This window comes from Bacillus sp. PK6-16, from assembly GCF_056530295.1.
In genome coordinates, this window is record NZ_CP096511.1 from 4,902,843 (window position 1) to 4,960,513 (window position 57,671).

Consider the following 57,671-nt stretch of genomic DNA (forward strand, 5'->3'; position numbering starts at 1 on the left):
TGATTACGATAATTTTTTAAAGTAACAATGCACTTCGGTTGGATATTATCTCCATTTTTCTCCATTCTACACTGGCTATCTTCTTTTTTATATTCTATTGCTTCTACCCCTGTTTTTCCTGCATAATACCATGTTTTATTCAATGTCTGGAGGATTGTATTTAAAATAAAAGGCATCATTACAATCAAAATACTAGTACCTACTACTTTTATCTTATTCATTTTTCTAAATGTACTAGACTCCTTTTTTTCTAGCCATTTTAAAAATAATATAAATGCAATTACATGTAGTATGAAAGAAACAATCAATATATTTGAGACTTTATAATCCATATAAACATACGTATGTATCGGAATCTTATAGACATTGAATAGTTTTTCCCCAATTAATTCATTATCATTTGGAATTTTTAATAATAACAAAACCCCTATACTGTAACAAATAGCTACTAATCGATCATACTCAATACGAATCATTCTTTCTCCCCTTCACTTTGTATTTTATTATCGATTTTAGCTATTATTACCATACTATACAATCTTTTTATAGAGGATAACGTAAAAAAGTTCCTTATAAATATATAAAGAACCTTATTAATATACACTATGAATTAAAAAATCAATATACAATTTTCACATAGAGATTTCTTCAAAATATGTTGGATCATGTATTGTAATTTTTTTATCTAAAATTGTAACAATGCTATCATTTTTTAATTGTTTTAATACGCTGCTAACTGTCTCTCGAGATGTTCCAGATATTTTGGATATTTCAATTGTTGTAAGTGGACATGAAATTACAATCTTTTCTCCACTCTGTTCTCCTAAATCCTTCATTAAATAATTTAACGTTTGGATAACACGATCTTGTGCATTAGGAATTGTAATATTTTGCACTCGATTTTCGTTCAATTTTAATATAGATGATAATTGCTGAACAACGTACATCAATTGTGTTCTGCTGGACTTTACCATATCTTCAAAGATTACCGTTGGAATATAATATACCTCCACATCCGTCATTGCTTCTGCTGTATAGTTATATCCTCTGTCTGTAAACATACCACCATAAGGAAAAATAGAATACCGCTTTACATAGTCATCGTATAATAAGTTCCCATTTTGATTAACCCGCTCTAACTTTACAAAACCATCTAACATGAAGTAAATTCTTTCCCTTGAATCCCCTTCTAAAAATAAAAATTGACCTTTTTTATAAGTTCGCCAATAAACAAACTCTGTTAAGCCTTTCAATTTTTTTTCTGTTAAATGAGCAAATAATTCGAACTGCTTTAAGTCTTTCACTACGTTCCGTCTATTCATAAAATTCCCTCTCTCTTGCTGTATGTTGGAGCGAAAAATCAAGAAAGCGTATTCAATTTGAATTTTATCATAATTAACTTGTATATTCAGATTTCATCATGAAAACTTTATGAACAATGAATACAAAAAATATTAATAAATAAAAAGAATGAAGTTACTAACTCCATTCTTTTTTACTACTAAGTAGCGTACATAATAATTTTAAACACACATGCATACATTCTGTTTTGAAATAATAGTACCGGCTTTTTCTTCTAGTGCTTCATATACTTTTTCTAAAGACGTAATAATTGTTTTTCTTTTTGGATTTGTATTAACAAAATTAATAGCAGCTTCGATTTTTGGAAGCATGCTTCCCGCAGCAAATTGTTGTTCTTCAATATATTCTTCTAATTGATTCACTGTGACATGCTCTAATTTTTTTTGATTCGGTTGATTATAATTTACATACACATAATCAACTGCAGTTAAAATAACGAGCGTATCGGCATCTACTAATTCTGCTAATTTCTGCGCAGCGAAATCTTTATCGATAACCGCTTCAGTTCCTTTTAACCCTTCTTCAGAATCAATTACTGGAATTCCACCTCCGCCCACAGCTATCACTATGTTTCCATCTTCGACCAAAGAATTAATCACTTTATGTTCATGAATACTTACAGGCTTCGGTGATGGAACAACACGTCTCCATCCTCTACCAGCATCTTCTTTAAACACTGCTTTTGTTTCATCCATTAATTTTCTGGCCTCTTCTTCTGTATAAAAAGGACCAATTGGTTTAGTTGGATTTTTAAATGCCTCATCTTTTTTATCCACAACAACACGTGTTATAACCGTTGCTACATCTTTGTTTATATTCCGTTTTTTCAATGCCTTTTCAATTGCATTTTCCATCCAATATCCAATCATCCCTTGGCTCATTGCCCCACAAGTATCTAATGGCATTGCAGGTGTCTTTTCCGTTTCTGCAGCTTTTTGCTGTAATAAAATATTCCCCACTTGTGGGCCATTTCCATGCGCAATTACTATATCCACATCATTTTCCATTATTTTCACAAGTTGTTCTGCCGTTTTTTCCAACGCTTCTTGCTGCGCTCCCGCAGTAGCTTCTCCAGACTGTATCGCATTTCCCCCTAGTGCAACTACAATTTTTCTTCGTGCCATATTCCAGCCCTCCAGTTGATTTCGCTTTCACAGCGCTTTATAAAGTAATACTGCCTGTAATTAATCCATAAATCGCAAAGAATGCTAAAGCACCAATTGCTACGGATGATGCTAATTCCACTCGAGTAAATATTTGCTTCGAACTCTTTTGCTTTTGAACATTGTAAAAAATAAAAATACCTGGCGCATATAAAGTCATTGTTAATAATAAATACTCTAAACCGGCTGCATAAACTAACCACACGCCATAAATACTTGCGATCAAGCCAATTATTATATTTTTATTTCGATCTGCTTCTTCAGACTTTAAGCTATGCTTCAGTTGATAAAATGCTGAAAAAGCATATGGGATTAAAATAGCTGAAGATGCTAAAGAGAATGCAAAGTTATACGCCTGATCAGAAACGACGAATGTTAACAAGAATATTTGTATTAAACCATTTGTTATCCATAATGAATTTACTGGAGCCTTATTTTTATTTTCTTTTGCGAACCATTTGGGAAATACTCCATCTTTAGCCGCTAAATATGGAATTTCAGAAGCGAGCAAAGTCCAACCTAACCAAGCACCTAATACAGAGATAACTAAACCTAAATTAATAAAGATAGCACCCCATTTTCCAACAACACTTTCAAATAAATAAGCCATAGCCGGATTTTTCAAACCTGCAATATCTGCTTGCTGCATAAGTCCAAGAGACAATAATGTGATTAAAATGTAAATGATGAGTGTACCAATTAAGCCAATAACGGTTGCTTTCCCTACATCACTTCTATTTTTTGCTCGACTGGATAAAACAACAGCTCCTTCTACCCCAATAAATACCCATAAAGTTACAAGCATTGTACTTTTAACTTGGCTGCCAACTGCTCCCCATGAAAAAGAACCAGTTTGCCCCCAAAATCCATCTAAGAACGTATCAATATGAAACGCAAAGATTCCTATGACAATAAATACAAATACAGGTACTAATTTTGCGATTGTAGTTACTAAATTCACAAGGGCTGCTGATTGAACTCCACGTAAAATTAACATGTGAACACACCATAATAATACGCTTGCACCAATAATGGATTCTACATTTTGACCGCCTTCAAAGATCGGGAAGAAATATCCTAATGAAGAAAACAATAATGTACCGTAAGCTACATTCCCAAGCCAAGCAGATAGCCAGTATCCCCACGCACTATTAAACCCCATAAAATTACCAAACCCTGCTTTTGCATAGCTAAAAATACCACCATCTAAATCTGGCCGTTTTACAGTTAGATTTTGAAAAGATAATCCGAGTGCAATCATCCCAATTCCTGTTATAACCCAGCCAATAATAATGGCTCCAGCACCAGCACCTTTTGCCATATCACTCGCTAAATTAAAGGCTCCACCGCCAATCATAGACCCAACTACAAGAGCCGTTAGTGTAAACAACCCTAATTTCTTATCTTCACCCATTCCACTCACCTCTCTTAAATTGCAATAACAATACAAAAGCAATAGTGAATGATCGTGTCTAAAGGAGGAGAAAGAAGAAAGGAAGACTCCCTTTCTTCTTTACTCCATGTTTCCTAAAGTAGCTGCCATAACCGCTTTAATTGTATGCATTCTATTTTCAGCTTGATCAAATACTTTTGAATGTTTACTGCGGAATACTTCGTCAGTTACCTCCATTTCTTTCAACCCATATTTCTCATAAACTTCTTCGCCATACATCGTTTCAACATCATGAAATGCAGGTAAACAATGTAAGAAAATTACGTTTTCATTCCCTGTTGCTTTAATCATTTTCATATTTACTTGATAAGGTTTCAATAACTCGACACGTTCAGCAAATTTTTCTTCTTCCCCCATAGACACCCATACATCTGTATAAATTACATCTGCACTTGCAACAGCTTCTTCCACATTACTTGTTATCATTACTTGTTCATTATATTTTTTTGCTAAATCAATTACTTCTTGTGCAGGCCATAAAGATTCCGGTGTACAAATACGTACATCCATTCCAACGATTGCTCCACCAACTAGTAAGCTATTAGCAACATTATTTCGCCCATCGCCAACGTAAACGAGCTTCACATTTTTCAATTTCCCTATATGTTCTCTAATTGTTAATAAATCTGCTAGTGTTTGTGTTGGATGCCACATATCTGTTAATCCATTCCAAACTGGCACACCAGAATTTTGTGCTAAAGATTCTACAGTTTCATGATTAAATCCACGAAACTCAATTCCGTCAAACATACGCCCTAACACTTTTGCTGTATCCTCTACAGATTCTTTTTTCCCAAGTTGAATATCACCTTTCCCTAAATATTCAGGATTTGCCCCTAAATCTGTACATGCTACTGTAAATGCACAACGCGTACGAGTAGAAGTTTTTTCAAATAAGAGCGCTACATTTTTACCTTCTAAATAATGATGCGGGATACCATTTTTCTTTTTCTCTTTTAATTCTGCTGCCAAATCTAGAAAATATAACAATTCTTCTTGTGTAAAATCTTTTTCTGCTAGAAAGCTTCTTCCTTTTAAATTTGGTCTAGTCATTAACATAATTCATCCCTACTTTCTCCGTTATTTATACTAAATATCTTTACGAACAATTGGCATACTCATGCAACGTGGACCCCCACGACCACGAGATAATTCCGAACTTAGCACCTCAATCACTTCTATACCGTGTTCACGTAATAACGTATTAGATACATAGTTGCGATCATATGTAACAACTACACCTGGCGCAATTGCTAATGTGTTCGAGCCATCATTCCATTGTTCACGAGCAGAAGCAATTACATCTCCTCCTCCACATGGAATAAGAACTAATTCACTTAAGCCTAATACCTCTTTTAATGCTTCCATTAAAGAAGTACGATGTGTAATTTTAAGAGTTTCCTCATCTGATCCTTTTTCTAAAATATAAATATTCATATTCCCTTTTGGCCCTTGAATGGCTGGGTGAATTGTAAACTTGTCATAATCAACCATTGTAAATACTGTATCTAAATGCATAAATGCTCGACATTTTGGAATTTCTATTGCTAACACTTTCTTAATTTTATTTTGTCGGCTAAAGAGATTTTTAGCTAAACGTTCAATTGCTTTAGCTGAAGTACGAGCAGATACTCCAATCGCAATTGTTTCTTCATTTAAAATTAGCTCGTCGCCACCTTCAATTGGAAATTTATAATCACGATCTAACCAGATTGGTACATTATGCTTTGCAAATCTTGGATGATATTTAATGATGTACTCCATGAATAATGATTCACGTCTACGCGCTGGTTCTCTCATCTTATTTATCGTTAAGCCATCGCCCACGCTAGCTGCTGGATCACGAGTAAAATATAAATTAGGCATTGGATCTAAGTAAAACGGATAGTGATCTTCCATTAATTCATATAAATGTGTCTTCTTACTTGTTTCAATTTCGTTTTTCCGTACACCGCCCATAATTTTTTGAATTAATTCTTCATTTGAAAAGGAAAGTAAATATTCTTTTAAAGTTTGATGTGCAACATTTACGTCGGCCTGTCCTTCTTTTAAAATACGATCAACAAATTCTTCTCGAAGTTTTTTATCTACTAACGCCTCAGCGGCTAGTTTTTCTAAATAAAGAACTTCAACACCCCGATTGCGTAACGTTTGTGCAAAATAATCATGCTCTTTTTGAATAATTGGTAAGTATGGAATATCGTCAAATAATAATTGCTGCAAATAATCTGGCGTCAAGTTTTCCACTTCTTTACCCGGTCGTTTTAATAAAACCGTTTGTAATTCCCCAATTTCTGAAGTAACATGTATCGGATGTTTCATTTGTTGTACCTCCTTTTAAATATGTTTGATGTCTTACAAGTACATAATAAATGCTCTGTACTTTCATCTTTGTGAAAGCATCCACATTATCATTGTGAAATATTAAACAAGTTATTTTTTTAAAATCATACGAATATGTATTTTTATAACAAACTATCTTGCTTTCTCAATAAAAAATACATATATTACGCATATATGTTGAATATTTAACTTCCGTATTTAAACAAAAATCCTGTTTTTAATTTTATTAAAAACAGGATTTTTGCATCTAAATAATTAAATTTAATCTTTCTTCTATAATCTCCCTATCTGATTTCGACTGTGAAATTATAAGGCATGTATCATTTCCACATATACATCCTATTTTTTCTTTCCAATCTAACTCATCAAATAAAACACCAATAACATGTGCATTACCAGGTAATGTTTTAATAACCATTAATTGATCTACACAATCAATTTTTACAACAACTTCTCGTAATTTTTTCTTTAACTTTATATCAGTTTGTAAATGCTCTTCTGAGAAAACTTTATATATCATTAATCCTTCTTGAGAAGGTACCTTCGTTAAGTTTAACTCACGAATATCGCGAGAAACCGTAGCTTGTGTTACTAATACATCTTTTTTTGCTAACAATTCTACTAATCTTTCTTGCTTATCTATTTCATACTCCTTTACAAATTGTTTAATTAACCGTTGTCTTTTTTCTTTTTTCATAAAAGACACCCCTTTTAATATTATAGCTCGCTATAATTTTCATCCGAAAGGGACAGAACAGAATGTTGCGGAAACGTTCATAGTTTAACTGTAAATATTAAATCAAGCTAAATAAAAAAGAGAAGAACAATATTCTGTTCTTCCTTTTACATTGAAAATCGTTCAATTGTTTGTTTCAAATCAGTTGCTTGCTTCTCTAAATCCTTTAATAATTGATCGATTACTATCATATTTTTAGATTGTTGTAGCGTCACACGTGCTACTTCTTGCGAACCAGCTGACGTTTCTTCAGCAATTGCTGCTACAGCTTTTGTTTGTGCTCCTGTTTGATGAATGTGGCTCACTTGTTCATTCATATAACTACTAATTTGCTGAGTTGCATCGGCTACTTCCATAACACTTGATGACATTTCTTTTAAAATTAATTCCGTAGCTTCCCCACGTTTCGCCTCTTCTTTAGCTATTTTCACTTGTTCTGTCATTTTCATTGCAACTTGTTGTACTTCATCTTGCATATTCCGTAATAACTGCGATATGTTTCTTGCAGAATGATCACTTTCATCAGCAAGTTTACGTACTTCTTCCGCAACAACCGCAAAGCCTCTTCCATGCTCTCCTGCGCGAGCTGCCTCAATAGAAGCATTTAGTGCTAATAAATTCGTTTGGCTAGCAATCGCACTCACAACAGACACAATATGTTCTACTTGTTTCATTCGTTCTTCTAACTTCTGTACATTTTGCATTGAATCTTCATTTTCTTTTGCCAATGTTTGAATACCTTGAATTAAAGACGTAAAGACACGAGTACTATGCCCTAAAGCTTCAACCATTTCTGAAGACAATGTATCAGACTGCTTCGCTTTTTCTTCTACTTCACTTGCAATAGAAGTCGTTGTATCAACAGCAGAAACAATTGCTTGAATTGATGCCGCTGATTGCTCAGCGCCTGAAGAAATCTCTGCAAGTGTCTCAGATACACCTTGCGCTTGTCTCGTTGCTTCGCCTGTTTGTTTTCTAATCTGCTGTACTTGATTATTTGTATACGAAAATGTTGTATCAATATTTTTTACCATGCCCCTTAAGTTTCCTAACATCATATTAAATGCAACACTTAAAGATTTAATTTCATCATCTGTCTTCGGTAATGGAACATCTTCACGAATATCACCCTCAGCTGCTTTTCTTGCCGCTTCCTCTAACTTGCGAAGCGGTTTAATTAAAAATACGGCTGCTCCATATGCTAAAATTCCAGACCATACTACCCCTAATAACATAACGATAATATTATATACAGTTTGACTTACATAACTTTGAAAATAATCGTATATCACGTAAATAAAAAATATACTTGTTGAATATGTAATGAAAGCTAAAACTGTAGTGAATAGCATAAGTTGTGTACGTAATCCAAAAGAAAATGTTTTTCTTTCTTTTTCCATCTTCCCTTTCCCCCTTTTTATAAGCAATATAAATACTACCTATATATTATTATCCATATTTTCATTATAGAAGGATATAGAGATTTTAAAAAATATTATTTCTTTGAATATCAAATTGTACGAAAAAAATAAAGGATTCTGACAATTTATGACTAATAACAGAAATACGGGGCAACATTTGTAAAATATATTTTTAACTGGGGGTTTTGTATGATTCAAGTTCGAAATCTAGTAAAATCATTCGGTTCACTTGATGTGTTAAAAGGAATTGATTTAGAAGTAAAAGAAAAAGAAGTTGTTGTTTTAATTGGTGCCAGTGGTTCTGGTAAAAGTACATTACTTCGCTGTCTTAACTTTTTAGAAATGTACGATGAAGGCGAAATTCACTTACAAGGTGAGCGAATTGACCCAAAGCATTCAAATTTAAATAAAGTCCGTGAAAATGTCGGTATGGTTTTTCAGCACTTTAACCTCTTTCCTCATATGACCTCACTAGAAAACATCATAGAAGCACCTATTCACGTAAAAAAATTAGAGAAAGCAAATGCAAAGGATATTGGAACTCAACTTCTCCAAAAAGTCGGCCTTCAAGATAAAGCGGATGTAACTCCTCATCTTCTTTCAGGTGGTCAAAAACAGCGCATTGCCATTGCACGAGCTCTTGCAATGAGCCCTAAGATTATGCTATTTGATGAGCCTACCTCAGCTTTAGACCCTGAACTTGTTGGAGAAGTATTGCAAGTTATGAAAGAACTTGCTGAAGAAGGGATGACAATGGTTATTGTTACTCATGAAATGAATTTCGCAAAAGATGTAGCTGATCGCGTCATCTTTATGGATGATGGAAAGATTGTAGAAGATGCTCCGCCAGCACAATTCTTTTCAGCTCCATCACATGAACGGGCAAAACAATTTTTACGCAACGTTTTATAATGTAACTTTTGTTTCAAACGAAAAGGAATACATTCATACGGTGCACAACTGATCATCCAAATAAAATATTTCAATAACATACTAAAAAACCATCCGTATGATCAATATATAGGAGGGGTTTTATGAAAAGAAAACTATTAACCATTGTTGCTAGCATTACACTATGCACATCTTTCATACTAGGAGCTTGTAGCAAAGAAAGCTCTACTACTTCATCAAATGGTGAAAAAGAATTTCGCTATGCGATGAGTGGATTATACAAACCTTTTAACTATAAAGAAAATGACGGCAAACTTGTCGGTTTTGATGTAGAAATCGGTGAAGCTCTTGCTAAAAAGATGAACATGAAGGCTACGCCAGTTACAAACCCATGGGAAACGCTGATTCAAGGTCTTCAAGCGAAGAAATATGATGTAATACTGGGTAGTATGGCAATTACAGAGGAGCGCTTAAAAGCTGTTAGTTTCTCAAATCCGTACTATCGCTCTGGCGCCCAAATTTTTGTAGCTAAAAAGAATAACGCTATCTCTTCTCCAGAAGATTTAAAAGGTAAGAAAATTGGTGTTGTAAAAGCTAGTACCTTTAAAAATCTTGTTGCAAAATATACAGATCAAATCACAGAATATGACAGCGATATTACTGCTCTTATGGATTTAGAGCCTGGGCGTGTTGACGCAGTAATTACGGATCAAATGGTTGGTCTACGTATGATAAAAGAAGGAAAATCGAATATAAAAGAAGCCGGAAAACCATTAAATCTTGATGAAATGGGAATTGCTATTCGCAAAGATGATAAAGAAATGGTTGAGAAAGTAAATAAAGCGTTAGATGAAATCATTAAAGATGGTACGTATGAAAAGATCAGTAAAAAATGGTTCGGGCGTAATATTCTCGGTGAAGAGGAAAAAACGAAGTAAGTTAGCCATTCAAAAGATTCATAAACAATGCCCCACTGATTAAATGTTCATTTTATGTGGGGCATTTCATTCTCTACTAAAATCTATACAATATGAGGTGAAACGCATGTTTGAAATTTTTATCTCTTCCTATCCCACACTCTTAAAGGCTACTATTGTCACATTACAATTAACATTAACTTCCCTAGTACTCGGTTCATTAATTGGATTATTATTCGCTTTCTTTCGAATCTCTAACAATAAAGTTTTAAATAGTATCGCTCATGTCTACATTGCTATTATTCGTGGTACACCTTTAATTGTTCAAATTGCCATTCTATATTTTGGAATTACATCCGTTGTTGTTTTCACCCCTTTTTGGGCAGGTGCAATCGCTTTAGCAATTCATAACGGTGCATATATTACGGAAATTTTCCGTGGATCTATTCAATCCGTTGACCGGGGACAATTAGAAGCAGCTCGCTCTTTAGGCATGCCTTATCCTTTAGCTATGCGACGAATTATATTACCACAAGCATTTCGTCTGTCTCTTCCTCCTCTAGGAAACCAATTTATTATCGGATTAAAAGATTCTTCACTTGTTGCTTATGTAGGAATGTCCGAATTATGGGGTTCAGGTTTATCAATTGCAGCAGGTAACTTCCAACAATTAGATACTTACATAATCGTTGGTGCATACTATCTCGTACTTGTTCTTCTATTTACTTATTTTGTTAATCTTTTAGAAAACCGATTACAACGAAAAGAAACTAACTCCGTCCAAGTCCATAAAAGGAACAAAAAGGAAGTTTCTTTATAAGAAAAAGCAAGCCTGAGATGGCTTGCTTTTTCATTGCAAAAATATATTAATTTTTACTGATTTACTTTTTTAATACTCTTTTCTTCTTCTATATGTTCCTCACGATATGAAATATTATGAGGATCTAGTCCATTTCCTAAAGAACCATAGAAATGCTCTCTATGCGGATCCACTAATTCACTTCCTTGATAATACACACGTGGTGTATTCCATAGCGCTGCCAAAGCTTTTGTCATCGGCATCTCATGATAGCGTTCCGGCCACATTTCTTTAATCTTCTCTTTTACTAACGGATAGTATTTAGAACTCATAGCAGGAAACAGATGATGTTCTGTATGATATGAGAAATTGAAATGTAAAACGTCTACCCAGCGCGGCACTGTTACTGACAAACAGTTTGCTAACGGATCATTTACTGGAACAATTGGATTTAAGCGGTGATTTGTTGCGATATATGCCATTACAATAAAGTTAGCAATTAACAACGGAATGACATATGCAAATAACCATTTTCCAGGTCCCATAATAAACAATAAACTAATCCAAACTGTCCAAGGCAAAAGAAGTTGAAGCCATACAGATTTTTGATTGGATGACTTGAACTCTTTTATAAAATGAAAGAACATTCGAGTCGAATGCAATGTAAATTGAATTGTTAGTGACAGAAAACTAAAGAATGAACGTACATGTAAAGGCATACGATATACCCAACTCAAAAACTTACTCTTCTTAAGTTTCTCAAGTGTCGGCCATGCATCTGGATCATTCTCTTCATGCTGTGTATGAACATGATGCGTTGCATTATGCCACTTTCTCCAAAGCTTTGGCCCTGTTGATAATGGCATAAATGCAATCGCGCCTAAGAAGTCACGAAGCCATGCCTTTCTTACAACAGTTCCATGTAAAATTTCATGCCCTAAAAATCCTAGTGAAGCAAAACATAATCCAAGAACAATCGCAATTCCTAGATTCGCCCACACATTCAATTCAAATACACCAATCGATATTAACCCCGCCAATGCCACAAGCAAATAAGCCAGTCCACCAAATAAACGAGTAGGCACTGGTTTAAATGCTTTTTTCGGCAAATGTGGTGATACACGTGCTGCATACCACCCAAACGTATGAAGCTCCTTCATCCTTTTGCTCCTTTCTTATGCCGCGCCTTGCGCAACTTACATATATCAATTCTTGCTTCCAGATTGATTTTACTAGATGATCCAAAAAGCATCTATTATAAGGAAAATATACTCACTCTATCGTCACTTATTTTTCGCTTTTATTATCAATGAAAAACATTTCTCTTTTTACTCTCTATCAACCTTTCCACATGATGAATCATAACAATAGAATTTCTATATTGTCAACACCTTTTATGACCTAGTAATAAAAGGTGGTTATATTTTTATAATCATACTTTATTTCACTAAAGAAAATGTATAGATTCCATAAGGATTTACCCACTATATATAGACATTTTCTTAAACGCCATAGACTCTATCTCATTCAATAACTCCCTATGTAATCAACAAACAGAATCCCTTGAATTTAGTTTTATATAAATCCTACCACTTCATAATGCCCCATCTAATTAATTATATTAAAATAATTTATAACCTCTTTTAATAAAAATAGACTACTTCTAAAACAACACACATGAATTTCATATAATATGGAAATATTAAAAGGAAAATTGTTCTAAAATCAGGAGGTTTCCGCAATGACAAGTGATACATTTCCACAACTGCCGCTATCTTATTGGATTGAATCTACTCAGTTTCCTACTTTCCCTCGTTTATCCGAAAATATAAAGACGAAAGTTGCTATTATCGGTGCTGGTATTACAGGTATTACTACCGCCTATTTACTTGCAAAAGAAGGCATCGATGTTGTTTTAATTGATTCTGGTCGTATTTTAAATGGAACAACTGGGCATACAACAGCGAAAGTAACAGCACAACATGATCTTATTTATGATGAATTAATAAATCATTTCGGTGTAGAAAAGGCCGGGCTTTACTATGAATCAAATAATCAGGCTCTACAATTCATAAATGAAACTGTTCAAACATATAAAATCGACTGTAATTTCTCAAATGAAGATTCATATTTATATACAACTACCGATAACGGATTAAGAAATTTAACGAAAGAATATGAAGCTTATCAAAAATTAAATATACCTTGTGACTATGTTCAATCTCTATCGATTCCTATTCCAGTACAATCTGCGCTTGTAATGAAAAATCAAGCACAATTCCATCCCCTTCTTTATTTAAAAACACTTTTAGAAAAGTTTGTGGAGATGGGCGGAAAGCTCTACGAACAAACAACAGCTATGGATGTGGAAAAGGGAGATTATCCACAAATAATTACAAAAGAGGGCCATCATATCACTTGTGAATATGTCGTCTCTTGTTCACATTTTCCTTTTTATGATGCGAATAGCTTTTTCTTTACGCGAATGTATGCAGAACGCTCCTACGCTCTTGCAATAAAAGCAAAAACGGAGTATCCAGGTGGTATGTTTTTAAGTATTGATGATCCAAAGCGCTCCTTACGCTATATAACAAACAATGGAGAAAAATTAATTTTGATTGGCGGAGAGAGTCATAAAACAGGACAAGGAATAAATACGATGCTTCATTATGAAGCACTCTATTCTTTTGCTGAAGCAACTTTTGGAATAGACGAAGTTCCTTATAGATGGTCAGCACAAGATTTAATCACTCTAGATAAGCTTCCTTATATCGGACATATTAACGAAAGAAATCCAAATATATTTGTTGCAACTGGATATCGCAAATGGGGAATGACAACTGGAACTGCTGCCGCTCACCTACTGAAGGACTCCATCCTAAAAGTTCACAGTCCCTATAAAGAACTGTATGCACCATCACGCTTCCATGCAAATCCAGATATAAAAACGTTCCTCTCCCAAAACATTGATGTTGCGAAACATTTAATTGAAGGAAAGATTGAAACCGCATTACGTAAGCCAGAAGATCTCGAAGTTGGTGAAGGATCTGTCGTACATGTTAACGGTAAACGAGCAGGTGCTTATAAAGACAAAGAAGGAAAATTACATATCGTCGATACAACTTGTACACATCTCGGCTGTGAAGTTGAATGGAATAATGGTGATTGTACTTGGGATTGCCCTTGCCACGGTTCTCGTTTTTCTATTGAGGGGAACGTTATTGAAGGCCCAGCAGATCAACCGTTAAAACGAGTTGATAATGAGTAAACAAATAAAGAAGTTCAACAAAATTACTGTTGAACTTCTTTATTTGTTATAAACCCTTTTCAGATAAAATTCGACACAAGGAGGAAAATATTAACATTAAATAAAATAATATATTCATCTACAAATTAAAAGGGGTGAATATTATGCAACCTTCAGCTCCACCTCATCTAGAATCTACAGAAACTATCTTTCCAAGCTCTATTACAAAACTTGTTGTTTTTATTTGTTGGCTAGCCATTTTAGCTGATGGATATGATTTAGGTATTTACGGTGCCGTTCTACCAAAGCTCCTAGAAGACAAAAGCTGGGCGCTATCACCAGCGCATGCTGGTACAATTGCAAGCTATGCTTTATTTGGGATGTTTATTGGAGCTATTCTAGTTGGAACGATTACAGATCTAATTGGGCGTAAATGGACGCTTATATGCTGTTTAGCACTTTTTTCTATCACAATGGGTTTAGCGGCTATCGCTCCTTCTCCTGAGTTATTTGGATTATCTCGATTTGTAGGAGGAATCGGATTAGGCGGTGTTATCCCAACAGCTTGAGCACTTACTGTTGAATATTCACCAAAAAAAAGGCAATCTTTTATTTATGCTCTTATGTTTACTGGCTATCCTTTAGGTATCGTGTTAGGTGCTATTTTGTCCATGCTTATGTTAGCAGATTTCGGATGGAGAATTATGTTTGGTATCGGAATGATTCCACTACTCCTCATTCCTTTCATTATTCGCTATTTACCTGAGTCCATTCAATTTTTATTATCACGTAATCGCCAAGAAGAAGTGAACCAAATTCTTAATCGTTTTCAAATTGAATTTCATGTAAAAGATAAAACTCATCAAGACCCATCTACTATACGAAAGAAAAATGGATTTTTTACTTTATTCTCAAAAGAATACATAAAAGCAACGCTACTTTTTTGGATCACTTATATAATGGGAATGTTTTTAATATATGGTTTAAACACTTGGTTACCACAGATGATGCGCCAGGCAGGATATCCTCTTGGGTCTAGTCTGTCATTTCTACTTATGCTAAATATTACCGCAGCTATCGGCGCTTTATTCGCTGGAGCAATTGCTGATCGTATAGGAGCAAAAATTGTTATTAGCATCTCTTATCTTATGGCAGCCATATGTATCGGACTATTAACAATCAAACCATCTGTTACAATCATTTATCTTTTAATTGGCCTTGCTGGTATTGGATCAGTCGGTATTACTCAAATATTAAATGCATATGTAACACAATACTTCCCATCACATATCCGAGCTACCTCCTTAGGCTGGGGACTGGGGCTTGGCCGAGTTGGTGCAATTGCTGGCCCTATTCTCGTCGGTATTATTATGACAATGCAATATGACTTAGCATGGAATTTTTACTTATTCTCCTTTGCAGGTCTTATCGCAGCTATATCTGTTTTCTTCATTCCTACAAAATAAAAAGAGCACAAACTTACTTGTGCTCTTTTTCATATGCTTCAAACAGCATGTCTCGAAATAATGTATTTAAAATCTCAATATCGATCCCTGATCCCTTTTCAATTCCTTTTACATATTGCCCATAGTAATGAATTTGTTCTTCTAAAAATTGATTTAGCACCTTAATTTTCAATCCAACATCTAATTCAGTACCTGCTTTTTTCTTTATTAACAACTTTTCAATCTCATCTAATACACTACGTTCTAATGGTAATTCTGTAATCAATCGATCAAATTCTACAGGTGGTAAAGTTGCTTTCTCTTCTAGCCACTTACAAGCTAAAATAGGGCGTAATACATAAAAGTACTTTTTCAACTTTACATTCTCACCTTGCAAAAATTCACGATAATTTTTCGACGCCATATGTAAATAATGATATATCGTTGCTTTTGGATCAAAATTCTTCTCACTCATCTGTTGAAGTAGTTCTGGAAAATTAGAGTTTTTCGAATAAAAAATTGGTGATCGAATCCACTCAAGTAAAGCTGGGTTCGACTTCGCGAATAGTTGCAACGCCTTTTTAATATCCCAACCACTTATATCTAAATCATCACTAATTGGATATTCAATTACATCTCGTTTGTCATGAATTGATAAATACCATTCTACCGGATGTATATAAACAAACCTAACATCATAATCGCTATCTTTCGATGGAAACCCCCAAGCACGACTCCCTGATTCCACCGCAAATAAAATTTTTACATCATTCTCTTTTTCAATTCTTTCTAACTCCAACTCGATTTTCTCTCTCATTTCATAACATCTCCATTTTTTGATTATTTCCCTGGAAATTCGACAATACACTATTAATTTTACTACATACTAAAAAAACTGTCAGAAATTACTGACAGCCTAATGAAACGTCTATTGTTGCTTTTCAATTACAGTAGCAGCAATTCGTTCAAACTCTTTTTGAATCTCCTCTTTATATGCATCTACTATTGAAAAATCCATAGCAGCAATATAAATTCGTTCTAATTTATCACGAATCGATTTTGCTTTCGCTAAGAAAGACATCGCCTCATTCATTTTTGCTTTATATTGAATGGAAACATCACGAATTTCCTTCGCATATTTCTCATCCGTCCCTGGCGTAACAATAAGGGCATACATATCAATAATTTCATCACCCTCGCGACTTGGAAAATATTCATGTGGTGCGGTGCTATCAAAAATTGCAAAACCTAATTCTCTTACGATAACCATATCAAGACTATTCGGGTCAAATCCGCAATGATATACTTCAACTTCAAACCCTTTTTCTTCAGCTGCCTTAGCTAACTTTTTGAGCATCGTTGATTTTCCAGAGCCTGGGCGCCCTTTTATAAAATAACGATGTGGTAACCCTTCTGTTAAATTAGGAACAAAATCAACTGCTCCTTTCGGTGTAGCAGCTCCTAAAAAACGATGTTTTACAAGTAATTGTCTCCCGCTTTTATCTGTAAATAATTTCTGGATTAGCTGATTGGTTAGTTCATTTGCTTTATTAAAATCTATATTATCAATATATATCTTCTCCCACTCATCATGTATAACCAATGCCTCTTTAAAACGTGCGTAAGCAGACTGAAAAGCTTTGCTTGCTTCTGAAACAAATCTTTCAATTTCTAACTTCTGCTTTCTTAGTTTATCTGAGTCCCAAGCAATTCCTAAATTTATATACTCTTCAACAACTCCTGGCATTTTTGGCTCAATAACATGCGGCGATGTCCCATCAACAATTCCTACTTTTAATTGTGGGATAATTACACCATCAACCGATTTATTATCAGAAGAACAATGTAAAAATTCAATATCATATCCTTTTTCAATCCATTCACGACCTATTGCCTTTATTAAAGAAGATTTTCCCGTTCCTGGGCCACCCTTTAAGATAAATAATCTGTCTAATCCTTTTAAATTCTCTTCGTATAAATTGTGAAATCCCCTAGCTGTATTACCACCAGCATAATAATTTAATACATTTCCTGTCACTGCACTCACTCCTTCGCAGCATTCTATTTACATAAGCTACAATATGCGAGCAGCTTTATTTGGGTGAATACCTATTTTGTATTGCACGCAAAAAGGAAATGAATTACAATTTAACTATCGGAAAATTCCGATTTTAAAAACTGAATACTTCTTTATCAAGAGAGGCAGAGGGACCGGCCCTTTGAAGCCCAGCAACCTCAGTTTATACAAACTGAATAGGTGCTAATTCCTGCAAAATGCAATGCATTTTGGAAGATAAAACTCAACTAGCATGTAAAGCTCATCTTTCTTGATACTGAAGGATGAGCTTTTTATTATTTGAAAAACATATATTGGAGGTATGTAAAATGAAAGTAATTGATTTATCACAAACATTTGAAAATAATATGTCTCAATTTCCTGGAACACCTAAAATACAACTAGAAGCTGTTACAAGTGTTGAAGAATCAGGATATCAAGTTACAGATTTTCATTCTGTCGTTCATGTTGGCACGCATTGTGATGCTCCTGCGCATTTTATTTCAGGCGCAACGACCATCGATCAATTACCGCTGGATCAATTTGTAGGTGAAGCTGTTCTTATAGATGTAACACATATTCAAGAGCGAAAATTACCTAAGACAGTATTGCATAATACTGACATAAAAGAAGGTGATATTGTTATTTTTCATTCTAATCTATCCACAAAATGGAATACAGAAGCTTATGAGAAGGAAGCATTTTATCTTTCTGAAGAATTAGCTAAAGAACTAGTGCGATTAAAAGTAAAATCTATCGGTTTAGATTTCATTTCTCCTGATGAAGTCACAACAGAAACATCACCGATTCATCACATATTACTAGGGAATGATATTTACTTAATTGAAAACTTAACAAATCTAGATGCTATCGAAGCAAAACGTTTCTTTTTCTCAGCAGCACCTTTAAAAATTAAAAATAGTGACGGTGCTTTCGCAAGAGCATTTGCTGTTATTTTTTAAACACAGCCTATAAAAAAAGCAAAGGCCACTACTGGTCTTTGCTTCTATATTTTCTATTTAAATTAAGAAAGAATTGTTCCACACGAGGACGCACCCAAGCTAAACAATCTATCTCTTTCTTCTTTGTGCAAGCTATCTCTTCTCCATCTACCATTTCAACAAGTTCTAGTTCTAACAGTTGCCTCGTGAATGCTAACATATTCACTTCTTCGGATGGATACTCTTCTTTTAATTTCTCTTCAATTTCCCCCAATAAAAAACCGTCACGCATCATTGCCAATGCATCAATCCAAAGTGGCGGCATTTCATATTTTTCTCCTGTAATTGTATCTTTTACAATATAATTCTTTTGCTCTTTTCGAAATTGAATCGTGTGTAAACATACAGTCGAATTTAATGTTAATTCCATCATACCACCTCTTTCATAATATCTGCATAGAAAAAAGGATGCGTGTGCACCCCTTCTTATCTTTTCATAACACTACTGAACCGCTACATGAGCAATCAATCTCATGTCGATATTTTCCTCCATTATAAACGAAGTATTTTATAAAAAAAACCCTTCTTGAAACATTTTATAAAATGTTTATATTTACACAACAAGAACACTTTTCTGAAAAATCTTTTCTCCCAATACATTAAAAGGTAGGCAAAAAAATTTCTACTTTCGTTCCTACTCCTACACTACTTTGGATCATGATACTCCCTTGATGTTCCTTAATAATTTTATATGTAATCATTAATCCAAGTCCTGTACCAGTCTCCTTTGTTGTGTAAAACGCCTTGCCGATTTTTTCTAACTTCTCATTCTCTATACCAAATCCTTGGTCTTCAACAGAAATACACAAATGTCCTTGCGTTTTTTGATATGCACGGATATGAATTTCTCCACCCTCTGGCATTGATTCTATTCCATTTTTAATGATATTTAATAACACTTGTTTTAATTGCTTATCATCACCGTTTATAGCCGGTAAATTCCCATCTACTTGTAAATGACATTTAACTCTATATTGCGTTGCATAACTTTCCATTAGATGCACAACATATAGAAGGATGTCTCGTATATTACACCTTTCATAATTTGTTGGCTTTGGTTTTCCTAACAACATCAATTCACTAACAAATCCATTGACTCTTTCAATTTCTTGTAGCATAATGTCGTAGCTCATCGTATCAGTTGGGTTTCTTTCTTTTTGCATTTGCGTAAACCCTTTTAACGCTGTTAACGGATTTCGAATTTCATGGGCAATTGTTGTAGACATAGTCCCAATCACAGCTAAATTTTCCGTCTCTTTCATATTGTTCATCATTTCAACCACTGTTCTTACATAAGATTGAAATCGTTTTAATAAAGAATGTGAAATAATGAAATAAAATACACATAAAACAAGTGGAATTATCACTTTTAAATCTTGTAATAGCAATGTGAAAAATACGTACTTTCCAATTACACTAAAGGAAACTAAATAAAAGTATTTTCTATTCACGAAAACTGGGGCAAATAAAATTAATAACATTTCTACCATACTACCATGTTCAAAAGGTCTATCCGTTCGCAAATAAATCATTAAATTATTCACAAGATTGATAAACATGTACCCAAATAAAAATAAATATTTTACAGAATATACATACCCTCTTTTTTGAAGATATATAGAAATAGGAAATAATGCTATTACAAATATAGGCACACCTATCCCAAGACTACCTTCTGGCCAACCTACCTCTGTTCCACTAATATTCATAGCAGGATATACAAAATAATATATAGCGTCATATAAAAAGAATATAATATAAAATAATAATATAAATACCTTTAAGGCTCTTCTTTCTTCATAAATCAAGCTCTTGTATTTATTCATATAAAAACTCCCCTTGATCGATACAAAAAACTTTCATTGTTATCTCCTTAAAGTATAAGTATGAAATTGCTTTCAGGGCAATATTTAACCTTATAATAATGAAAGGAAGGAGATCTCTCCTTCCTTTTGGTAACAACTTACATCCATCTTACCCTGTCATGTAACAATCCATCCGTAAAATTATTATGCCCTATTACAAAATCCTTCATATATAAATTTAAATACTCACCGTACTTACTTTCTGTATTTAATAACAACTCCTCAACGTAATAAGCACCTTGTTCAAATTGATCTAAAAGTAAACTGGACAAGCCCGCATAAATCCCGCACCCTACCTGAAAATACGTTGCATTCGTTTTATATTTACGAAAAACTTGGCTACTATTCATCACATTATACATATATGTCTCACTATTTTCATAAACGAGTAACACACCGACCAAGTCCTCTCCAGCAACCTCTTCTTCCGCTGGATTAAACACTTTACGATTCCAGTTCCATAAATCTTCTACTTGATCTAAGTTCTGTCTAATTATATTTGTTGTATACTCATTAATTCGGTAAAGAAAACCAACTTCCATATTAAAGTTTTTCCCTAAAATTAATACTTCCTCATGTGGCATTAAACAACCATAGAATTCTTTTTCTCCTAACTTCACTTTATACTCTGAAGCATATACATCTTCATAAAAGTAAAGAGGACGATGATGACTCATATACATCGGATAACTCCAGATTGCTTCATCTAAAAATCGCTCTACTGCCCATGAAGCATAAAGTGTATGTGGCTTTATAAGTGCTGTATCATTTAAAAACGATGTGTCATGTTCTACAATATAACATGCTCTTGGCCTTTCATTTGGTCGTTCCTTCATAAGCTCAACAACCATCCATTGAACAACACCTGGATTCATACCTGAACCTATAATCGCTTTTGTATTTGTAAATTTCTCTTTCTCCTTCTCAAACCTTGTATATCTTTCCGTAAGCTGAAAGCCGATTAAGCTATCGTCCTGATCTACTGCCTCATTTTCCAAGGCTGAATTAATATAACAAATTCCTAGTTCATTACAGCAGCTTAATACTCTAATTGTATCTGCCCCTGAAACATCAATCACAACACTCGTTCTTTTTTCTTTTAAATGTTGTTTAAATTCCACTACATTTTGAAGGTTTATTTCATATAAATATAATTGACTTTTCAAATTCGAAAACAACTCATCATAATAAGTCCTATCTTTTTGTTTTATATCCACCAAATGAAATTTGGCATTCTTTAATACTTCATAAATTGGATCTTTTTCATTTGCTATCGCTTGATTTAAAATTGCTAAAACTGCTTTTGCTGCTCCACCAGCACTACCAAGCAATGTAATTGATAACGAATTCGGAAACTGCTCCACAAACAAAACCCCTTTAATAAATTAGTTGAGCAGCTCCTCCTCAAAAAATAAATTGAATACATAAAAAGATAGCTCGTACACAATTTTTATAAGTTAGTGTAAAGTTACCTTTTAAAAAATCACACTATACTATGTTTATATTCAATTCATTTTTCCCCTCATCTTCAAATTAAACTAAAACAAATAGGCTCGACCTTTTCTTCTGCATATAAAAGAAAAAGTCAGCCCTTCCAACTAATCTACGGACAATGGACGGATTTTACATGTTGAATATTCACATACATTTTTGCATCACGTGCTTTTGATATTTCAATATGACCTTCATCAATTTTCGCCATTTTTCCAATTTTATTGGACTCCTCACCTAAATCAAACACCATAATTTTCCCAGTCATTTTAATAAGCTGTTCTTCAAATGTTCTAGCTAATGTAATATTTAACGGATTTACGGGGAGTTCATTTTTATTGAGGGCATACGGTACTTGGTTTTCTTTATACGGAATTAACCATTTTAAATGCTTTAAAGATATATATACCGTTTTATAAACCGGACTATAAAAAACAATATAGTCGTTCATCACACTTGTAACATAACCATGTATTGGAGCATTTCCTGCTACATAAACTTCTGTAAAAATCCCTTTAGAAGTACTTAATACTTTTCTCAAAGAAATTGAAGGGGATTCCCTCTTAATTACAGAATCAACATCTGGTTTTAGTATGTCTTCGTCATGTGGTCTTAAAAATTTATAGTATTGTACATGATATAAAGATATATATACATAGTCTTGTCCATTGTAAAGAACAATAATGTCATTTCCTACGTCTATTAATATACCTTTAAACCTTTTTTCACCGATTAATTTAACATATATATTTTCCCCAATACTTTTGTTTAACTCATTCATCTATATCCTCCTTCCTATGAATTTCAGCTTTCCTATCTTCCGTTTCAAAAAAATAATCAGGGCAATGTTCTGTCTTAATAGTAAGTAATTCCTTTTCATACTATCGAAATAAGAAATTGTTCTTCTCTTTCCCTCATAATGCCCCTCTTATTTATTAAACATTATTCATCTTCATTCTTTTTACATTTCACTACTTGACTCACACTCTTAATATGATAATTAATGATATAAATAACTTCATCACCGTTTACTAGCGTAATACATTCTTCATGCACTTCACTTAATAGGCCTTCTACACACTCTGGGCCGCCACGGTTAATCTTTACCCACTTATACTTCAAGTCACGTAATACATCGACGAAAGTATCATCATCAGAGCAGAAACATGAACTATAGCAATCGCCACATTTACTTTCTTTCACTTTCTTCACTAGACTCTTCACATGTTTCAACTGATAATATACTAATTCACCATGAGGTAACTGTAACGTTAGATAATCTTTTCCTAACGATACGAGCTCACCAACTCGACTTTCTGGTCCACGAAGGTTTACTTTTACAGTCTCACCAACTAAACATTTAATTTGGTCACAGCATAATACATTCTCCAATTTCGTATCCCCCTTTCTTATTATCTTCCTCTACTTGATTGTCTTTGTGCACGAGCACGACCTGAATTATCGCTACTTTCCTTACTATCGTCGCTCTCATCGCTCTCTCCGCATGCTAAAGCATTATAGTTAACACTTTTAATATGCTTTATTGCAATTAATATAATTTCTTCTTTTACGATTAATGTTACGAAGTCACAAGAAACATCTTGCAAAATGCCTTCCACTTTCTCTGGACCGCCGCGATTAATTTTCACCCAGCAATATTTGAAACTTTCAAGTAGTGCTTCAAAATCTTCTGCACAGGCGCAATCTTCCCACTCACAATCACTTGATCCACATTCTTTCGCATTTTTTGTAATACTTTTTAGATGTTTAAGTTGATAGTAATAAAGCTCACCTTTTTCATTCTTCAATACGAAGTAGTCCTGACATACTGATATTATTGTTCCTTTTTGAGATTCTGGACCACCCCTGTTTACTCTCACAAAAGATCCAATTAAGTCTTTCAGAAAATCACAATGAAATAAACTCACGAGAAAACCCCTTCCATTAATTTATAAGCTTTTGCACTGATAGTATATGTATCTGTACAGGTTACGTTCTCTATGTTTGTCCTAGCTAGAAAAAAATATGCTTTTAACATGGTAGACTACTACCTATCAAAATTTGAAGAAAGGCTAAGAACTCCTTATGTTTTTGATATCTTCAAACAAAAAATCCCTTATGAAGATACATTTCTGCATATCTTCATAAGGGATTTCCCATAGTTTAATCTTCGTCTTTAACATCCATATCTTCTGGAATTGGTTCGTTCAATATTTCTTCCACTAATTGCTTATATTTCTCCATTTGTTCTAAATGCGTATTGAATTGTTCTTTATTTACTAAATATTGCTCTCCATCGAATAGCGCACGAATTTTCTTTTGCTGAATTAACTCTTCAATATACGATTTTGGTAAATTCAAATACTCCGCAGTCTCTTCTATTGTTATATACAATGCGTTCATTCCTTTATTATTTTTTCATCTATACTGTATCTTACTTTACTTTATTTTTGTAAACAAATAAAAAAGATTTTGTAAATGCAGTTCAAAAAGCAGGTAGATGCATTCCATATATTGTATAGTATTATATAGTAAGAATTTTTTAAATATAGAATGGTATTACCCATTTACACAAAGGAGAGTTAACATATGGCTACTCGTCACATCATTACAATGTTAGAAAAAACACTACAAGTTGAAACAGAAAACACAATTTCTCATTTGAATGTATCTTTATCTGATCGTTTTCTTTCTCAAAGCACAGCAATACATGAAAACAATTGTTATCATACAATTGGTGAATGGTACAAAAATCATTTCTTATTCCAACAAGATGATTTCCTTTGGGCTAAATATGCCTTCTATGACGCATATTGTGAAGCCATCCAAAAACAAGGTCATCTTACAAAACGCGTCCGTCAAATATTAGAATCATTGGCTCGAAAACACGGAAAACAGTATATTGCTTCTATACTAAATATGCCATTTCCTAATAAACGCGCTAAAGGGACAGCGTAATTTAGCCATGTTCTGTGTAAGCAAAACATAGCTAAATTGTTTTCTAGGATGCTTTACCAATAAAATGTTCATATCATATGAACTGATGAAACCGGTGTCATTATAATGATAGAAAATATAGTAAACAGGAAAACCCCCACGTACATCTCTCATTCACTTGAATAGAGAAATACGTGGGGGTATACTTGTTCCTTATTATTTCATCATCTGCTTAATCAGTTCGCGATTTCTCTTCTTAAATACTTCATTATGAGAAGAAACCATTCCGTACTCACTTGCATCTGGTTGGATAAATTGTTTTGCTTTATTCACAGCATTTCCAGCATCTTGGAATGCACCTGCAATTAAGTGTAGTTTCCCTTCGTGCTTTAAAATATCTCCAGCAGCATATAATCCATCTACTGAAGACTCACTATTTGCATTACCTGCAATATAATAATTATCTATAATTGCAACGTCTAACTCACTATTTTCTAATAATGTAATGTCGCGTTCATATCCATGATTAATAATAACTTCATCAATAGGTAAATGAGAAACCTCACCTGTTTCATGATTTGTTAATTCTACATATTCAATCGCTTCATGATTATCACCGGCAATTAATTTTGTAATCGATGTATTAAAGAAACACTCCGCTGAGCTGTTCATAAGTTGTTTTACTTGTGCTTCATGACCAGATAATTCTTCTTTTCTATAAGTTACATACACTTTTTTCGCAATTGGTTCCAATTCATTTGCCCAATCAACAGCAGAATTGCCTCCACCGGAAATAATAACTGTTTTACCTTTAAAACGCTTTAAAGATTTAACTGTATAATTTAAATTCGATACTTCAAATCGCTCAGCACCTTCAATAGATAACTTTTGCGGTTTCAATATACCACTTCCTGTTGCGACGATAACTGTTTTTGAAAAGTGTTCTTCGCCAGTACTTGTTTTTAATGTAAAAGTACCATCTTGATTACGAATAATCGATTCTACTTTTGTATCTAATACAACTTCCGGCTTAAATGTTAACCCTTGCTGTACAAGTTGTTCAATTAACTTATCACCTGTAACTGGCAATAGTCCTCCTACATCCCAAATCATTTTTTCCGGATACACATGTATTTTTCCACCTAAATGTGGTTGAAATTCTATTATTTTCGTTCTCATTTCTCTGAGTCCACTATAAAAAGCTGAATAAAGCCCTGCAGGTCCTCCGCCTATCACGGTTACATCAAACAATTCTTCTCGATTCATTCGTGCTCACTCCTCAGCTATTAATCGTTGATTATCATTCTCAATAAAATATAACCTGTTTCCGCAAAATTTACAATCAAAATTACTATTGACAATACACCTATATAAAATTATATTATTTAAAGAATCAATAGTGATAATCATTATCATTTTGTTAATAATTAGCAAATTTGAGATTACATCTTCTTTCATTAATATGGTTATTACTATATTATAAAATCTCATATTCAAGATTTTTAATAAATTATTTTGCATTACCACTACTATTTCAAAAAGATTGCAGTTAAACAAATTATTGTATACACATATCATCTATGTTAAAGGAGAAAGACGATGAAAAAGTTATTTATTTCACTAACAGTCCTTTTCGTTCTTGTTATGAGCGCTTGTAGCAATAGCTCTACAGACAAAAAGAACGATGCAAAAGGTAGCAAATCAGAAACAATTACATACCAATCTGAAGATGGTAAAAAAGTAGAAGTTCCTGCAAATCCAAAACGCGTTGTTGTATTATCATCATTCGCTGGTAACGTAATGTCATTAGGTGTAAATCTTGTTGGGGTAGATTCATGGTCTAAACAAAACCCACGTTTTGATAGCAAACTTAAAGATGTTGCTGAAGTATCTGATGAAAATGTTGAAAAAATCGCTGAACTAAATCCAGATTTAATCATCGGTTTATCAAATGTTAAAAATGTCGATAAGTTAAAGAAAATCGCGCCTACTGTAACATACACTTACGGAAAAGTTGATTACTTAACACAGCATTTAGAAATCGGTAAGTTATTAAATAAAGAAAAAGAAGCAAAAACTTGGGTTGATGACTTCAAGAAACGTGCACAAGAAGCTGGTAAAGAAATTAAAGCAAAAATCGGTGAAGATGCAACAGTTTCTGTTGTAGAAAACTTCAACAAACAGCTTTATGTATACGGCGAGAACTGGGGCCGCGGAACAGAAATCCTGTACCAAGAAATGAAATTAAAAATGCCTGAAAAAGTAAAAGAAAAAGCATTAAAAGAAGGTTACTACGCATTATCTACTGAGGTATTACCTGAATTTGCTGGTGATTACTTAATCGTAAGTAAAAACAAAGATACTGATAACTCATTCCAAGAGACAGAATCATATAAAAACATCCCAGCAGTAAAAAATAATCGCGTATATGAAGCAAACATGATGGAATTCTATTTCAATGATCCACTTACATTAGATTTCCAACTAGACTTCTTCAAGAAGAGCTTTCTTGGTAAATAATACAAACATGAGGAATTCTTAATTTAAGAATTCCTCTTCCTTTATTCTATGAACAGAAAAGATGTGAAACGAATGACAAAAGATCATGACAATCCACGTTCTATAGCTTTTACATACAAACTAATTTTAAGCTTAATTGCATTCTTTCTTATTTTTATGGTTGCAATGGTATTAGGTGCTGCAGATACTTCGATAAAAGATGTATGGTTAGCACTCACTTCCTCCGCTAAAGGAGACAAAATATCTATTATTCGAGAAATACGTTTACCACGTGAAGTTGCTGCTATTTTTGTAGGAGCTGGATTAGCCGTTTCTGGGGCAATTATGCAAGGATTAACACGAAATCCACTTGCGGATCCTGGATTATTAGGGCTATCTGGTGGAGCAAATGCTGCGCTTGCACTGACACTTGCTTTCAACCCTTCCATCAGCTATCTTTACTTAACATTAGCTTGCTTTATCGGTGCGGCAATTGGCGCAATTATGGTATTTGGAATTGGTATGGTGAAAAAAGGCGGCCTTTCTCCTCTTCGAATTGTATTAGCAGGCGCTGCAGTTTCAGCATTTCTACTCGCAATTTCAGAAGGAATCGGCATTTACTTTAAAATTTCACAAGATGTATCACTTTGGACTGCTGGGGGCGTAATTGGAACAACTTGGAGCCAATTAAAAATTATTATTCCAGTCATTTCAATTAGTATCTTTATCGCTATCTTACTAGCAAAAAAATTGACAGTTCTTAGTTTCAGTGAGGAAGTGGCTATTGGACTAGGTCAAAAAATTATTGTTATTAAAACTATTTTATTTATCATTATTATCTTACTTGCAGGTGCATCTGTAGCGCTTGTTGGAAATATGGCATTTATCGGCTTAATGGTACCTCACATGGTACGCCCAATTGTCGGTCCAGATTACCGATTTGTTATACCGATGTCAGCAATTGCTGGAGCTTCCTTTATGCTACTTGCAGATACAATCGGACGTACTATTAACGCTCCATACGAAACACCAGTTGCGGCAATTGTTGCGATTGTAGGGTTACCATTCTTCCTATTCATTGTACGTAAAGGAGGAAAAACATTCTCATGATGCAATCTATTTTAAGAAAACAGCGTCTCATTATACTCGCTTTACTTATAGTAATCATCACAACCATTGTAGTTGGAATGGGACTTGGTTCAGCGTCTTTATCTTATGATCGACTACTCCCAACATTAATGGGGCAAGGGACTTTTAAAGAGGAGTTTGTTTTATACTCTTTAAGACTACCTAGAATTGTCATTACATTATTAGCTGGTATGGCTCTCGCCTTATCAGGGGCTATTCTGCAAGGAATTACCCGAAATGATTTAGCTGAACCTGGTATTCTTGGTATTAACTCTGGGGCCGGTGTTGCTGTTGCTATTTTCTTTTTATACTTTCCAATAGATGTAGGTTCATTTCTTTACTTACTACCTGTAGTTGGATTTATCGGAGCATTTCTGACAGCTGTTCTAATTTACGTATTTTCATATAGTAAATCAACTGGACTTCAACCAATCCGATTAACATTAACCGGTATCGGTTTTGCATTTGCACTATCTGGAACGATGATTGTCCTTATTTCATCCGCGGATCGTATGAAAGTAGACTTTATTTCAAAATGGATTGCCGGAAATATTTGGGGAGATGACTGGATCTTCGTTTTAGCAATGCTCCCATGGTTAATCGTATTCATTCCGTTTATTTTCTATAAAGCAAATCGATTAAACATTTTAGCATTAAACGAACCAGTCGCAATTGGCGTTGGAATTGAAATTGAAAAAGAACGCAGGTACTTATTAGTTGCAGCCGTTGCACTTGCAGCTGCAGCTGTTTCCGTAACAGGAGGAATTAGCTTTATCGGATTAATGGCTCCTCATATTGCGAAATCTTTAGTAGGTCCAAGACATCAAATTTTCATGCCTATCGCCCTTTTAATCGGCGGATGGCTATTATTATTAGCAGATACAATCGGACGAAATATCGTTGATCCTAATGGCATTCCAGCAGGTATTGTCGTTGCTTTAATTGGGGCTCCTTACTTTATGTATTTGTTGCTTAAGAAAGCGTAAAAGACACCCTCAAGATCTTTTCTTGAGGGTGTCTTTGTTTCATTCTACTGCTGCCCATACCCTTCAAACTTCTTCGCCAAATTCTCCATCTCATCTTCTGGCAATAGCTTTGGTTCCCCAATGCTTTTCGTTTGATAATAAATTTGAGCACAAAACTCAATCTCTTCTGCAACAGTAAACGCCATTTTTATATTATTTGCACCAGCAATTAAACCGTGATTTGCAAGTAGCACAGCTCGGCGATCAATCATGCCTTCAAAAGCAGCATCCGCTAATTGCTTCGTACCAAATGTTTCATACGGCGCACAGCGGACATTCGGGCCTGCAAAAGCAATTAAATATGACACAGCCGGAAGCTCCCATCCTAATGACGCAATCGTCTTCGCGTAAGGAGAATGTGTATGCACAAGCGCATTTATATCTTCACGCTTCCTATAGTAAATAAGGTGCATATCTAATTCACTTGATGGTTTTCTCTCTCCTTCTACTACTTCACCATCTAGGTTTAATATAACTACATCTTCAGGCTTTGTTTCATAATACTCTAAACCACTTGGGCTAATCGCAACAAGACCTTGTTCACGATTAAAGATACTAATATTACCGCCCGTTCCCTTTGTTAAACCACTAGAAATCATTTTCTTTCCATACGCTACAATTTCTTCTCTTTCTTTTTGTAATAACATATACATCCCCCTAAGTATGAAGCTTATGATGACTGACTTTTACATTTATCTACTTATTGAAATAGCTTTTTTAAATTCTCCGTAAACGGTGCCTTTACAATCCCTTTTTCTGTAATAATCGCTGTTACATTTTCATGTGGAGTAACATCAAATGCTGGATTATATACTTTACTTTCTGTCGGAGCTGAATATTGTCCGAAACGATTAATCACTTCAGAAGCATCTCTTTCTTCAATCGGAATTTCTTTTCCTGTCGATGTCTTTAAATCAATTGTCGGCGTTGGTGCCGCTACATAAAACGGAATGTTGTAGTATTTCGCTAAAATGGATACGCCTAATGTTCCAATTTTATTTGCTATATCACCGTTCGCTGCCACACGGTCGCATCCAACAATTACAGCGTCAATCTTCCCTTGTGACATGACCATAGCCGCCATATTATCCGTAATGACAGTAACATCAATTCCCGCTCGCTGTAGTTCTAATGCCGTTAACGTTGACCCTTGTAATCTTGGACGTGTTTCATCCGAAAAGATTTTTAAGTCCCATCCTTTTTCTTTCGCTAAGTACATTGGAGCCGTCGCAGTACCATACTTAGTCGTCGCTAACGCACCAGCATTACAATGTGTTAATACTCCCATTCCATCATGGAATAATGTTAATGCATGTTCTCCAATTTGACGGTTAATTTCTTCATCTTCTCTATGAATCTCTTTTGCCTCTTCTAGTAATCTATTTTTCAGCTGTGAGATTGATAAATGAATATTATCTGTCGCTACACTTTCCATTCTTTCAAGTGCCCAAAATAAATTTACGGCAGTCGGTCTTGATGTCGCCAAGTATGTACATACCTTTCTTACTTCATCCATAAATCCTTCTTCCGTACTTTCAGCAAATTCCTTTATCCCTAAATACACTCCATAAGCTGCTGAAACACCAATCGCTGGTGCACCTCGTACTTTCATTACTTGAATGGCATCCCACACACTTTCAGCTGTTTTAAAAGATTCATAAACAATTTCATTCGGTAATAACGTTTGATCTAATAAAACTAAAGAATCATCTTTCCACTGAATTGGTATTAATTGCTCTTCCATCATATTCTCCCCTTACTCCGCGTAGTGCATTGACTGTTCTTTTAACGTTTCTACAAAACTTGTACCCGTTCTATATTGATTCGCTCGTAAAATAAAACTCTTCGCTACTTTAAGACAAATTCGCTCCGCTCTAGCACGTGCTTCCTCATTCTCAATACAAGTAATATCTTTTACTTTCGCTAATCCAACAATACGGCGGATTAATTCAAGACCTGTCACTGCAGCTGTATCCTCTAATACAGATTGTAAATAGGCTTCGTTAAAGCCTTCTTCCTTCGCCATAATCTCGGTCACATGAATATCCCAAGCATCTAAAAACTTCTTCTTAAATAAATCAATTACCTCTACCATCGTAGTTTGTAACCAATCCATATACGTATCTTTCTCAGCTCCAAGTAGCATCGTTGCATCTGCATTCACCCAAGCAAACATTAAATTCGCCATTACATTCCCGACGTCATATCCCATAGGTCCATAAAAAGCAAACTCAGGATCAATAACCTTTGTAGAATCATCTCTTACAAAAACAGAACCAGTATGTAAATCACCATGAATAAGCGCCTGTGCATTCGTCATAAAAGAAAATTTACGTTTCGCTACTTCCATACGAAGCTCTTTATCACTATAAATATGCTCCCTAATCCATCCCTCATTTAAAGGAAATAACTCATTACGCTTATTATGATTTGTAAATGGTTCTGAATATACGAGGTCCTCTGTAATCTCACATAATTCAGGATTTATATAATTCTTCACAAGTTCCTTCTTCTCTTTATGATTCATTACAACATCCGATGTTAATAAAAGTGTATTTACCATAAAAGTAGTTAAGTCGTCAGCAAGCCGCGGAAATATTTGATGATTTATAAGTGCTGTACGTAATATTGTGTGATTCGATAAATCTTCCATTACGCAACAGTTCATCACACTATCAAATAAATACACCTTAGGAACAAGTCCAGGTGCTAACTCATCCTCTAACTGCAAAACATCTGATTCTATGCGAATACGATTCGTCGACAACTTAAACTCATCTGAAATGCGAGCCGTATCCCCAGCTTGCTTTACGATGACAGACATGTTCTCTTTTTCATCCCAAACGCGGAACACATAATTTAAATTGCCATCACCTATTTCTTTACACTTTAGCCCCTTTGCATGTTCAAACTTAGATAATTTCTCTTTCACATATGCAATCACATCTTTAGCTTCCATTAAAAAATACTTTGTGAACTTAGACATGGTTTCCCCTCCACACCAATTGTAAGCGTTTTCTAAAAGCTATAAAAAATAATAGATTGAATTTTTTCATCCTATAAATATGTATTCTTCTTTTTGAAAGGTATATCTAGGTTTTATTATATCTCGTTAGCACTTTGAGTCAATATTTCTAACTATCATCGTAATATACTTCCTAATTATATATTCGAGATGACAAAAATTGTTCAAAAAGATTTCGATTCATTTTATTTTATTTATCGCACAATTCTTTGTAAAATAGAAATAAGCAGTTCCTTTTCAAATACATAACTTCTAAGAAATATTTCCTTCCTAAGAATTTACACTTACACCATATCTCTAACATACACACTACTCTTTCAAACAATCATTGAAAATTTATAAACTTAAAGTTACCTTTCCATTCTCTGTTAGCCTTAATTGAGAATAAATATTAATTAAATCGGTATAAAGTTGGTTTATTCTCTTGACAAAATAACCACTTCTATATGATAATTAATATCGAATTAGAATTATTATAGTTAATTAAAAAATATATTTTATGAGCACACTATTTTTTGATGCTCAAAACCAACATTTAGGAGGAATTTTAATATGTTATTAATCGGCACAGAAGTAAAACCGTTTAAAGCTAATGCTTACCATAATGGAGAATTTATCCAAGTTACTGACGAAAGTTTAAAAGGAAAATGGAGTGTAGTTTGTTTCTACCCAGCTGACTTCACATTCGTTTGCCCAACTGAACTTGAAGACTTACAAAACCAATACGCAACTCTAAAAGACTTAGGCGTTGAAGTATACTCTGTATCTACAGACACTCACTTCACTCACAAAGCATGGCATGATAGCTCAGAAACTATCGGCAAAATCGAGTACATCATGATTGGTGACCCAACTCGCACAATCACTACAAACTTCAACGTTTTAATGGAAGAAGAAGGTCTTGCTGCTCGTGGTACATTCATCATCGATCCAGACGGCGTTATCCAATCTATGGAAATCAATGCTGACGGTATCGGCCGTGACGCAAGCATTCTTGTTAACAAAATTAAAGCTGCTCAATACGTACGTAACAACCCAGGTGAAGTTTGCCCAGCTAAATGGCAAGAGGGTTCTGCAACACTTAAACCAAGCCTTGACCTTGTAGGCAAAATCTAAGGAGTTCGATCAAAATGATACTAGATGCAGATATAAAAACACAACTATCCCAATACCTTCAATTAATGGAGAACGATATTTTACTTAAGGTAAGCGCAGGAGACGATAACGTATCTAAAGATATGTTAGCTCTAGTAGACGAATTAGCTACTATGTCATCTAAGATTACAGTAGAAAAAGTTGAATTAGAGAGAACACCAAGCTTTAGCGTAAACCGCCCTGGTGAAGACACTGGTGTCGTATTCGCTGGTATTCCATTAGGACACGAATTTACATCATTAGTGTTAGCTTTACTACAAGTAAGTGGACGCGCTCCAAAAGTTGAACAAAAATTAATCGATCAAATTAAAAACATTCAAGGCGAATATCATTTTGAATCTTATATCAGCCTAAGTTGTCATAACTGTCCTGATGTTGTACAAGCTCTTAACGTAATGAGCGTTCTTAACCCTGGTATTACACATACTATGATTGATGGCGCTGCATTCAAAGAGGAAGTAGAAAGCAAAGACATCATGGCAGTACCAACTGTTTACCTAAACGGCGAATCTTTCGGAAGCGGTCGTATGACACTTGAAGAAATTTTAGCTAAAATGGGTAACGGTCCAGATGCATCAGAGCTTTCTGATAAAGATCCATACGATGTTCTTGTTGTTGGTGGTGGCCCTGCTGGTGCAAGTGCAGCAATTTACGCAGCACGTAAAGGCATCCGCACTGGTATCGTTGCTGAGCGCTTCGGTGGTCAAGTAATGGATACTATGGGCATTGAGAACTTCATCAGCGTAAAAAAGACTGAAGGTCCTAAGCTAGTAGCAAGCCTTGAAGAACACGTAAAAGAATACGACATCGATGTAATGAATCTACAACGTGCGAAACGTTTAGAGAAAAAAGAACTTATTGAAGTGGAACTTGAAAACGGCGCTATTCTGAAAAGTAAGAGCGTAATCGTTTCTACAGGTGCTCGCTGGCGTAATGTTGGCGTACCAGGTGAAGCTGAGTTCAAAAATAAAGGTGTAGCATATTGCCCACACTGTGACGGTCCATTATTCACTGGAAAAGACGTAGCAGTTATCGGTGGAGGTAACTCTGGTATTGAAGCAGCTATCGACTTAGCAGGTATCGTTAAGCACGTAACTGTTCTTGAATTCATGCCAGAATTAAAAGCTGATGCTGTATTACAAGAGCGTCTTAACAGCTTACCAAACGTAACTGTTCTGAAAAACGTTCAAACGAAAGAAATCACTGGTACTGATAAAGTAAACGGTATTTCTTACATCGATCGTGAAACTGAAGAAGTTCATCACGTTGAGTTACAAGGTGTATTCGTACAAATCGGTCTTGTGCCAAACACAGACTGGTTAGGCGAAACAGTTGAACGCGTTCGCGGTGAAATCGTAACAGACAAGCACGGCGCTACAAACGTACCAGGAGTGTTTGCTGCAGGTGACTGTACAAATAATCCGTACAAACAAATCATCATCTCTATGGGTTCAGGTGCAAACGCAGCTTTAGGTGCATTTGATTACTTAATCCGTAACTAATAAAAAAGACGCGCTACCAATAGGTAGCGCGTCTTTTTTATTATATTTCATGTAAATAGTTATCAAGTTCCTTCCAACCCATTACTGTATAAGGTGTTCCTACATTCAATACTACCTTTACATTTTCTGCTACTACTTGCATTCTCTTAGTTGGATTATCTCTTTTTCCTGAAGGATAAATAGCAAGTTTCATCATTTCTTGCTTTCCATCTTCATAAATCCTTTTCTTTAAACCGAATTGGTTAATTTGTTCCTTTGAAGGAACTTCTTTGCCTTCCCAGTCACATATTTCAAATAGAGGATACCGATCTCCGTGCCATTCCTCAATAATCTCAATGACTTTAAGAATAATATAACTCCCTGATGCTAATTCATAACCAACAGCATCACCTGCTTTTAAAGAAGTATTAGCTATAAATCTTTTCGGCACTTTTTTAGCTTCTGGCTGCCGAGAATGTAACTGCTCTCTTAGTTTATTTAAAACTACTTCACGTTTCTTCTGTAATTTAGGTTCTTCTTCCCAGCGGGCTAAATCTGCACCACTTTCTATTATTTGCAATGCCTCCTGCTTAACATTCTCTTGAAGTCTCCCTAACCTCCATTGTATGGAAGCAAATACTAACCAAAAAACAATAGTCTCTTCATCATCTAATTCATTCTTGTATTCCTCAATTACAATCCTACTTGCTTCCTCATTTGAATATTCATTTGCTAACAAATCCTTATACAGTAACTTAATATCTTCAGCAATATCGTCTGATAATATTGCTACTCCCCAAGCCCCCATACATTAACACTCCAATCTATACACTAAAAACCTCTCATTCCCATTCTTCTCATAAGCCCCAGGCAACCTTACTTCTTTCTTCAGCTCAAACGCAGTCTGATTTTCTAAGAAGAAAATATAGTCCTCAGAAGGATAATATAAAATAATATCCACTTCTCTCCCCGTTTCTTCTACTGAAAGCAAAATGTTATTTACTACATTCATAAACACTTGTACAGAAAATGGATTAAAGAAATAAAACCTATTATCATGTGGATCAATCTCATATTCCTGCGCTAAACAACATTGGAATTGAATTTTCCCCTTACTGTTTCGTGCCTTTCGTGCATAACGATCTCGATTATCCATCGCTTCTTTATAAAACTCTTCATTCATTTCAATTCCAACTGCTGAAGCACCACATTTATGATGTATATAAAAGTTTAATCGCCCTTTTCCGCACCCAAAGTCTACAATTCGGTCGCTACTTCGTATTTCATATTGATTCAATAACTCATCTAACCCGCTATACGGTGTCGGTTCATAGCGATGATAATGCATAGACTTGTTAAACCCTTTTTGCTCACCGACTGTTTTTATATGTAAAACTGCATCGTAATATTGTTCGTTCATTCGTCTTCTCCTATTAAAAAATGGTACTTATTATTATACACCATGTACTGGAGGCTCATTTTTCATCAAATTAATAGGTACGTGAAATTATATTAACGATTTTCTTAATATATCTATCGTAACTTCAAATATATCAACGATTTTCTCAATATATCTATCATAACTCAAAATATATCAACGGTTTTTCAAATATATCGATTTGCCGACAATTCACGACAAAAAAACAGGAGCTCTCTAGCCCCTGTCTTCTAACACTTTCAATACAGTTTGTTTCAATATTTCTACCCCATCCATAATACAACTATGATCAAACCTCATATACGGATGGTGTAATCCAGGTTGTAGGTCTGCTCCTAGTCCAAGCATGACAGCTTTTAAATGTGGTCTTTTCACTGTATAGTAATGGAAATCATCGCTTCCTGTCGTATAGAGAGGCCCTGTGCATCTCTCTTCCCCATACACTTCGAGAATACCTTTACGCATAAAGCGCTCTGCTTCTTCGGAAACCTCTGCTCCTGGTGCAAGATCCATCCATTCGTATGAAGTTTTTGATCCCATCGATGCAGCTGATTCTATTACATGCTCAATCTTTTTCTTTAATTCTTCTAATAGTATATTACTCTCTGCTCTTACATCTAAACTGAAATGACCATTTCCCGGAATAATATTTAAATTATCACCACCAGCTTGGCATCTCGTCATTTTTACTGAATAAGAACTTTGCGGTGGCAGCCAAATATTTTTCAAACCGATATTAATCATGGAAATGACATCAATTGCATTCACACCTTGATGTGGTCTTGCCCCGTGTGCATCCTCCCCATGAATCATACCCTCTAAAAATCCTGCTGCTCCATGACGAATAGATGGGGCTGCTTGTTTCAAAGATAGTTCTTCAATTGGTCTTAGATGGACGCCAAATAAGAAATCAGCATCATCTACAGCACCTTTCTCCACCATCTTCAAAGCACCATTCCCCTTCTCTTCTGCTGGCTGAAAAATAAATCTAACCGTACCACTTTTCCATCTCATATTTTTCAATTGTAAAATAAGTCCCATTACAATGGTCATATGAGCATCATGGCCACATGAATGGTTCGCTTTAAATTCTCCATTTACTTCTTGCCAAAGTGCATCCATATCAGCACGAATCGCAATAACTGGATTCCCGCCTCCAATCTCAGCAATTACACCTGGACAATCATCAAATGTTCTATATGAAATTCCTTCTTCTTTTAAAAAGTCAGTAATATACGCTGTCGTTTCATATTCTTTCCAACTTACTTCAGGGTTTTCGTGTAAATGCTGAAAAATCTCCGTTAAGCGCTCTTGTAGTTCTAATGTTTTCAACGTTCCAGTCTCCTTCCCACATTACAAACGATTCGGGTTAATTATACTTATGAAAAACAGATGTTTTTATGAACATATTGAATTTTAAGAAAAAAGTCAATTATTTATTTTTAAATACTTAAAAAGCTTACTCTGCACTTATATTACAAACTAAACAAACAACTAGAACATTCCTTATTTTCTGTTTTTTATGTTGACGCTTACATAAACTTTTAGTTATCATAACCTAATAAACGTCTATTTTACGACAATTCTAAAAATACAAACAAACATACGTAACAAGGAGGAACTTTATGAAAAAAGAAATACCTTTTGGAATAGCGATTATCCCTATTATCATTACCGTTGCAGTTATGATGGTTACAATTGTTGTATTAAAACAAACCCCTCACGTTCCACTTATTATTGGTACAACCGTTGCTTCTATTGTCGCTTGGCGTTACGGTTACAAATGGAATGATCTTGAAGAAGCAATGTATAAAGGGATTCGTCTTGCATTACCTGCTATCGTCATTATTATTCTTGTTGGCTTAACAATTGGTGCTTGGATTGGCGGTGGAATCGTCGCAACGATGATTTATTACGGTTTAAAACTTTTAACTCCATCACTATTTTTAGTTTCCATTACCGTCATTTGTTCTATCGTAGCATTAGCAATTGGTAGCTCTTGGTCTACAATGGGCACAATTGGTGTTGCTGGAATGGGAATTGGCCTAAGTATGGGAATTCCAGCTCCAATGGTTGCTGGTGCCATTATTTCAGGCTCTTATTTTGGCGATAAAATGTCACCGCTTTCAGACACAACTAACTTAGCCGCAGGATTAACAAATACAGATTTATTCGCACACATTCGTCATATGTTATTTACTACAGTTCCAGGTTTAATTATTACTCTTATCGTCTACGCGGTCTTAGGAAGAAGCTTCGGCGCTAACAATATTGATGCGAAGAGCATCGATCAAACGTTACAAGTATTGCAACAAAACTTTGTTATCTCACCTTTCCTACTCATTATACCCGTAGTCGTTATGGTATTGGTCGCTAAAAAGGTCCCTGCTATACCAGCGATTCTCGTCGGTATTATTTTAGGATTTTTATCACAAGTCTTTATTCAAGGTGGTTCTGTCTCAGCATCTGTCGGTGCACTCCAAGCTGGATTTGTTATAGACACTGGAAACAAGCTAGTAGACGAACTATTTAACCGCGGTGGCTTAGATTCGATGATGAATACAGTCTCGATGACAATTGTCGCTATGACTTTCGGAGGAGTATTAGAACATACAGGTATTCTTCGCTCAATTGTAAATCAGATTTTAAAGTTAGCGAAATCAGCAAAAGGGCTTATCGCTTCTACTATCGCATCTTGTTTTGCAACAAACCTTACTTGCTCTGAACAATATATTTCAATTGTTGTCCCTTCAAGAATGTACGCAAATGCATACACAGAAAAAGGACTACATTCAAAAAACTTATCCAGAGCATTAGAAGATGGCGGAACATTAACTTCTGTCTTCGTTCCTTGGAATACGTGCGGTGTATTTATTCTCGCTACACTTGGCGTAGGTGCATTTGAATATGCCCCTTATGCTATTTTGAATTTCATCGTACCTATTATCTCAATCATTTATGGTATAACAGGCTTCACAATTGTAAAACTATCAGACATTGAAAAAGCAGAACTACTAAAGAAACAAAAAGCTCAACTAGAAGCTTAAAAATAGCGGTAAATTCAGTTCATATAGTGCGCGAGGTCGCCCTTGTTGATAGGGCATTTCCTCGCCGCAAATATGAGCATACCCGTAATCAACTAATTTCTTTAACAACCTTTCTGTCGATCTTCGAGTCACTTGTAAATACTCAGAAAGGTCAGCTGCTGTAAACTTCAATGACGGGTGCGATTGACTAAATTGAATGATTTTTGACAAGTTGGCCGGACTAAGCTTCGTTTCCTTCGCTATTTTCATTAGTTCCGGATTATCATTTTTCAAACTTTGTACTCTCTGTTCTTTCGGGAACGGACCAAACAAATCTTTATCACTTGTTAGTATATAAAAACAACGATCTATTGGATTGTTCTTTGCAAAACTTTGAGCAATTTTTGCATTTTGCTCCGCTTCTTTCACGGTTTTCCCATAACCAAATCCAATAGCTATCGTTCCTTCTATGCTCGCAAACAAGTTATCTATCGCATTTGTTTTAATAATCGATTCGATATCACCACGAGTTGTATACAAAATGCATGTCATTTCATCCACTTGTTTAAATGAACCACGTAGTTCTTTTGAAATGACATCTAGTTTTTCAAGCAAACTCGCTCGTAATTCTAAGGAAGAAATAATACAAGCACCAACAGTAGCTGAATAGCTTTTTGCTAACTCAGCTTTTATTTTTGCATCTTTTAGCCCATGTATAATGGACTGTGTTGGATCAATCATACGCTCTGAAGGAATACCTATTTTTTGAAGCTCGTCGTAAACAGCGTGAATACTAGTTAAAGCTAAATGAGCCTCTCCAGATTGATATTTAGCTACATGAAAATCGATAACTCTATTTATTTCATCTTTACTCCACAGCATATTTTCATAATCCAACACTTGTGGACTTTCTTTTATACCGATATCATGGAACACATTTGTAATAAACGAGCGGTCTACTAAATCGATGGAAATGTTATGTGGTTGAATACTTTGATGATACATGATAGAAAGAATTGAAGATGCGACAGTTGTCTCGTCTTGCTGTAAGTATGTACTTGGAATTCGTAATTGTTCTCTTATTTCTTTTGCCATATAATAAGGTAAAGCACCTGAGAAAAAGATGACATCACAAGGCTTTAAACACTTTAATAGTTCAGAAGATTCCGCCGGATGAAGGTAAATATATGGATCAATTTCTATTCCTTCTAATTTTTGAGCAATAGGAAAAAGGTTCTCCATAAACTCCTTTGAACCGACAACTGCAATTTTTATCATCATTTTCTCTAACTCCTTATCATTAATTAACGACTATTTAACGTCAACTATATCAAATGTATAAAACTATTGTAAACAGGAAGGGGTCTCTATTCAATGAAAATTACAGCTATTCATCTTTACGCAATTCGTTTACCGCTTCGCAATCCGTTTGTTATTAGTTATGGCTCTTATTCTGATATGCCCTCTATTATCGTCAAAATGGAAACAGATGAAGGTATTATCGGTTACGGTGAAGGCGTTGCTGATGCTCACGTCACAGGTGAATCGTGGGAAAGTACTTTCCATACTTTAAAACATATGCTAGCCCCTGCTCTAATTGGGCAAAATCCAATGAATATCGAAAAAATACACGACATGATGGACAATACAATTTACGGTGTTCCAACAGCGAAAGCCACAATTGATATTGCTTGTTTTGATATAATGGGCAAAAAACTAAATCAACCTGTATATCAATTAATTGGCGGGCGCTACCATGAAGAATTCCCTGTCACTCACGTTTTAAGTATTGCCGATCCAGAAAACATGGCTGAAGAAGCTGCTTCTATGATTCAAAAAGGTTACCAATCTTTCAAAATGAAAGTTGGTACGAATGTAAAAGAAGATGTGAAACGTATTGAAGCTGTACGAGAACGTGTAGGAAATGACATCGCTATTCGCGTTGATGTAAACCAAGGCTGGAAAAATAGCGCAAACACATTAACAGCACTTCGTTCATTAGGACATTTAAACATTGACTGGATTGAACAACCTGTTATCGCGGACGATATTGATGCCATGGCTCATATTCGTTCTAAAACAGACCTCCCGCTTATGATTGATGAAGGATTAAAAAGTTCTCGTGAAATGCGCCAAATTATTAAATTAGAAGCTGCTGATAAAGTAAATATAAAACTAATGAAATGCGGCGGCATATATCCAGCTGTAAAGCTCGCTCATCAAGCAGAAATGGCAGGCATTGAATGCCAAGTGGGATCAATGGTCGAATCATCTGTTGCCTCTTCCGCAGGATTCCATGTCGCTTTCTCAAAAAAAATCATTACGAGCGTAGAGCTAACAGGGCCATTAAAATTCACAAAAGACATCGGAAACTTACATTACGACGTACCATTCATTCGCTTAAACGAAAAACCGGGACTCGGCATTGAAATAAACGAAGATACATTACAAGAACTAACCGTCTTTCAAGACGTTGTACGCTAAAGGAGGACTATCATATGACGGTTCTATACGAAGGAACATTAAAACAAAATAACGAATCATTTCACGTTACATTACTATCACTAGAGCACATCGAACAAATTTTATCACTACAAAACATCGTAGTTGAAGCACTAGAAGATAAAAGTCGTTTACAATCACTCTCACAAGAAGAATTTCAATACATTCTAGAAGGAAACGGCATGATGATCGGCGCTTTTATCGAAAACGAACTCATCGCATTTCGCGCTCTACTCGTCCCTCCTATCGATGATGAACATTTAGGGCTCGATATTGGTTTGCCAGAAAGTGAGCTACACCGCGTCATCTATCAAGAAATCTCAAACGTTCATCCGAACTGCCGAGGAAATGGGATGCAAAAAATATTAGCAAACGTCATCATGGACGAATTACAAAAAGAAGATAGCAAATATGATTATGTATGCTGCACCGTTGCTCCTTTTAACATCCCGAGTTTGAAGGATAAGTTTGCGCAAGGGATGGTGATTGCTGCGCTAAAGGAGAAGTATGGTGGTAGTCTGCGGTATGTTTTTGTGAAGAAATTGCGCAGAGATAAGGAAAACGATTGGACAGATGTTCAAAGTATTCTAATGAGTGATGCTAGTGGACAGCAGGCTTTGCTTTCGGAGGGGTATCTTGGGTATGAGATGGAGAAAACAGCAGATACTTTCATTGTGAAGTTTGGGCGATAATCTATATACTCGAAAAGAGGAGATGTCTGCTGTGACCTCTTCTCTTTTCGATTTGTTGAACAATCCTTTGGTAAATGAAATTATATCAACGATTTTTCGAATATATCTATCATAACTTACAATATATCAACGATTTTTAAAATATATCTATCAAAACTCACAATATATCAACGATTCGACAAGAAATATCGATTTACAGACAAAAATCGATATCCCTTCCTAAACCGTCATCTTCCAACTAGATAACGCTAACCAATTCTCCATTTCTTTATAATCAGGCATTATCTTCCCGACAAGACGCCAGAAAGATCGATCATGATTTAAATGAACCATATGACACATTTCATGAACAACTACATAGTCAATTACTCGCTGTGGTGCCATTGCTAGCTTCCAATTGAATGTTAGTTGTAAATTCGAATCGCAAGTACCCCAAGTACGACTACTATCTGTAATACGAATAGAACGTGGTTTTGTTTTGAAATTACTTTGATGCGCTTTAATACTCTTCTCTACTAAAGATTTACACTGCTTATAGTAAAATCGTTTTAAAGCTTGTTGTATTTTCTCATCCTTAAGCTCTTTCACATAAATATGTAACTTATCCCCTTCAAAAATCGCATTGTCTTGCTCAATGCTTGCATCTTGGGAAATCTGTATCGGATACGTATTCCCTAAATACAAAAAGCCTTCTCCTTGATCGTAATCCTTTTCCTGTGGTCCACGCGCTCGCTCCGCCATTTCCTTACGTGTTGTCTGAATCCAATCCCACTTTTCCTCTAGCAACTGGACTAAGTATTCAACAGGTGCCCCTTTCGGAGCCTGCACTTCCACATTTCCATACGAATCCACAAAAAGACGCACGAACTTTTTTTTCTTATAAGTTATATGAAAATTAATTGTCTCACCTAAATATGTATGTACCATTTCATCACCTAGCATAGTATTTTTACAAATAAAAAAGAGTAGGATACGAACGTCCTACTCTATCTATTATATCATTTACTGCTTTAGCAAGCTTATTACCCTCTATACTTTACACCTAATCCCTTAATGAAATTCCTTGCGTATCTATCGCCGCACTCTTTGTAATTTTTATGGCCTTTCTTTCTTAATAGAGCGCCTAACTCTCCTTTTGTTACCGTAACGCCTACGCTATCTAATATATCAAGTACATCCTCACTCGTTAAAGATAGTGCGATTTTCATTTTCTTTAGAAGAAGGTTATTGGCACTCTCCTTGCTCTGTACAGGTGCAGGCTGCCCTGGTTTCGGATCTTGCTTTCCTCTTTTTAAAGTAATAAATCCATTTAAAAATGCCTCTAACATCATCATATCGCATGTTTTTACGTACTCATCTTCAACTACCTCATCATTTTCAGCTTCATGCTGAGGAGCTCTCTTTATTTTTGTAAGCATATCAACTACGTCTTCTTTCGTTACTTCCATCCCGCCTAGTTTAAAGATTTCTACCATATCTATATCTTTTATATCTAAAGCGTATCGTACTCTTTTTAATATATCGTTGTTGCTCATTGCCATTGGGTTTCCTCCTGAAATGTTGATTATTTATTCAGCGGTTAAAGTTTATGCTATAACCTACTTTAAATTATCATGTTTAATCTAACCTTTTAGTTATTGTCCGCTAAATTAATACTTTAACATTTTAAAGATATGTTTTATAGTCTTACCCGAACTTTTCTCTATCATTGTATCTACAGCGCTCTTACATGTTTTTTATATGCCTATAAAAAGATTTCTCTCTTAACATTAACTAAAAGAAAAAAAACAGTGTTTTGATTTCTCAAATACACTGTTCTTTTCCAGCTCTACGCTTATTTTCAACTCACTCATGTCATGCACTACATATGAAATGATTTAACTGCTTAAAAGTTAAACCGTCTCACTATCCTGAGCCACACCAACACTATCCTCAAACTTATCCAACAAAGCACGCACCTCATCAGTCGATTTCGTACTCATCAATTGATTTCTCAATTCAGCAGCTCCAGGGAAGCCTTTTACATAAATTTTGAAGAAGCGGTGAAGCCCTGTGATTGAGCGTGGCAGTACTTCTGCATATTGATCTTGAAGATCAAGTTGTAGTCTTAAAAGATCTAGGTGCTCTTTACTGCTATGCTCTCTCGGCTCTTTTTCAAAAGCAAATGGATTTTTGAAGATGCCTCGTCCGATCATTACGCCATCAATGCCGTATTTTTCAGCAAGTTCCAGCCCCATTTTACGATCAAGGATGTCTCCATTGATTGTTATTAACGTATTTGGTGCAATACGGTCACGTAATTTTTTAATTTCCGGAATTAGTTCCCAGTGCGCATCTACTTGGCTCATTTCTTCTCTTGTACGTAAGTGAATAGAAAGGTTTGCAATATCTTGTTTGAAAATGTGCGTTAACCAATCTTCCCACTCGCTTAACTCTTTAAAGCCAAGTCGTGTTTTTACGCTGACAGGTAGTCCGCCCGCTTTTGCTGCTTGGATAAGTTCTGCCGCAACGTCTGGACGTAGAATAAGGCCACTACCTTTTCCTCTTGATGCAACGTTCGGTACTGGGCAACCCATGTTAATATCGATGCCTTTAAATCCTAGTTCTGCCATACCAATACTCATTTGACGGAAGTATTCGGGATTGTCTCCCCAAATATGTGCCACCATCGGCTGTTCGTCTTCTGTAAAAATTAAACGGCCACGTACACTTTTCATACCTTCTGGATGACAATAGCTATCCGAGTTTGTAAACTCTGTGAAGAATACGTCCGGACGACCTGCTTCACTTACTACGTGACGGAAAACAACGTCTGTCACATCTTCCATTGGTGCAAGTACGAAAAATGGTCGTGGTAATTCACGCCAAAAATTATCTATCATTTCAAATTCAAATCCTCTCACTATGAATACAATTTCAAAATCTCAATTTATAATTTGTGAAAATCAGCAATATTTATTTTAACTAAAATCGCTTATGAATGGTATTTTTGTAAACCAAAAAGCAGGTGGTATAGATTTCCCCTATATCAACTGCTTTCCTATTATACCAACTTAAGCCAAGCCACACACTCCACATGCGTCGTATGCGGGAACATATCAACAGGTTGTACTTCCTGTGTTTTATATCCGCCTTCTTCTAGTACTTTTAAATCACGTGCTAATGTTGCTGGGTTACACGATACGTATACGACGCGGTTTGGCTTCATGTCGATGATTGTATTTAGTAATGCTTCGTCACAGCCTTTACGCGGTGGGTCTACGACCATTGTGTCGGCGATTACGCCTTCTTTGTACCATTTTGGAATGACTACTTCTGCTTCTCCTACGCCAAATTCAGCGTTTGTCATGTTGTTTAGTGCTGCGTTTCGGTTTGCGTCTTCGATTGCTTCTGGGACGATTTCAACGCCGTACACTTTTTTCGCTTTTTGCGCTAGGAATAACGAGATTGATCCGATTCCGCAATAGGCATCGATTACTGTTTCGCTACCATTTAATTTTGCGTATTCTAACGTTTTATCGTAAAGCACTTTCGTTTGCTCTGGGTTTACTTGATAGAATGAACGTGCTGAAATCGCAAATTTAATGTCACCGATAAAGTCATAAATGTATTCTGATCCGTACAGTACTGTCGTTTTGTCTCCGAAAATTACATTCGTACGCTTCGTATTTACGTTTTGAACAATTGATTTTACTTCTGGGAATTTCGCTGCAATTTCTTCAATAATTGCTTTTTTGTTCGGCAATTCTGCTGTACGCGTAATGAAGACAAGCATAATTTCCCCTGTTACTTGTCCGTAACGAGCCATTACGTGACGAAGTGTTCCTTTGTTACGCTCTTCGTTGTACGCAGTGATACCGTGCTTTTCACAAATACGTTTTACTTCTTGGATTAATGTATCGTTTTCTTCTGCCTGAATTAAGCATGATTCCATATTAATGATGTCATGCGTTCCTTGGCGATAAAAACCAGCTACAAGTCCGCCTTCACGTTCTCCGATTGGTACTTGTGCTTTATTACGGTATACCCACGGATTCTTCATGCCAAGTACAGGATGAACAGGAACATCAGCTAGTCCTCCGATACGCTGCATAACGTCACGTACTTGTTTTTCTTTCGCTTGTAATTGTCCTTCATAAGTTAAGTGCTGAAGCTGACAACCGCCGCACTGATTATATACTGGGCATTCAGCATCTTTACGATATGGACTTTCTGTATGAAGCTTCATTAAACGACCAAATGCGAAGTTTTTCTTCACTTTAATAATTTTAATTTGCGCTTCTTCACCTGGTAATCCGTTTTTAACGAAAATAGGATAGCCCTTTACTTTCGCAACACCGGCACCATCATGTGTTAAATCTTCAAATACTACATCTATAAACTCGTTTTTCTCAACTGGTGGCGTCATTTTAGTACTCATTTTCCGACCTCTCTTTTTCATAACACTGCGTTACATTTTATCATACTTATATGGTCTTTTTCTATTGGAAGAAAAAAAGCTATTGACGATACTTCTCTGTTAATGTTACGCTACTACTAATTTAATACGGACGATGTTACCTCATATATACTTGATAATATGGATCGAGAGTTTCTACCCGGCAACCTTAAATTGCTGGACTATGGGGAAAACTAATGAATATTAGCCTATGCGCAAAAAAGGACTCATATTGATTAGCTTTCTCTCATAGATGAAAGTGAATCCATATGGGTCTTTTTTTATTTTTATTTTTCTAAAAGGTCAGACATCTTACGTATGACATAAAACCTCATTCCTTTATTTTTAGTAATATAACGAGCGTTTTATGTACAAACTTTATACGAACTTCTGAAAGGGGCAACTACATGCAATATGTAATGAGCATTATCGGTATTATTGCCGTGTTAGGTTTATGTTTTGCTTTGTCAAACAACAAAAGTAAAATCAACTTCCGTGCAATTGCAATTATGATTGGTTTCCAAATTTTAATCGGTTGGTTTATGTTTGCTACAAAGATTGGTCAACAAATCATTATTTTCATTAGTAAAGTTTTCAACAAACTAATTAAACTTGGTACGACAGGTGTCGATTTTCTCTTTAATGGAATTCACAGAGATTTTGTCTTTTTCTTAAACGTATTATTAATTATCGTATTTTTCTCAGCACTACTTTCAATCTTTAGTTATTTAGGTGTTTTACCATTCATCGTTCGCGTTGTCGGCGGTGCTATTTCAAAAATTACTGGTTTACCACGTGTTGAGTCATTCCACGCAGTAAACTCTGTATTCTTCGGTTCAAGTGAAGCGTTAATCGTTATTAAAAACGATTTACAGCATTTCAATAAAAACCGTATGTTTATCATTTGTTGTTCTGCGATGAGCTCCGTTTCTGCTTCTGTTACAGCATCATACGTAATGATGTTAGATGCAAAATACGTACTGGCAGCTCTTCCGCTAAACTTATTCTCAAGCTTAATCGTTTGTTCGTTATTAACACCAGTTGATACGAAGAAAGAAGATGAAGTGATTCAAAAATTTGATAGAACTCTATTCGGAGACAGCTTTATCGGCGCAATGATTAACGGTGCGCTTGATGGTTTAAAAGTAGCTGGTATCGTTGCCGCATTAATGATCGCCTTTATCGGTGTGATGGAAGTTGTAAACTACGTAATTAGTGCAGCTTCAGGCGCAATGGGACATGCTGTTACTTTACAACAAATCTTCGGTTACGTACTTTCTCCATTCGCATTCTTAATGGGTATTCCAACTCAAGATATTATCCCAGCTGGTGGTATTATGGGTACGAAGATTGTTTTAAATGAGTTTGTAGCAATCCTTGATTTAAAAGACACAGCTACAACATTAGCTCCACGTACAGTTGGAATCGTTACAGTATTCTTAATTAGCTTCGCAAGTATTAGCCAAATTGGTGCAATCGTTGGTACAATCCGTGCCCTTTCTGAAAAGCAAGGAAGCGTTGTTTCTAAATTTGGTTGGAAAATGCTATTTGCATCAACACTTGCTTCTATTTTATCTGCGACAATCGCTGGATTGTTTATTTAATAAAAAAACACCTTACTTTAACGAGTAAGGTGTTTTTTTGATTCTTTATGAAACCGAGTGAAATTCAACTGCTTCTTCTGTATTGATAATCCTATCTTTATATATACCTTTTATTGAAATGTAAATGATAGATTTGTTTATGTTTTTTAACTTTCCTAATGAAAAATGATAAAGTAATCCATCGCTTTTTAAAGTCCACATCTTCCCACTCCATGGACCAGTAGCTTTTTGTTCATCCGACGCCTTTATTTCACCTTCATATTCGCATTCTCCTAAAGGAGTTTTAATTATATTCTTCTCTGTATCAATTCGAATATTTTTAATTAGCTTCAAATTTTCATCAGAGAGAATTTGAATTTCATGATCTTTCTGTTTAAAAAAGAGTTTTCCGTCTTTGGTATTTACATATTCTGCATTATTCATTTTATCTATCATAAAATCATATTCTTCTTTTGTAATACCTAAGTTTTGATGATAAGGAAACGTTTTTTTCGGTATAATTTCTTCTTCGGCATACTTCAAATACCAATCTAAATTATTTGTAATACTATCGCTCATTTTATTTCCTATTTTCTCTAATTTCTCTTTTATCTCATAAGGAAATTCTAGTGTCATAATATCCGCCGTCACTTCCGCATTCATAAGATGCGATGGAATATACTCTTCCACGCTATTCGCTTTACTCACTTCACTTTGACAACCAACTATAAATAGCGATATGAAAAAGATATATATTATTTTTTTATATTTCATTTCTATTCTCCACTCCATACATTATTCTTACTTAGTTTTATAGCGGTTTTCATTATAGTATAAAATCTTTATATTTTAATTAAATACATATCCTTATGCAAAATTGCATATTAATATGTCTTCTTCTTACTTTAAAATTAGCTTAAATAACTTTCCAAATTATACAAATAATAAGCGTTAAATGTTATAATTTGTAAAAAACATTGGAGGACCTTATGAAAATTCACGCCCTTTTCGATTTCTTACATTTACTAGTCTTAACGCTGAAAAGCTATTATGTATGGGGAATGCCTATCTATGTCTTCATTATTCCTCTTATCTTTGTAGTCGGTTATATTATTATTAATTCTAATAAGAAACAAAAAAATACATCTATTCAAAGTCACTAATCTATTACCTTAATAGCCTCCTAAAAATCATATTCCCCTCATTTTCTTCAAATGATATGATGAACAAGGGTATATCCCCACCACTCTTATAGCGGTGGGGATTTTAATGTCAATATGCAACATACTACACAATAGAAGGTGATTTTTATGAGAAAATACGCAGCAATTGCTTTATGTACGTCTGCCATTCTAGCAGGCTGCAATACTAGCAATGTAAGCCAAGAACCTAAAAAAGAGAAAAAGGTTCAAGAAGTAGCTATACAAAAAGAGACTCTACCAGAACAAGGTAAAATTTCTTATACTCCCATCACACACGAATCTACAAACACAAGTATTCATATTACAGACTTAAAAGATTCTTTAAATGAAGTACAATATAAAATTTGGCGCACAGCTGATGGAAAGGAACGTGCTAAATCTTTTTCTTCTAAAGAAAAGGAGAAACAATTTACAATTCCTTTTGACATAAAAGAATTTGAAGGAAAACGCGGTGAGTTCCAAATTGAAGCAACAGGAATGAAAGAAGATGGGAAAACAATCCCGCTTACGAAATCTACTATTACTTTCGAACAAAAGGTTCCTGTTCTTATGTATCACGCAATCGATGATTATCATGGTCAAGGTATTAAAGACTTATTCGTATCACCAGCTAACTTTGAAGCACAAATGAAACATTTAAAAGACAATGGTTATACGCTTTTAACGTTTGAACGCTGGAGCGATATAAATAAAGTAAATAAGCCGATTTTCGTTACATTTGATGACGGTATGAAAAATAATATGAATGCATTTCGCGTTTTACAAAAGCTAAAAGATGATACTTTTAAACCGGCAGCAACAGAATATATGATTGTTGATAACGTTGATGTAGAAGGAGCATTGTCTACTTCTGAAATAAAAGAAATGGTTGATTCCGGCATTTTCTCGGTGCAATCTCATACTGCAACACATGCAGACTTACCGAAAATTACAAACTATGAGGAAGAGTTAAAAGGTTCAAAAGAAAAACTAGAAAAAATAACAGGTAAGCCTGTTATCGCGATTGCTTATCCATTCGGTCATGTAGATGATAAGGTTGTTACAGAAACGAAGAAGTATTATCAATTTGCGACGACGACAAAGCCTGGGCAATTCATTACGAAGGGTGAACCTGATGAATTGTTAAAGATGAAGCGCGTTCGTATACACCATACAACGACTGTAGAGCAGTTTGCTTCTTCAATTAAGTAAATATAAGGGCTCAATACATTTTGAGCTCTCTTTTTACTTTATATTTATATATATTTTTAGAATTTTCTTGTATTATATATAGTAAGAAATCTTTCAAATTAAAGGAGATTATACATATGTCATTTGAACAAACGTTAGAGAAATATGCTGCTCTTGCAGTTAATGTTGGTGTTAATATTCAACCTGGACAAACTTTATCAATTAGTGCACCTCTTGAAGCTGTACAATTTGTACGCCTCGTTACAGAAAAAGCATATAAATCTGGTGCAAAACACGTATATGTAGATTGGAATGATGAGACGTTAACACGCTTAAAGTTCGATCTAGCTCCTGAAGAAGCTTTCGCTGAATTTCCATCTTGGAAAGCACATGCTCGTGAAGAATTAGCAAAAGAAGGCGCTGCATTTATGTCTATCTATGCAGAAAACCCTGATTTATTAAAAGGTGTAGAAGCATCGCGTATTGCAACAGCTCATAAAGTAGCTGGAGAAGCAATGAAAGTATACCGTGATTACGTACAAGCAGATAAAGTAAGCTGGTGTGTCATTTCTGTTCCTACGAAAGAATGGGCTGCGAAAGTATTCCCTGACGTAGCGCCAGAAGAACAAGAAGCAAAGTTATGGGATGCTATTTTCAAAGCTACTCGTGCTGATTTAGAAAATCCTGTAGAAGCATGGAAAGAACATGATGAAACATTACATACAAAAGTGGATTACTTAAACGAAAAGCATTATAAAGCTCTTCACTATACAGGTCCTGGAACAGATTTAACAATCGAACTTCCAGAAAAACATGTATGGGCTGGTGCTGGTAGCTTAAATGAAAAGAACGTACCATTTATGGCTAATATTCCAACTGAAGAAGTATTTACAATGCCACTTAAAACAGGTGTAAACGGCCAAGTTTCTAGTACAAAACCGTTAGTATTTGCAGGTAATATTATCGATAATTTCACGTTAACATTTGAAAACGGGCGTATCGTAGACTATAAAGCTGAAGCTGGTGAAGAAGCTTTAAAACATTTAGTAGAAACAGATGAAGGTTCTCACTTCTTAGGAGAAGTAGCTTTAGTACCTCATGACTCACCAATTTCAAACACAAATGTTTTATTCTACAATACACTATTTGACGAAAATGCATCTTGCCACCTTGCAATCGGAAATGCTTATGCATTTAACTTAGTTGGCGGAAAAACAATGTCTAAAGAAGAACTTGCTGAAAACGGCGCAAACGCTAGTATCACACACAACGACTTCATGATTGGATCAGCTGAGCTTGATATTGACGGTATTACTGCTGATGGCAGACATGAGCCTATCTTCCGTAAAGGTAACTGGGCGTTTTAAATTTATTACCATAAAGAAACACATTGGATAATCCAATGTGTTTCTTTATTTATTTGGTTTCAATTCAAATTTTATCGTTCTATTTTCATGCGTAAACTCCGGTCTATACGTAGCGATATACGTATTTTCTTTCGCTACGTCAAATAGCATGATATCTTGAATTTTTTCATCTGGTGCTAACTTTTTACTAATAAAGCTATCAGGGTTATTATATTCTTTAAATCTTGTACCTTTCTTATCGGTAATCTCAAATTCATAAAATGCAAAAGGTATTTCCTTTTTACTATTATTTTCTACTTTGAAAATAATCCCCAAAATCTCCTCTTTCTTTTTATTCTCATCATAATCCGGATATCCTAATTTAACTGAATCGATAGTTACTTGCAAACCATCTACGTCTACTGTCTCCCCTATTTTATACACTTTATCTTGAACATCTTCTTGTTTACTTTCATTACTATCTTTAGTCTCAGTGCAAGCACTTAAACTAAAAGCTATGCCAAAAATTAAAACAATTTGACTTACCTTTTTTAACATACTCTTTCCTCCACATAAGACAATATTTCATATGTATCATAACAAAACGCTTTACTCTTTCTTGTCATATTTTGTCGTATTAATTGTTAACTGCACAAATAGAAAAAAGCTATCTTCTACAAAAGATAGCTTTCATGATGCCGATGAAACCTTAAGCCCAATGACACCCAAAACAATAAAAAGAATACAAAATGCTTGAAATAAACTAATATGCTCTTTAAAAAAGTACACACTAATGATTGTAATAAGTAATGTTCCAACGCCAGACCAAATAGCATAAGCAATACTTAAATGAATCTTTTTCACAACGATGGCAAACACGCTGAAACAAATCCCATAAAACACGAAAATCAGTACACTTGGAACGAGCTTTGTTAAACCATTTGATAGTTTCATCGCAATTGTTCCAGCTACTTCAAAAATAATTGTAACAAGTAATAATAGCCAATATACCATACTAGAATCTCCTTCTCTGTTACCTTATAGAGATTCTAGTATACTACTTATAGTCCCAATGAAATATATTTAATTTCTAAATATTCCTCGATGCCGAAATGGCCTCCTTCACGACCGATACCACTTTCTTTAAATCCACCAAATGGTGCTTGTGCAACTGATGGAAGACCATCGTTTAGACCGATAATACCGTACTCTAACGCTTCACTAATTTGGAATGCTTGGCTAATGTCTTTCGTGAAAATATACGCAGCTAAACCGTATGGTGTATTGTTTGCACGTTCGATTACTTCATCAACTGTTTTAAATTTCGCAACTGGTGCTACTGGCCCAAATGTTTCTTCATTCATACAAAGCATCGTATCATTTGCCAACCCAATTACAGTCGGTTGAATGAAATGTCCCTCTAACTCCGCGACCTTTTGACCACCATATAAAACTGTTCCACCTTTTTGAATAGCATCTTCAATATGTTCTTGTACTTTTGAAACTGCATTCTCATCAATAAGTGGCCCGACAGTCGTTCCGGCACCGAAACCGTCTCCTACTTTCAACTGCCCTACTGCCTTTTCGAACTTCTCTACAAATACTTCGTATACTTCTTCTTGAACGAATACTCGGTTTGTACATATACACGTTTGTCCTGCGTTACGGAATTTCGAACCAATCACCGCTTCTACTGCTTTATCTAAATCTGCATCATTCATTACGATAAACGGAGCGTGACCCCCTAACTCAAGCGAAACTTTTTTCATCGTTTGCGCCGCACTAGCCATTAACTCTTTCCCGATTTCCGTTGACCCTGTAAAGGACACTTTTCGAACGCGACTATCTTCCATCCATGTATCAGCAATTGCTTTTGCACTACCTGTTACGATATTGATTACGCCCTTTGGAATATCTGCTTCATGGGCTAATTCAGCTAATTTCAATGCAGTTAATGGCGTTTGACTCGCCGGTTTCACAACGGCTGTACAGCCTGCTGCAAGCGCTGGGGCTACCTTTCTCGTAATCATCGCTGCCGGGAAGTTCCAAGGGGTAATAGCTGCCATAACGCCAACTGGTTGCTTCATAACTAAAATGCGCTTATTCGGATGAGAAGCAGGAATCATTTCACCATATACACGTTTCCCCTCTTCTGCATACCATTCAACAAAACTATTTGCATAATTTACTTCACCAAGCGCTTCTGCAAACGGCTTTCCTTGTTCCTTCGTCATAATCGCTGCGATCTCTTCTTTATTTTTATCAATAAGCATGAACCACTTTTTTAACTTCGTGGCACGATCTGCTGCCGTTAACTTAGACCACGTTTTAAAAGCTTCATGTGCAGCATCAACAGCTTGCTTTGCCTCTGTTACTCCGCCTTTTGGTACAGTTGCAAATATTTCCTTCGTCGCAGGATTATTTACTTCAATTTGTTCTTGTAGTGTAATCCACTCACCATTTATATACATCGCCTTTTTATCTATACTTACGAAAGTCGCCTTTTTATCCAATGTTTTCTTCCTCCTCTATGAACTTCTTAATTTTTCTAGTAGCAGCAGATTGACTAATTTGCAAAAACTCAGCCACTTTATAACTTGATCCATACGTTTTATACGCTTTAAGAATTATATTTCTCTCTACCTCTTCCAGCATTTTATAAAGGCTTTGCCCCGATTGTTCAACTGCAGCCTCTTGCATAGAGAGTGGCAAATCCTCTACCGTTACAACATCATCAACAGTAATAACAATTCTCTCAATTACATTCTCTATTTCTCTATTGTTCCCTTCCCACGGATATCCAACAAACATTTGTAACGTACTCGGCGCTAGTTTCACATCACGTCCGTACTTTTTATTAAAGTGCTGCAAGTAATGATAAATAAGCGGCAAAATATCTTCTGTTCTTTCCCTAAGCGGGGGAATTGCAATTGGAATGACATTCAAACGATAGTATAAATCTTTCCGAAATGTTCCTTGTTTCACCATCTCGCTTAAATCTCTATTTGTTGCCGCCACAATTCGAACATCCACTTTTTTTAATTCTCTTCCGCCTATAGGACGAAATGTTTTTTCTTGCAATACTTGCAAAAGCTTCGCTTGAATTTCAAGCGGCATTTCACCGATTTCATCTAAAAAAAGAGTTCCTTTATGCGCGGATTCTAATAGTCCCTTTTTCCCTTCACGATTCGCACCTGTAAAAGATCCACCTGAATATCCAAAAAGCTCCGATTCAATTAAATTAGTTGGCAATGCCGCACAATTAATTTCATAGAAACTTTCATGCTTACGGTGACTCACTTCATGTAAATGGCGTACTAATCGACTTTTTCCTACTCCAGTCTCGCCTAAAACGAGAACAGTACTATCCACTACAGATACTTTTTTGATTGTATCGACTATTTTTTGCATAGCTAGACTTTTAAAAATAAGTCCTTCATGCTCATATGTTTCTCTTAATTCTTTTTTATATGTTTTTAGCTGATTATCCATTTCCTCTACCTTTTGACGTAATTGATAGAGTTCAGTAAGGTCGCGAGAATAACTAATCACTCTTCTTAAATTTCCCTCATCATCAAAAACAGGCCTTGTACGAACGTGTAAATACTCTCCTGATTTTGTAGTTTGAACGAGTTCAATTGGCCTCTTTTTTTCAATCACTTCTAATGTCGCTGATGGATAAAAGATTCCATCCTTTTGTAGTTCTTTTACATGCTTACCAACTAACTCTTCTGCAGCTAGTTGGTAGTGCCTTTCACATGTACTATTTACACGTACAACGATCCCTTGCTCATCTGTAACAAAAATTTCGTCAAACGCATATTCAAATACATCTTTTAAATCCATTAACACTCGTTCCTTTTCTGCAACCATCCTAGCCACCCCTAACTTCAAATCCATCGATCCACTTCACTACCTTTATTATAAAGTGAATTTTCTGCATTTAATATAGAGTCAGCTAGAATGTTTGCTATTTATACTTCAGTTTTTAAACGCGAGCGATGTTTGTTTGCTCATAACAAGCTTGTAATGATTCTTCAATTATTGTTAAACCTTCTTCAAGTTGCTCATCTGTAATAACTAAAGGCATTAACACACGGATAACATTTCCATATGTCCCTGCTGATAATAACAGTAACCCACGCTTATTTGCTTCTGCACATAGATTAGCCGTTAACGTTTTGTCAGGTGCTTTCGTCTTACGATCTTGAACAACCTCAAATGCACACATTGCGCCTAACCCACGCACATCACCGATGCAATGATATTTATTTTTCATCTCTTCGAATCGGTTCATTACGACTTTTCCTAATTCTATCGCTCTATCATTTAATTTCTCATTTTCTATTACATCGAGAACAGCTAATGCAGCCGCACATCCTAGTGGACTTCCTGCATACGTTCCACCAAGTTCACCTGGTGCAGACTCATTCATAATTTCTTTACGTCCAATGACACCACTTATCGGTACACCAGCACCTAACGATTTAGACACTGTAATTAAATCTGGAACGACATCATAGTGATCAATTGCAAAATATTTTCCTGTACGACTAAAGCCTGTTTGTATTTCATCCGCTACAAATAAGATGCCGTTCTCTGAACAAATGCGGCGTACTTCTTGAACAAATTTCTTACTTGGGACGATAAATCCACCTTCCCCTTGAACAGGTTCCATTACAACAGCTGCAATTGTTTCTGGTGCTACTTCCGATATGAAGAAGTTCTTAAACTCTTCAATAATAAAATCATCATACTGCTCTTCCGTTAATCCCTCTGGGCGACGGTATTCGTATGGAAATGGCGCTTTATATACTTCTGGAGCAAAGGGACC

53 protein-coding genes, 3 pseudogenes and 2 riboswitches (2 of these 58 cut by a window edge) are annotated in these 57,671 nt (G+C 35.3%); of the genes and pseudogenes, 19 read left to right on the plus strand and 37 right to left on the minus strand.

Translation table 11 applies throughout. The features are described 5' to 3' along the window. The 9 genes and pseudogenes from M1D66_RS25150 to M1D66_RS25190 form a co-directional block, all read right to left on the minus strand. Positions 1 to 476: the 5' portion of an ABC transporter permease gene (locus M1D66_RS25150; protein ID WP_242554890.1), read on the minus strand. The gene continues 208 nt to the left of window position 1, outside the view; only the first 476 of its 684 coding nucleotides appear in the window; its start codon is at positions 474 to 476; the stop codon falls past the left edge of the window. A 156-nt stretch (positions 477 to 632) separates the two neighbouring features. Continuing rightward, on the minus strand, positions 633 to 1,322 hold the full coding sequence (locus M1D66_RS25155; protein ID WP_242554891.1) for a Crp/Fnr family transcriptional regulator: 690 nt from the start codon (positions 1,320 to 1,322) through the stop codon (positions 633 to 635). 201 nt (positions 1,323 to 1,523) lie between these two features. Then, positions 1,524 to 2,486 (minus strand): carbamate kinase, encoded by a 963-nt coding sequence (gene arcC / locus M1D66_RS25160; RefSeq protein WP_000113950.1) that lies wholly within the window; start codon positions 2,484 to 2,486, stop codon positions 1,524 to 1,526. Positions 2,487 to 2,523: 37 nt separating this feature from the next. Next, complete coding sequence (arcD, locus tag M1D66_RS25165) at positions 2,524 to 3,939, minus strand: arginine-ornithine antiporter (RefSeq protein ID WP_000503412.1); 1,416 nt, start codon at positions 3,937 to 3,939, stop codon at positions 2,524 to 2,526. A gap of 99 nt (positions 3,940 to 4,038) precedes the next feature. Next, positions 4,039 to 5,037, minus strand: a complete 999-nt coding sequence (gene argF / locus M1D66_RS25170; RefSeq protein WP_000930291.1) for an ornithine carbamoyltransferase — start codon at positions 5,035 to 5,037, stop codon at positions 4,039 to 4,041. 30 nt (positions 5,038 to 5,067) lie between these two features. Further along, positions 5,068 to 6,300, minus strand: a complete 1,233-nt coding sequence (gene arcA / locus M1D66_RS25175) for an arginine deiminase (protein WP_000682331.1) — start codon at positions 6,298 to 6,300, stop codon at positions 5,068 to 5,070. Positions 6,301 to 6,568: 268 nt separating this feature from the next. Next, complete coding sequence (gene argR, locus M1D66_RS25180) at positions 6,569 to 7,018, minus strand: arginine repressor (protein WP_000711826.1); 450 nt, start codon at positions 7,016 to 7,018, stop codon at positions 6,569 to 6,571. Positions 7,019 to 7,164: 146 nt separating this feature from the next. After that, a pseudogene (locus M1D66_RS25185) lies at positions 7,165 to 7,737 on the minus strand (methyl-accepting chemotaxis protein); the annotation flags it as partial. Between the two features lie 417 nt (positions 7,738 to 8,154). After that, positions 8,155 to 8,457, minus strand: a pseudogene (locus tag M1D66_RS25190) (HAMP domain-containing protein); the annotation flags it as partial. Positions 8,458 to 8,667: 210 nt separating this feature from the next. Here M1D66_RS25190 and M1D66_RS25195 point away from each other — a divergent pair. From M1D66_RS25195 to M1D66_RS25205, 3 genes are all read left to right on the plus strand, one after another. Next, positions 8,668 to 9,390, plus strand: a complete 723-nt coding sequence (locus M1D66_RS25195; protein ID WP_000616923.1) for an amino acid ABC transporter ATP-binding protein — start codon at positions 8,668 to 8,670, stop codon at positions 9,388 to 9,390. Between the two features lie 122 nt (positions 9,391 to 9,512). Next, positions 9,513 to 10,307: an ABC transporter substrate-binding protein gene (locus M1D66_RS25200; protein ID WP_000823753.1), complete on the plus strand. Its 795-nt coding sequence runs from the start codon at positions 9,513 to 9,515 to the stop codon at positions 10,305 to 10,307. 43 nt (positions 10,308 to 10,350) lie between these two features. After that, positions 10,351 to 11,106, plus strand: a complete 756-nt coding sequence (locus M1D66_RS25205) for an amino acid ABC transporter permease (protein ID WP_002023139.1) — start codon at positions 10,351 to 10,353, stop codon at positions 11,104 to 11,106. Positions 11,107 to 11,159: 53 nt separating this feature from the next. On the opposite strand, the gene desB is transcribed toward M1D66_RS25205, so the two are convergent. Next, positions 11,160 to 12,245 (minus strand): Delta(10) desaturase DesB, encoded by a 1,086-nt coding sequence (gene desB, locus M1D66_RS25210; RefSeq protein WP_000661226.1) that lies wholly within the window; start codon positions 12,243 to 12,245, stop codon positions 11,160 to 11,162. A 581-nt stretch (positions 12,246 to 12,826) separates the two neighbouring features. On the opposite strand from desB, the gene M1D66_RS25215 reads away from it, so the two are divergent. After that, positions 12,827 to 14,353, plus strand: a complete 1,527-nt coding sequence (locus M1D66_RS25215) for an FAD-dependent oxidoreductase (protein WP_242554892.1) — start codon at positions 12,827 to 12,829, stop codon at positions 14,351 to 14,353. Positions 14,354 to 14,496: 143 nt separating this feature from the next. Continuing rightward, positions 14,497 to 15,798: pseudogene (locus tag M1D66_RS25220) on the plus strand (MFS transporter). Between the two features lie 13 nt (positions 15,799 to 15,811). Here M1D66_RS25220 and M1D66_RS25225 read toward each other — a convergent pair. Together M1D66_RS25225 and M1D66_RS25230 are read right to left on the minus strand one after the other, a co-directional pair. After that, on the minus strand, positions 15,812 to 16,594 hold the full coding sequence (locus M1D66_RS25225; protein ID WP_001208232.1) for a nucleotidyltransferase domain-containing protein: 783 nt from the start codon (positions 16,592 to 16,594) through the stop codon (positions 15,812 to 15,814). Between the two features lie 111 nt (positions 16,595 to 16,705). After that, positions 16,706 to 17,815, minus strand: a complete 1,110-nt coding sequence (locus M1D66_RS25230) for a PRK06851 family protein (protein WP_242554893.1) — start codon at positions 17,813 to 17,815, stop codon at positions 16,706 to 16,708. Positions 17,816 to 17,964: 149 nt separating this feature from the next. Further along, a riboswitch (SAM riboswitch) is annotated at positions 17,965 to 18,077 on the plus strand. An 85-nt stretch (positions 18,078 to 18,162) separates the two neighbouring features. Between M1D66_RS25230 and M1D66_RS25235 the strand changes: the two genes are divergently transcribed. Then, positions 18,163 to 18,795 carry a cyclase family protein gene (locus M1D66_RS25235; RefSeq protein WP_006926178.1) on the plus strand — a complete coding sequence of 211 codons (633 nt, stop codon included), beginning with the start codon at positions 18,163 to 18,165 and terminating at the stop codon, positions 18,793 to 18,795. Between the two features lie 28 nt (positions 18,796 to 18,823). On the opposite strand, the gene M1D66_RS25240 is transcribed toward M1D66_RS25235, so the two are convergent. The 7 genes from M1D66_RS25240 to M1D66_RS25270 form a co-directional block, all read right to left on the minus strand. Next, positions 18,824 to 19,204 carry a hypothetical protein gene (locus M1D66_RS25240; RefSeq protein WP_000424116.1) on the minus strand — a complete coding sequence of 127 codons (381 nt, stop codon included), beginning with the start codon at positions 19,202 to 19,204 and terminating at the stop codon, positions 18,824 to 18,826. Between the two features lie 229 nt (positions 19,205 to 19,433). Continuing rightward, positions 19,434 to 20,660, minus strand: coding sequence for an ATP-binding protein (locus M1D66_RS25245; protein WP_242554894.1), 1,227 nt, complete (start codon positions 20,658 to 20,660; stop codon positions 19,434 to 19,436). A gap of 137 nt (positions 20,661 to 20,797) precedes the next feature. Beyond that, positions 20,798 to 22,063 carry a hypothetical protein gene (locus M1D66_RS25250; protein ID WP_000434728.1) on the minus strand — a complete coding sequence of 422 codons (1,266 nt, stop codon included), beginning with the start codon at positions 22,061 to 22,063 and terminating at the stop codon, positions 20,798 to 20,800. Between the two features lie 239 nt (positions 22,064 to 22,302). Further along, positions 22,303 to 22,971, minus strand: a complete 669-nt coding sequence (locus M1D66_RS25255) for an LSm family protein (protein WP_001004268.1) — start codon at positions 22,969 to 22,971, stop codon at positions 22,303 to 22,305. A gap of 161 nt (positions 22,972 to 23,132) precedes the next feature. Beyond that, a complete protein-coding gene (locus M1D66_RS25260; RefSeq protein WP_242554895.1) occupies positions 23,133 to 23,582 on the minus strand; it encodes a spore coat protein in 450 nt (149 codons plus the stop codon). A gap of 20 nt (positions 23,583 to 23,602) precedes the next feature. Next, entirely contained in the window at positions 23,603 to 24,118 is a 516-nt protein-coding gene (locus tag M1D66_RS25265; protein WP_000051525.1) for a spore coat protein B, read from the minus strand. 235 nt (positions 24,119 to 24,353) lie between these two features. Further along, positions 24,354 to 24,593, minus strand: a complete 240-nt coding sequence (locus M1D66_RS25270; protein WP_002025240.1) for a helix-turn-helix domain-containing protein — start codon at positions 24,591 to 24,593, stop codon at positions 24,354 to 24,356. Between the two features lie 186 nt (positions 24,594 to 24,779). Here M1D66_RS25270 and M1D66_RS25275 point away from each other — a divergent pair, with 186 nt between their 5' ends. Beyond that, complete coding sequence (locus M1D66_RS25275; RefSeq protein ID WP_000235476.1) at positions 24,780 to 25,148, plus strand: hypothetical protein; 369 nt, start codon at positions 24,780 to 24,782, stop codon at positions 25,146 to 25,148. A gap of 195 nt (positions 25,149 to 25,343) precedes the next feature. Here M1D66_RS25275 and M1D66_RS25280 read toward each other — a convergent pair whose 3' ends face one another. Next, positions 25,344 to 26,393, minus strand: a complete 1,050-nt coding sequence (locus M1D66_RS25280) for an NAD(P)/FAD-dependent oxidoreductase (RefSeq protein WP_001078299.1) — start codon at positions 26,391 to 26,393, stop codon at positions 25,344 to 25,346. Positions 26,394 to 26,726: 333 nt separating this feature from the next. Here M1D66_RS25280 and M1D66_RS25285 point away from each other — a divergent pair, with 333 nt between their 5' ends. Genes M1D66_RS25285 through M1D66_RS25295 form a run of 3 tightly spaced genes read left to right on the plus strand, consistent with a single transcriptional unit; the run spans position 26,727 to position 29,740 of the window. Next, positions 26,727 to 27,647 carry an iron-hydroxamate ABC transporter substrate-binding protein gene (locus M1D66_RS25285; RefSeq protein WP_000732597.1) on the plus strand — a complete coding sequence of 307 codons (921 nt, stop codon included), beginning with the start codon at positions 26,727 to 26,729 and terminating at the stop codon, positions 27,645 to 27,647. Positions 27,648 to 27,695: 48 nt separating this feature from the next. Further along, positions 27,696 to 28,736, plus strand: coding sequence for a FecCD family ABC transporter permease (locus M1D66_RS25290; protein WP_002025239.1), 1,041 nt, complete (start codon positions 27,696 to 27,698; stop codon positions 28,734 to 28,736). Beyond that, entirely contained in the window at positions 28,733 to 29,740 is a 1,008-nt protein-coding gene (locus M1D66_RS25295) for a FecCD family ABC transporter permease (RefSeq protein ID WP_000983753.1), read from the plus strand. The genes M1D66_RS25290 and M1D66_RS25295 overlap by 4 nt, the downstream gene beginning before the upstream one ends. A 44-nt stretch (positions 29,741 to 29,784) precedes the next feature. Here the strand turns inward: M1D66_RS25295 and M1D66_RS25300 are convergent, their stop codons facing one another. From M1D66_RS25300 to mtnK, 3 genes are read right to left on the minus strand one after another with little or no spacing between them, the layout of a single operon-like run. Continuing rightward, a complete protein-coding gene (locus tag M1D66_RS25300; protein WP_000926554.1) occupies positions 29,785 to 30,426 on the minus strand; it encodes an L-fuculose-phosphate aldolase in 642 nt (213 codons plus the stop codon). Between the two features lie 53 nt (positions 30,427 to 30,479). Further along, positions 30,480 to 31,526, minus strand: a complete 1,047-nt coding sequence (gene mtnA / locus M1D66_RS25305) for an S-methyl-5-thioribose-1-phosphate isomerase (RefSeq protein ID WP_012593139.1) — start codon at positions 31,524 to 31,526, stop codon at positions 30,480 to 30,482. Between the two features lie 9 nt (positions 31,527 to 31,535). Continuing rightward, entirely contained in the window at positions 31,536 to 32,765 is a 1,230-nt protein-coding gene (gene mtnK / locus M1D66_RS25310; protein ID WP_242554896.1) for an S-methyl-5-thioribose kinase, read from the minus strand. A 591-nt stretch (positions 32,766 to 33,356) separates the two neighbouring features. Between mtnK and ahpC the strand changes: the two genes are divergently transcribed. After that, positions 33,357 to 33,920: an alkyl hydroperoxide reductase subunit C gene (ahpC, locus tag M1D66_RS25315; RefSeq protein WP_000924420.1), complete on the plus strand. Its 564-nt coding sequence runs from the start codon at positions 33,357 to 33,359 to the stop codon at positions 33,918 to 33,920. Positions 33,921 to 33,934: 14 nt separating this feature from the next. Beyond that, on the plus strand, positions 33,935 to 35,461 hold the full coding sequence (gene ahpF / locus M1D66_RS25320; protein ID WP_000599501.1) for an alkyl hydroperoxide reductase subunit F: 1,527 nt from the start codon (positions 33,935 to 33,937) through the stop codon (positions 35,459 to 35,461). A gap of 40 nt (positions 35,462 to 35,501) precedes the next feature. Here ahpF and M1D66_RS25325 read toward each other — a convergent pair whose 3' ends face one another. From M1D66_RS25325 to M1D66_RS25335, 3 genes are all read right to left on the minus strand, one after another. Beyond that, positions 35,502 to 36,248 (minus strand): hypothetical protein, encoded by a 747-nt coding sequence (locus M1D66_RS25325; protein WP_242554897.1) that lies wholly within the window; start codon positions 36,246 to 36,248, stop codon positions 35,502 to 35,504. A 3-nt stretch (positions 36,249 to 36,251) separates the two neighbouring features. Beyond that, the gene (locus M1D66_RS25330) at positions 36,252 to 36,860 is read right to left on the minus strand and encodes an SAM-dependent methyltransferase (protein WP_153595587.1); all 609 of its coding nucleotides are present in this window, start codon (positions 36,858 to 36,860) and stop codon (positions 36,252 to 36,254) included. A 234-nt stretch (positions 36,861 to 37,094) separates the two neighbouring features. Next, positions 37,095 to 38,210: a M20 peptidase aminoacylase family protein gene (locus M1D66_RS25335; RefSeq protein ID WP_000853516.1), complete on the minus strand. Its 1,116-nt coding sequence runs from the start codon at positions 38,208 to 38,210 to the stop codon at positions 37,095 to 37,097. Between the two features lie 293 nt (positions 38,211 to 38,503). On the opposite strand from M1D66_RS25335, the gene nhaC reads away from it, so the two are divergent. Beyond that, positions 38,504 to 39,925 carry a Na+/H+ antiporter NhaC gene (gene nhaC / locus M1D66_RS25340; RefSeq protein WP_000711525.1) on the plus strand — a complete coding sequence of 474 codons (1,422 nt, stop codon included), beginning with the start codon at positions 38,504 to 38,506 and terminating at the stop codon, positions 39,923 to 39,925. On the opposite strand, the gene M1D66_RS25345 is transcribed toward nhaC, so the two are convergent. Continuing rightward, entirely contained in the window at positions 39,914 to 41,185 is a 1,272-nt protein-coding gene (locus M1D66_RS25345) for a hypothetical protein (protein ID WP_048534950.1), read from the minus strand. The genes nhaC and M1D66_RS25345 overlap by 12 nt on opposite strands. A 93-nt stretch (positions 41,186 to 41,278) precedes the next feature. On the opposite strand from M1D66_RS25345, the gene M1D66_RS25350 reads away from it, so the two are divergent. Both M1D66_RS25350 and M1D66_RS25355 read left to right on the plus strand, forming a co-directional pair. Continuing rightward, positions 41,279 to 42,388, plus strand: coding sequence for a mandelate racemase/muconate lactonizing enzyme family protein (locus M1D66_RS25350; protein WP_098852011.1), 1,110 nt, complete (start codon positions 41,279 to 41,281; stop codon positions 42,386 to 42,388). Positions 42,389 to 42,402: 14 nt separating this feature from the next. Next, positions 42,403 to 43,098: a GNAT family N-acetyltransferase gene (locus M1D66_RS25355; RefSeq protein WP_153595586.1), complete on the plus strand. Its 696-nt coding sequence runs from the start codon at positions 42,403 to 42,405 to the stop codon at positions 43,096 to 43,098. A 219-nt stretch (positions 43,099 to 43,317) separates the two neighbouring features. Here M1D66_RS25355 and M1D66_RS25360 read toward each other — a convergent pair whose 3' ends face one another. The 4 genes from M1D66_RS25360 to rlmD all read right to left on the minus strand — a co-directional run bounded on the left by M1D66_RS25360 (position 43,318) and on the right by rlmD (position 47,518). Beyond that, entirely contained in the window at positions 43,318 to 44,025 is a 708-nt protein-coding gene (locus tag M1D66_RS25360; protein ID WP_086385325.1) for a M48 family metallopeptidase, read from the minus strand. Between the two features lie 95 nt (positions 44,026 to 44,120). Then, positions 44,121 to 44,639 carry a YehS family protein gene (locus tag M1D66_RS25365; RefSeq protein WP_001251705.1) on the minus strand — a complete coding sequence of 173 codons (519 nt, stop codon included), beginning with the start codon at positions 44,637 to 44,639 and terminating at the stop codon, positions 44,121 to 44,123. A gap of 351 nt (positions 44,640 to 44,990) precedes the next feature. Then, the gene (locus M1D66_RS25370) at positions 44,991 to 45,980 is read right to left on the minus strand and encodes a tRNA dihydrouridine synthase (RefSeq protein ID WP_000566708.1); all 990 of its coding nucleotides are present in this window, start codon (positions 45,978 to 45,980) and stop codon (positions 44,991 to 44,993) included. 161 nt (positions 45,981 to 46,141) lie between these two features. Then, a complete protein-coding gene (gene rlmD / locus M1D66_RS25375; protein WP_086385326.1) occupies positions 46,142 to 47,518 on the minus strand; it encodes a 23S rRNA (uracil(1939)-C(5))-methyltransferase RlmD in 1,377 nt (458 codons plus the stop codon). Positions 47,519 to 47,639: 121 nt separating this feature from the next. Beyond that, a riboswitch (purine riboswitch) is annotated at positions 47,640 to 47,741 on the plus strand. A 202-nt stretch (positions 47,742 to 47,943) separates the two neighbouring features. Here rlmD and M1D66_RS25380 point away from each other — a divergent pair. Further along, positions 47,944 to 49,140 carry a NupC/NupG family nucleoside CNT transporter gene (locus tag M1D66_RS25380; RefSeq protein ID WP_001200484.1) on the plus strand — a complete coding sequence of 399 codons (1,197 nt, stop codon included), beginning with the start codon at positions 47,944 to 47,946 and terminating at the stop codon, positions 49,138 to 49,140. A 45-nt stretch (positions 49,141 to 49,185) separates the two neighbouring features. Here M1D66_RS25380 and M1D66_RS25385 read toward each other — a convergent pair whose 3' ends face one another. Beyond that, entirely contained in the window at positions 49,186 to 49,893 is a 708-nt protein-coding gene (locus tag M1D66_RS25385) for a hypothetical protein (RefSeq protein WP_000875597.1), read from the minus strand. Positions 49,894 to 50,108: 215 nt separating this feature from the next. Here M1D66_RS25385 and M1D66_RS25390 point away from each other — a divergent pair, with 215 nt between their 5' ends. The 3 genes from M1D66_RS25390 (at position 50,109) to M1D66_RS25400 (ending at position 52,858) form a co-directional block, all read left to right on the plus strand. Continuing rightward, a complete protein-coding gene (locus tag M1D66_RS25390; protein ID WP_000690673.1) occupies positions 50,109 to 50,282 on the plus strand; it encodes a hypothetical protein in 174 nt (57 codons plus the stop codon). Between the two features lie 147 nt (positions 50,283 to 50,429). Then, a complete protein-coding gene (locus M1D66_RS25395; protein ID WP_006926212.1) occupies positions 50,430 to 51,512 on the plus strand; it encodes a polysaccharide deacetylase family protein in 1,083 nt (360 codons plus the stop codon). A 116-nt stretch (positions 51,513 to 51,628) separates the two neighbouring features. Further along, positions 51,629 to 52,858 (plus strand): aminopeptidase, encoded by a 1,230-nt coding sequence (locus M1D66_RS25400; protein ID WP_000007349.1) that lies wholly within the window; start codon positions 51,629 to 51,631, stop codon positions 52,856 to 52,858. Positions 52,859 to 52,903: 45 nt separating this feature from the next. Here M1D66_RS25400 and M1D66_RS25405 read toward each other — a convergent pair whose 3' ends face one another. The 5 genes from M1D66_RS25405 to gabT form a co-directional block, all read right to left on the minus strand. Then, on the minus strand, positions 52,904 to 53,395 hold the full coding sequence (locus M1D66_RS25405) for a DUF4352 domain-containing protein (RefSeq protein WP_000915109.1): 492 nt from the start codon (positions 53,393 to 53,395) through the stop codon (positions 52,904 to 52,906). A gap of 132 nt (positions 53,396 to 53,527) precedes the next feature. Continuing rightward, entirely contained in the window at positions 53,528 to 53,851 is a 324-nt protein-coding gene (locus M1D66_RS25410; protein WP_000263262.1) for a DMT family transporter, read from the minus strand. A gap of 47 nt (positions 53,852 to 53,898) precedes the next feature. After that, positions 53,899 to 55,350, minus strand: a complete 1,452-nt coding sequence (gene gabD, locus M1D66_RS25415) for an NADP-dependent succinate-semialdehyde dehydrogenase (RefSeq protein WP_242554898.1) — start codon at positions 55,348 to 55,350, stop codon at positions 53,899 to 53,901. Continuing rightward, positions 55,343 to 56,710, minus strand: a complete 1,368-nt coding sequence (locus M1D66_RS25420) for a sigma-54 interaction domain-containing protein (RefSeq protein WP_000225136.1) — start codon at positions 56,708 to 56,710, stop codon at positions 55,343 to 55,345. The genes gabD and M1D66_RS25420 overlap by 8 nt, the downstream gene beginning before the upstream one ends. 115 nt (positions 56,711 to 56,825) lie before the next feature. After that, positions 56,826 to 57,671, minus strand: the 3' portion of a protein-coding gene (gene gabT / locus M1D66_RS25425; protein WP_242554899.1) for a 4-aminobutyrate--2-oxoglutarate transaminase. The gene runs 519 nt beyond the window's last position; the window shows 846 of its 1,365 coding nt (coding positions 520–1,365); its start codon lies off the right edge, out of view — the gene reads right to left on this strand; it ends in the stop codon at positions 56,826 to 56,828.

Bases quoted from the DNA above. Each gene is read 5' to 3' on its own strand.
- M1D66_RS25155 (WP_242554891.1), bottom strand. From the start codon at position 1,322: ATGAATAGACGGAACGTAGTGAAAGACTTAAAGCAGTTCGAATTATTT.
- arcC (WP_000113950.1), bottom strand. From the start codon at position 2,486: ATGGCACGAAGAAAAATTGTAGTTGCACTAGGGGGAAATGCGATACAG.
- arcD (WP_000503412.1), bottom strand. From the start codon at position 3,939: ATGGGTGAAGATAAGAAATTAGGGTTGTTTACACTAACGGCTCTTGTA.
- argF (WP_000930291.1), bottom strand. From the start codon at position 5,037: ATGTTAATGACTAGACCAAATTTAAAAGGAAGAAGCTTTCTAGCAGAA.
- arcA (WP_000682331.1), bottom strand. From the start codon at position 6,300: ATGAAACATCCGATACATGTTACTTCAGAAATTGGGGAATTACAAACG.
- argR (WP_000711826.1), bottom strand. From the start codon at position 7,018: ATGAAAAAAGAAAAAAGACAACGGTTAATTAAACAATTTGTAAAGGAG.
- M1D66_RS25195 (WP_000616923.1), top strand. From the start codon at position 8,668: ATGATTCAAGTTCGAAATCTAGTAAAATCATTCGGTTCACTTGATGTG.
- M1D66_RS25200 (WP_000823753.1), top strand. From the start codon at position 9,513: ATGAAAAGAAAACTATTAACCATTGTTGCTAGCATTACACTATGCACA.
- M1D66_RS25205 (WP_002023139.1), top strand. From the start codon at position 10,351: ATGTTCATTTTATGTGGGGCATTTCATTCTCTACTAAAATCTATACAA.
- desB (WP_000661226.1), bottom strand. From the start codon at position 12,245: ATGAAGGAGCTTCATACGTTTGGGTGGTATGCAGCACGTGTATCACCA.
- M1D66_RS25215 (WP_242554892.1), top strand. From the start codon at position 12,827: ATGACAAGTGATACATTTCCACAACTGCCGCTATCTTATTGGATTGAA.
- M1D66_RS25225 (WP_001208232.1), bottom strand. From the start codon at position 16,594: ATGAGAGAGAAAATCGAGTTGGAGTTAGAAAGAATTGAAAAAGAGAAT.
- M1D66_RS25235 (WP_006926178.1), top strand. From the start codon at position 18,163: ATGAAAGTAATTGATTTATCACAAACATTTGAAAATAATATGTCTCAA.
- M1D66_RS25240 (WP_000424116.1), bottom strand. From the start codon at position 19,204: ATGGAATTAACATTAAATTCGACTGTATGTTTACACACGATTCAATTT.
- M1D66_RS25245 (WP_242554894.1), bottom strand. From the start codon at position 20,660: ATGAATAAATACAAGAGCTTGATTTATGAAGAAAGAAGAGCCTTAAAG.
- M1D66_RS25255 (WP_001004268.1), bottom strand. From the start codon at position 22,971: ATGAATGAGTTAAACAAAAGTATTGGGGAAAATATATATGTTAAATTA.
- M1D66_RS25270 (WP_002025240.1), bottom strand. From the start codon at position 24,593: ATGAACGCATTGTATATAACAATAGAAGAGACTGCGGAGTATTTGAAT.
- M1D66_RS25275 (WP_000235476.1), top strand. From the start codon at position 24,780: ATGGCTACTCGTCACATCATTACAATGTTAGAAAAAACACTACAAGTT.
- M1D66_RS25280 (WP_001078299.1), bottom strand. From the start codon at position 26,393: ATGAATCGAGAAGAATTGTTTGATGTAACCGTGATAGGCGGAGGACCT.
- M1D66_RS25285 (WP_000732597.1), top strand. From the start codon at position 26,727: ATGAAAAAGTTATTTATTTCACTAACAGTCCTTTTCGTTCTTGTTATG.
- M1D66_RS25290 (WP_002025239.1), top strand. From the start codon at position 27,696: ATGAACAGAAAAGATGTGAAACGAATGACAAAAGATCATGACAATCCA.
- M1D66_RS25295 (WP_000983753.1), top strand. From the start codon at position 28,733: ATGATGCAATCTATTTTAAGAAAACAGCGTCTCATTATACTCGCTTTA.
- M1D66_RS25300 (WP_000926554.1), bottom strand. From the start codon at position 30,426: ATGTTATTACAAAAAGAAAGAGAAGAAATTGTAGCGTATGGAAAGAAA.
- mtnA (WP_012593139.1), bottom strand. From the start codon at position 31,526: ATGATGGAAGAGCAATTAATACCAATTCAGTGGAAAGATGATTCTTTA.
- mtnK (WP_242554896.1), bottom strand. From the start codon at position 32,765: ATGTCTAAGTTCACAAAGTATTTTTTAATGGAAGCTAAAGATGTGATT.
- ahpC (WP_000924420.1), top strand. From the start codon at position 33,357: ATGTTATTAATCGGCACAGAAGTAAAACCGTTTAAAGCTAATGCTTAC.
- ahpF (WP_000599501.1), top strand. From the start codon at position 33,935: ATGATACTAGATGCAGATATAAAAACACAACTATCCCAATACCTTCAA.
- M1D66_RS25325 (WP_242554897.1), bottom strand. From the start codon at position 36,248: ATGGGGGCTTGGGGAGTAGCAATATTATCAGACGATATTGCTGAAGAT.
- M1D66_RS25330 (WP_153595587.1), bottom strand. From the start codon at position 36,860: ATGAACGAACAATATTACGATGCAGTTTTACATATAAAAACAGTCGGT.
- nhaC (WP_000711525.1), top strand. From the start codon at position 38,504: ATGAAAAAAGAAATACCTTTTGGAATAGCGATTATCCCTATTATCATT.
- M1D66_RS25345 (WP_048534950.1), bottom strand. From the start codon at position 41,185: ATGATGATAAAAATTGCAGTTGTCGGTTCAAAGGAGTTTATGGAGAAC.
- M1D66_RS25350 (WP_098852011.1), top strand. From the start codon at position 41,279: ATGAAAATTACAGCTATTCATCTTTACGCAATTCGTTTACCGCTTCGC.
- M1D66_RS25355 (WP_153595586.1), top strand. From the start codon at position 42,403: ATGACGGTTCTATACGAAGGAACATTAAAACAAAATAACGAATCATTT.
- M1D66_RS25360 (WP_086385325.1), bottom strand. From the start codon at position 44,025: ATGGTACATACATATTTAGGTGAGACAATTAATTTTCATATAACTTAT.
- M1D66_RS25365 (WP_001251705.1), bottom strand. From the start codon at position 44,639: ATGGCAATGAGCAACAACGATATATTAAAAAGAGTACGATACGCTTTA.
- M1D66_RS25370 (WP_000566708.1), bottom strand. From the start codon at position 45,980: ATGATAGATAATTTTTGGCGTGAATTACCACGACCATTTTTCGTACTT.
- rlmD (WP_086385326.1), bottom strand. From the start codon at position 47,518: ATGAGTACTAAAATGACGCCACCAGTTGAGAAAAACGAGTTTATAGAT.
- M1D66_RS25380 (WP_001200484.1), top strand. From the start codon at position 47,944: ATGCAATATGTAATGAGCATTATCGGTATTATTGCCGTGTTAGGTTTA.
- M1D66_RS25385 (WP_000875597.1), bottom strand. From the start codon at position 49,893: ATGAAATATAAAAAAATAATATATATCTTTTTCATATCGCTATTTATA.
- M1D66_RS25390 (WP_000690673.1), top strand. From the start codon at position 50,109: ATGAAAATTCACGCCCTTTTCGATTTCTTACATTTACTAGTCTTAACG.
- M1D66_RS25395 (WP_006926212.1), top strand. From the start codon at position 50,430: ATGAGAAAATACGCAGCAATTGCTTTATGTACGTCTGCCATTCTAGCA.
- M1D66_RS25400 (WP_000007349.1), top strand. From the start codon at position 51,629: ATGTCATTTGAACAAACGTTAGAGAAATATGCTGCTCTTGCAGTTAAT.
- M1D66_RS25405 (WP_000915109.1), bottom strand. From the start codon at position 53,395: ATGTTAAAAAAGGTAAGTCAAATTGTTTTAATTTTTGGCATAGCTTTT.
- M1D66_RS25410 (WP_000263262.1), bottom strand. From the start codon at position 53,851: ATGGTATATTGGCTATTATTACTTGTTACAATTATTTTTGAAGTAGCT.
- M1D66_RS25420 (WP_000225136.1), bottom strand. From the start codon at position 56,710: ATGGTTGCAGAAAAGGAACGAGTGTTAATGGATTTAAAAGATGTATTT.